The organism is Nocardia sp. NPDC003999, from assembly GCF_053604885.1.
This window is the reverse complement of sequence record NZ_JBSGIB010000009.1, coordinates 57206-114129: the sequence shown is the minus strand read 5'-3', so window position 1 is coordinate 114129 and position 56924 is coordinate 57206. Positions and strand designations below refer to the sequence as shown.

Here is a 56924-nt window from a genome sequence, read left to right as displayed (position 1 = left end):
TCGGCACCGCGATTCCCGCACCGGAGCGCGACCGCACTCCGCGACGGAAATCGCAGTTCGAGGGCGTTTGCGGAGGTTCGCCGCGAGAACACGCGGGAAGGAGCGCCGCCCTCGCTCAGAATTCCAGGACGGTGTTCATGATGGTGCCCGCACTGGTGGCCACCACCCCGCCGATCATCGCGCCGGCGATCATCTTCGGCGACTGCAATCCGCCGCCGCTCCACTTCTCCCAGGCGAATCTGCCGCCCGCGTAGATGATGCTGACGATGCCCGACGCGAGCGCGAACCAGGTCAGGTACCGGACGAACTGTAAGAGCTTGTCCGCCAAGGGCGGCGCCTCCGGGGTCGGATTGCCGATCTGCGCCAACGTCGTGAACGAATCGCCGACCGACGCAAGAATGATGCTCACCGTCTACTCCCTCTACGCTCGAATACAACCCTGCCGCCGACCAGCCGCTTTGCGAAAGCCGTTCGACCACCGATGAATTCGGCCACGAACCAGGATACGGGCCCAGACGCCGCCGCGGTGCGCGCACTGCGCGGAACCTTCGCGCCCAGCGGCGGAACGGGCAGCAGGCTCAGGAGTTCGGCTACCCGGGCGCGGGCGAGGGAAACACGAACTTCCCTGCGCTACATGGACCTGACTGCATCGCGGCGAGCGAACGGATACGATCTTCTCAGCGAATCACTTGCCCCTGTCCCGAATCCAGAATGAGCGAACGACGATGATCCTGGCCGCCGCTTACGACACCCTGGCGCAGATCGGCAATCCCAGCCCCGAGGCACCGCCGATCTCCGACAAGTTCCTCCAACTGGTCCGCTACCTGACGTGGTTCGTGCTCCTGTCGGGCATCTGCGGCATCATCTACGCCGGTGGCCGCTTCGCCTGGGAGAAGTGGACCGGCGGCGGACTCGAGTCACCGAAGATGGTGGCCGGAGCCATGATCGGCGGGGTGGTGGCCACCAGCGCGGGCACCATCATGAACGCCGTCATCGGCTGATCCGCCGCGGACCGAATCGCGAACCGCTATAGCCTTTCGCTATGACAAGCGGGCGATGCGCGGTGAGCAGGGCAGGTTCGCGCTGTCAGCGCAGAATGCCCGCGTTTCGCGCTGCGCGCAGCCAGTCCGGGAACTCCCCGAGCAAACGGGCGTAGAGCTGCGCGTCGTCGACCTGATCGATGTCGTCGAGGGCGAAGAAACCCGCGTTGTCGACCGCCCGGTCGGACAATTCGTCCAGAGCGCGCAGCAGACCGTAGTTGGCGCGACCGAGCCCGACGAACTGCCAGAAGGCGGGCAACCGCGCGGCTTCGCGCATGAGCGCCGTGATCTCGCGCTTCTTGGCGAAGCCGCCGTCGGTGAAGAACAACACGAGCGTGGGACGGCCACCAGGGCGCAACGAGTCGATGATGTCGCGCATGACCGGCAGTTCGTCGTTGCGGCCGCCGAGCCGGTCGTAATCGATGTCGCCGTGGGTTCCGCCGAGATGCAGATAGGTCCGGGCCCAGTCGTCACCGTGCTCGACGGTGATGTCGGGCAGCTTGGCGAACGAGAGGGCGTACAGGTACGCCTCCAAGGTGCCGTCGTCGTCGAGCTGGGTGGCCACCGGAATCATCCGCTGCACGACGCGGTGCACCACCTGATCGCGGTACTGCCGTTGCATGCTGCCGGTCTTGTCGATGACAAGCACGACGCGGGCACGGATGCCGAAAGCGTCCTTGTCGATGAGGACCTTCGCGACCTCACGCTTGCGCAGGTCCAGTTTCGCGCGCTTTTCGAAGGAGAGCTTCGCCTCGCCGGGAACGGTGAACACCTCCGCCGCCGGGGCGAGATTCGCCACCGGCCGATCCGGAGAAGGAACGTTCGCACCGGCGGGTTCCTCGTCCACACTCACCCCGTGATCGGTGACCAGCGCGGCGAACCCACCCGCATAGCCTTGCCCGACCGCACGCACCTTCCACGTCCCATGGCGGCGGTACAGCTCGAGCGCGATCACCACGGATTCGCTGCTCAACCCTTCTATGCGGTACTCGTACAGAACGTTTCCCGCGGCGTCGGCGACCGTGGCGACCGGCGGCGCGAACCGGCCGAAGGTCTGCGCCGGATCGTCGAGTGTGAGCACCGCACGCAACTGGGCGATGTCCGCGGGCAGATCACCCAGCGAAACCGACAGCACTCCGGGCGTTCCCGCCGCCAGCGCGACACCGGGCGCGCTGGGCTGGTTGAAGAACACGAAATCCGCGTCGGATCGCACGCGCCCCACTTCGGTCACCAGTAGCGCCGACACATCGACCGCCGCCTCGGTGCGCACCGACACCAGTACGTGAGCCAGGTCCAGCACACCGTTCTGACCCTTGACCAATGCCGCGCCCATCGAAGCTCCCAGCCGTCGTCACTCCGCAATCGTCACCGGGATCAGGGTAAGGCCGGCCCGGGCCGGATGCGGAGTGTTCGCCGCGGCGATACCGGTTCACCCGCCGCAGAATTCGCCATCGCCGTCAGCGGATACCGGTGCCGCTCAGCGTGGCCATCGGCGGCCGATCGGCCGCGGGCGCCGCGCCCGGCACCGCATGCCAGCTCGAGCCGTCCGGGAGATACTGCGTCAGCGGGACGCCCGAATCGGGGATTCCGAACCGGTCGAGCAGCGTCGCGATCACCTGCCTGCTCATCTCGGCCAATTCGTGCAGCGGCCGATTGCGATGCACGCGGGCGCCGAGATCGACCTGCCCGATGGCGCCGGCCCCGTGCCTGCGCCAGGTGTCGATCAGGATGCCGATCTCGACGCCGTAGGCAGGTGCGAACGGCAACGACCGCAGCAGTTCCCGGGTGGCCGCGTACTCGCCGCCCAGCGGCTGGCGCAACTCGGCCAGCTCCGGCGCGAGCGCGGTGAGCAGCGGCCGGGCCACGAGTTGGGTGACGCGTCCGCCGCCGTCGGGAGCGTCGCCGAACGGCCGGCGGTAGAACCCTTTCACCAACCGCAGTCGGTCGTCGGACAGCAGTGGCGCGAGCAGCGACGGCACGAACCGCGGGTCGGGAGCGACGAGATCCGCGTCGACGAACACGATGAGATCACCGGACGCCACCGCCAGCGACCGCCACAGCACCTCCCCTTTGCCCGGACACGGCGGCACGGCGGGCAGCGCTTGCTCGCGGGAATAGACGGTCGCGCCCGCCGCTCGGGCGCGGGCGGCGGTCCGGTCGGTGGAGCCGGAATCGAGCACGATCAGCTCGTCGACCAAGGTGCCGACCAGGTCACGGATCGAGCCCACCACATCCGCGACGGTGTCCTCCTCGTTCAGAGCGGGAACGACCACCGAGACGGTGCGGTGCCGCTTGCGTTCGAGTAGCTCGTCGTGCGACCACGCGCGGTCGTAGTGCACGACGCCGGTTGCCGTCACCGTGGCTCCCCGTTCCGCGACGGCAGCGCGAGACTGAGCACGACGAGCACCAGCGCGATCGCCGCGACCATCCACAGCACAGTGACGCAGGCGGCGAGGAAGGTGTGCGCGGCGGCGATCTGTCCGGCCACGTCGGCCCCCGCGCCGGGACAGGTGTGCGCGTCGAGGTGCGGGGTCGGCGAACGCAGCGCCGATTCGGCGCAGTCGGCGAACGACGTGACGACACCGTCGCGCTGGGCGGTCGTCGCCGGAGAGTTCGTCAGCGATGCCGCCAGAACGGCTTTCGCATGACCGACGCCGAGGTCGGTGTCGGCGTCGACCCGGCGGAAGAACAGCGCGCCGAGTACCGCCACGCCCAGCGAACTGCCGATCTGCTGCACGGTCGGCACCGTTCCGGACGCCGAACCGGTCGCCCGTTCCGCGACGCCCGCCATCATGGCCGCGGGCAGCGGCGCGGCGAACAGCCCCATCCCGGCTCCGGCGGCGAAGACCGGTACGGCGAGCCGCCCCAGATCGATCGCCGCGTCCTCGGGGTCGACGGTCAGCGCGATGACCACGATGGCGACCGCGAACACCAGCACCCCGAGGGTGAGCCCGCGACTGCCGAGCCGCGCCACCAGGGTCGGCGAGGTGAGCGCGCCACACGCGCCGCCGAGCGCGAAGGGCAGCACCAGGATTCCGGTTCGCAAGGCGGTGAATCCCAAGCCGGATTGCGCCATCACCGACACGGTGAACAAGAACGCGGCGAAGATCCCGAAGAACAGCAGCGTGAGCACGGAGCCGACCGCGAAACCCCGGTCCGCGAAGAGATCGATCCGCAGCAGCGGGCTTTCCCCGGCCCGCAGCCGCCTGCGCTGATGCCAGACGAATACGACGAGCAGCCCGAGCCCGGCGCCGAGCAGCCCGAACAGCTGTAGGGGCCAGCGTTGTTCCCGTCCGGCCGCGAGCGGATACAGCAGGGCGACCAGTCCGCTGCTCGCCAGCAGCGCGCCGGCGACATCCAGCCGTTCCCTGGTCGGGGGCCTGCCGACGTGCAGATGCCGGTGCGCCAGCAGCAACCCCAGGACGCACAGCGGCACGTTCAGCAGGAAGATCGCGCGCCAGCCCAGGCCGAACGGATCGGAAGCGATGACCGCGCCGCCGAGCAACGGCCCCACGATGGCCGCCAGACCGGCGGCCGCGCCGTAGAACCCGAAGGCCAACGGCTGCTTGCCCTTCGGGAACACCGCGCTGATGATGGCGATGACCTGCGCGGACATCGCCGCGGCGGACAGGCCCTGGACAGCGCGCGCCGCGATCAGCTCGCCGGGCAGGTGGGCCAGGCCGCACCACACCGAGGCCATGGTGAACGCCGCCATGGCGCCGAGGAAGACGCGCCGCCGCCCGATCGACTCCCCGATCCGCGCGGCGGTCATCAGTGTGCCCGCGAAGGCCAGGCTGTAGCCCGCCACGACGAACACCTGCGCCGAACCGGGCGCCGCCAGATCCTTGGCGATGCTCGGCAGCGCGGTGTTGACGATCGTCATGTCCAGCATCTGCATGAACACCGCGAGCAGGCACGCGCCCAGCGCGGCCCACTCCGGCGGGCCGACGACCACCGAAGGCGTGCCGGTGGCGATGCTCGCCCGCGTACTCATGGAAGGGCGCCGACCCGCACCGCGCGGTCGCCTTTCGCGGCGACGTCGGCCACGATCGCCTGCATGGCGGTGACGTAGCGCCCGATCGCCTCGTGCGCCTGCGGCGTGTCGGGGAACAGCAGGCTGAGGGTGGTGACGTCGGTGAACCTGTTGATCCAGATGTAGACCTCGCGCGAACTGCCGCGGTTGGCGAACATGCCGCCGTCGATCTTGTCGAACATCTCGACGCCCGCCATTTTGCGAATGTCCAGGTAGGACAGCATGCGCGCGTTCCAACCCGGCCGAGTGCGGATACCGAGTTCGGGCGGCGCCAGTTGCAGTGCCCGGTGCAAGGACGCGTCGGTCAGGTCTTTGCCCTGGTCATATGCCTGCTGCGCCGCCGCTACCACGTCCGCGAAAGACTGCTCGGCGCCCACCGAGAAGGCCACCGGGATCAGATTCGTGTACCACCCGACCGAGGCGGCCTCGCCGTCGGTGCGGCGCGTGTTCACCGGCGTGAGACCGAAATACCAGTCGCCACCCGCCAATTCGATCTCCGCGAGCGCGGCCGCGGCGAACAGTCCGCCGGTGAACCGGCCGTCGTGCGCCCGGCAGGCCTCCTCGAAGCGCAGCGCACCCGGTTCGTCGATGAGGACGGTGGTCACCTGCGCGCCCCGGACGTGCTGGTCTCCGTCGACCCACAGGTCCACCGGGAAACCGGGCACGTCACCGCCGTTGCGCCGCAGCAGATCCAGCCAGACGGAGATCTGCGGTGAGTCGGCGGTCAGCTCGGCGCTGTGGCGGCGCTCGCGCTCGCAGTACGCGATGTGGCCGGTCACCGGCGCGAGAGTCAGGCTGCCGCCGGACAATTCGCTGCCGTAGAGCGTCAGCAGGTCTACGCACGACAGTGCCTGTGCCACACCGTCGGTGTGCAGGTGATCCACTGCCGCGTACATCGTGAACGACTCCGCGTGCTCGATGACGCCGAAACTGAAGCAGTCCCAGTCCAGCGGGCCGGGCGTCTCGGCGAAGACGTGCGCTCGGATGGTGTCGCTTTCGCTGTGGACGCCGTGTTCGGTCGGCACCATCCGGATGTCCGCCGGGTCGAGTACCCGGCGCTCCACCCGGTCCTCCGGGGTGCGGACGAACCAGCTCCAGAACGTGTCGTGCCTGCGCAGGAAAGCGTCGACCGTGCGCGTGAGCGCGGCATGGTCCGGGACGCCGGGAATCGTGAACGCGAGCATGCACACCCGCGAAACGCGGAAGCCCGCATCGGCATTGCGGTATGTGGTGCGCAGGTATTCCTCCTGCTGATGTGACGGCGGCGCCGGATGCGCCGGGGCACGGCGCGCCGCGGCGAGCGATTCCGGTGCCGCGCGCCAACTGGTGAGCTTTCCCGCAGCGGGATGCCATTCGTCGATGAAACCGAAATTGACCACAGGTGTTCTCGATTCGTGCCGGCGAGGAGAAATCCTCGGCTGAACCCCCATGAAAGTTAACGACTTCGATCATCCGACGACCATGGGTAGCACGGAATCTTGTGACCACCACCAGCAGACGGCGCGGGCGGGTCGTCGAGTTTCCCAAGAATGCTCGCGAGCGCTTGCCGGGCATCGTGACCGCGCCCTACTTTCGCCACCACTACGGTGCACGAAGCAGGTTCGGAGGTCTTGCGTGCGGGCACGAACGACAGGCAGGACAGGCGCGATCATCACCTCGATCGCCGTCGCGCTCGCGCTCGCCGCTACACCGCTGTCACCGGCCTGGCCTGCGGCGACAGCGGAACCTACGGCCCGGACACCGGACACGGTGACCGCGGATGACGCCCGAGTGGTCGGCATCGAGCCTGGCACCGGTCGGCTGACCGACGTGCGGATCCATTCCGCCGCTATGGGTACGACGATCCCGGTGAAAGTCATCCGCGCACCGGATAATTCGGCACCCGCGCCGACGCTGTATCTGCTCAACGGAGCCAGCGGCGGCTCGGAAGGAAGCAACTGGACCGATCGGACCGATATCGAGGATTTCTTCCGGGACAAACAAGTGAATGTCGTCGTGCCCATGGGCGGCGAGGGAAGTTATTTCGCGGATTGGCGGACGGACGATCCGGTGCTGGGCAGGCAACGCTGGACGACATTTCTCACCAGAGAACTGCCGCCGCTGATCGACGCCACTTTCGCCGGCAACGGCGCCAACGCCGTCGCCGGAATCTCCATGGCGGCCACCTCGGTATTCCAGCTCGCCCTCAACGCACCCGGGCTCTATCGAGCCGTCGGCTCCTACAGCGGATGCGTCCGCACCAGCGATCCGCAAGGCCAAGCCATGGTCGCCGCCGTCGTCACCCGCTGGCGCGGCAACGCCCTCAACATGTGGGGCCCGCCCACCGATCCCCGATGGGCCGCCAACGACCCGTACCTGCACGCGGATCAACTGCGCGGCACTGCCATCTACGTCTCCACCGGCACCGGCATGCCGGGACCGTTCGACCGGCCCGACGGGCCCGGCATCGACGGCAATCGCGACAAACTGGTCAGCCAGCTCGTCACCGGCGGTTTCCTGGAGGCGATCATCAACCAGTGCGCTCGCGACCTGAGCGATCGATTGCGTGCATTGAACATCCCCGCGACGTTCGACTTCCGTCCCTCCGGCACGCACTCCTGGGGCTACTGGCAAGAGGACTTGCACAACTCGTGGCCGCTGATCGCCGCGGCGCTGGCGACCCCCGCCACCGGATAGCCGTGTGAGCGGGCCGCGTCACCGCGCGCGGGAAGATTCCGCGGCGCCGGTGATATTGCGCGCCATCCCGCCGAAGATGGCCGCGTGGAACGGCGCGATGGATTTCCAGTACAGATGCCCGGCCAGTCCGTGCGGTTCGAACACCGCGCACTGGCGGTAGGTGGCGCCCGGACCGTCCGGCTCGACCGCGAGCTCGAGCCACGCCCGTCCCGGTACCCGCATCTCGGCGCGCAGGCGCAGCATCCGAGGTCGTTCGATCCGCTCCACCCGCCACCAATCCAGCGCCTCCCCTTCGTGCAGCCGGTGTGGATCGCGGCGTCCACGGCCGAGACCGACGCCGCCGGCGAGCCGGTCGATCCAACCGCGCAGCGACCAGGCCAGCGGGAAGGAATACCAGCCGTGCTCGCCCCCGATAGCCTCGATCACCCGCCACAGCGTCGCGGGGTCGGCATCGGTATGGCGTTCGCGCACGTCCCGGTACAGCGACCCGCCCGACCACGCCGGGTCGGTGGGCAGCGGGTCCGACGGCGCGCCCGGCGGATGGGCGTCCGACCACCTGGTCGGTACGTCCAGATCGCGAATCTTCTCCAGCGCCAACGCCACTGCTCTGCGGTAACCGGTCGGTCCGTCCGGTGGGTCCGGGATGAGGCCCGCGATCGCGTGGTCGCGGCAGACCACGTCGTTGATCAGCGACTCCATGAGCGGAACGGCGATCGCGCGCGGCACCGGGGTCACCAGATTCACCCACTGCGCCGACAACCACGGCGTCAGCACCGGCACCGGCACGATCAGCCGTCGCGGCAGCTGGGCCACTTCGGCGTAGGCGCGCATCATCTGTACGTAGGTCAGCACGTCCGGGCCGCCGATGTCGAACGCGCCGCCCGCGCCTTCGGGCAGCGTCGCCGCCCGCGTCAGGTAATACAGCACGTCACGCACCGCGATCGGCTGGATCCGGTTGCGCACCCAGCGCGGGGTGACCATCAGCGGCAGACGCTCGGTCAGATAGCGCAGCATCTCGAAACTGGCCGAGCCGGAACCGATGATCACCGCGGCCCGCAGCACCAGGGCGGGTACCGCGCCCGCCTGCAGGATCTCGCCGACCTCGGTGCGGGAGGCCAGGTGCCGCGACAGCCGCTGCGCACCCGGGACGATGCCGCCCAAGTAGACGATCCTGGTCAGCCCCGCGTGCGCCGCCTCGGCCGCGACCAGCGTGGCGGCCTCCCGGTCCACCGTGTCGAAGTCGGCGCGGGTCAGCGAATGGACCAGGTAGTACAGCACCTCCTGCCCCGCCAGCGCGCCGCGCACGTCGGCGGCCGAGGTCACGTCGCCCGCCACCACTTCGACGCGATTGCGCCAGGGAGCCTCGGCGAGCTTGCCGGGTGTGCGTGCCAGCACGCGAACCGAGTGACCCGCGCGTAGCAACTCCGGCACCAGCCGTCCGCCGATGTAGCCGGTCGCACCGAACACCACACACCGCACGGCAACCACCCTTCCGATGACCTGCTCAGGTGATGACCGGGGATGCCGGGGCCAAACAGCGACTCCAGTGCGCACAGGACTAGGAATCGACCGCGTCGCCTGATCACGAGTCCCGCTCGATCTCGTGGCGCGTGCCAGACTGGGCCGGTGAGCGAACGCAGCAAAAGCGACAAACCGGACGAACTCACGCCGCGTGATCGCGGTGATGTCATCGGTGTGGGCCTGCTGTGGCTGGCCAAGTGGGCGGTGTGCATCGTCGCGATCGCGGCGGGCGCGTGGGTGCTCGGCTTCCTGGTCGCCCGGCTGTGGGTGGTGATCCTGCCGGTGGCGCTGGCGATCGTGATCGCCACCGTGCTGTGGCCGCCGGTGCGCTGGCTCACCGCCCGCGGCTTGCCGCCCGCCGCGGCGGCCTCGCTCGCGGTGCTCGGTTTCCTCGGTGTGCTCGCCGGTGTCATCGCGCTGATCGTGCCCTCGGTGGTCGACCAGGTCCCGGAACTGGCCGACAAGGCGAGCGCGGGCGTCAACCAGGTGCGCGACTGGTTGCAGGGGCCGCCGTTGCGAATCCGCGAAGAGCAGTTGAATTCGGCGGTCGACGCCATCGTGTCCCGGTTGCAGTCGAGTTCCGCGCAGATCGCCACCGGCGTATTCAGCGGCGTGACCACCGCGACGTCGGCGCTGATCACCCTGTTCCTCGTGCTGGTACTGAGCTTCTTCTTCGTCAAGGACGGGCCGCGTTTCCTGCCCTGGCTGCACAGCGTCTCCGGCAGCCGCGGCGGCAGGCACCTGGAAGAGGTGCTCAGCCGGATCTGGGTCGTGCTCGGCGGGTTCATCCGGACCCAGGCGCTGGTCAGCCTGGTCGACGCGGTGCTCATCGGCGCCGGTCTGGTCATCCTCGGGGTACCGCTGGCGCTGGTGCTCGCGGTGATCACGTTCCTCGGCGGATTCGTGCCGATGGTCGGCGCGTTCGTCGCGGGCGCCCTGGCGGTGCTGGTCGCGCTGGTGGGCAACGGCTTCGTCACCGCGCTGATCGTGCTCGGCATCGTCGTGGCCGTACAGCAACTGGAGGGCAACGTGCTGCAACCGGTGTTGCAGAGCCGCAGCATGCAGTTGCACGCGGTCATCGTGCTGCTCGCGGTCACCGCGGGCGGCTCGCTCTACGGGATCGTCGGCGCGTTCCTGGCCGTGCCGGTCGTCGCGATCGCCGCGGTGGTCCTGCGTTACCTCGGCGAGCAGATCGACGCGGCCACCGCGCCACCGCCGGAACCGGAGAGCGAACCCGCGGACTGACGCAGTACCGCGCGCCATCCTTGCACTCAGTCCGAATGTAACTATCGCCGTCGCCCCCTGCGGTTTCTAGCGTCAGTGGACATGACAACTGATGTGGGCACCCCGCTCAACGACATCGCCGACGCGACGGCGAAGGCGGTGGCCGACGACCCGGCGAACGCGCTGGTGGTGTTCCGTGCCTCCGGGACTCCCGAGGGGACAGTGGGCAGCGCGATCACGCTCGGTAGGCACACCGTGCGCGTGGACGAACCACCCGCGCTCGGCGGCGCGGACACCGCGCCCAATCCGGTCGAGGTGTACCTGGCGTCGCTCATCGCCTGTCAAGTGGTGACCTATCGGTTCTGGGCCCAGCGCCTCGGCATCACGATCGACGAACTGGCGGTGAGCGCCGAAGGCGATCTCGACGTGCGCGGGTTCTTCGGCTTGGATGAGAACGTTCGCCCCGGCTTCCAGGCGGTGCGGGTGACCGTCCGCCTCAGCGGGCCCGAGACCGAGCAGCGCTATGCCGAACTCCAGCAGGCCGTCGACGCACACTGCCCGGTACTGGATCTCACGACCGGGCGCACTCCGGTCGACACCAGGCTGATCACCGATTAGCCGCCGTCCCAACCAGCTCGATCACTCACCAGAAGGAGGACCTTCCCGATGACCGAACCCGACCTGTCGCAGGACTGGAGCTTCGAGACGAAGCAGATCCACGTCGGACAGATTCCGGACGGCACGACCAACGCCCGCGCCCTGCCGATCTACCAGACCACCTCCTACACCTTCCGCGACACCGCGCACGCGGCGGCGCTGTTCGGTCTGGCCGAGCCCGGCAACATCTACACCCGGATCATGAACCCGACCCAGGACGCGGTGGAGCAGCGCATCGCCGCCCTGGAAGGCGGCGTGGCCGCTCTGCTGCTGGCCTCCGGGCAGGCCGCGGAGACCTTCGCGATCCTCAACATCGCCGGAGCGGGCGACCACATCGTGTCCAGCCCCCGGCTCTACGGCGGCACCTACAACCTCTTCCACTACTCGCTGCCCAAGCTCGGCATCGAGGTCTCGTTCGTCGACGACCCCGACGACCTCGAGCAGTGGAAAGCCGCCATCCGCCCGAACACCAAGGCGCTGTACGGCGAAACGATCTCCAACCCGCAGAACCACATCCTCGACATCCCGGGGATCGCGGGCGTCGCCCACGACAACGGTGTGCCGTTGATCGTGGACAACACCGTCGCCACGCCGTACCTGATCCAGCCGCTGGCCCATGGCGCCGACATCGTCGTGCACTCGGCCACCAAGTACCTCGGCGGACACGGCGCGGCCATCGCGGGCGTGATCGTGGACGGCGGCAAGTTCGACTGGACCGGCGGCCGCTTCCCCGGCTTCACCGAACCCGACCCGAGCTACCACGGTGTCGTGTACGCCGAACTCGGCGCGCCCGCCTACGCGTTGAAGGCGCGCGTGCAACTGCTGCGCGACCTCGGCTCGGCGGTCTCGCCGTTCAACGCCTTCCTGATCAGCCAGGGCCTGGAGACGCTGAGTCTGCGGGTGGAGCGGCACGTGCAGAACGCGCAGGCGGTGGCCGAATTCCTCACCACCCGTTCGGAAGTCACCTCGGTGTCCTACGCGGGCCTGCCGTCGTCGCCGTGGTACGAGCGCGGCCGCGCCCTCGCCCCGAAGGGCACCGGCGCGGTGATCGGCTTCGAGCTGGCGGGCGGCGTGGACGCGGGCAAGCGGTTCGTCGAGGCGCTGCGCCTGCACAGCCACGTGGCCAACATCGGCGACGTCCGCTCGCTGGTGATCCACCCGGCCTCCACCACCCACTCGCAACTGACGCCGGAAGAGCAACTGGCCGCGGGCGTCACCCCCGGCCTGGTCCGACTCGCGGTCGGCATCGAGGGAATCGACGACATCCTCGCCGACCTGCGCGCCGGATTCGACGCGGCATCCTGACGCGTTGGCCCCGCCGGGTGTGCCCGGCGGGGATCGGGTGGTCAACTCCTCCCGCACGGGAGCCGCACACCCGCCTTGGGCGCGCTGCTAACCGCGAAAAACATTGCCCCGGCGCAAACTCGCTGGAGTCCGATGGTGCACGAGACAGTGCGGGCGCTGACTCGCGCGGAGGCACGTAGCGTCCACGGCTTCGCCGTATGGTGCGGGATCGCTGCGCGCCTGTGATCCGGTCAGTCTGCCGCAGGTAGTCCCTTCGCATCGGCAGGGGACAGGAATTCCACCCGGAACGACGCGATGTACTTCTCACGCTGGCTCAGGAAGTGCTTCATGTGCGGCTGCCGCTCATGCTCCTCGAACGCGTCGCGGTCGCGGTAGACCTCGTAGAACACCCGCGACAGCGGTTCGTTCTCAACGGCGTGGGTGGCGTAGACCAGAGTTCCGGGTTCCAGTTCCGTAATGGCCTGCACCGTCTCAGCAACCAACTCGTCGAACTCGGCCGCCTTCTCGGCGTCCTGAAGATCGAACCTCACAACGAGCGCGAACATAGCCCTTCCTCAGCACTGGTACACGGTCACCGTACCGGCCCAGGACAGGCCGACGGCCAAGTTCGACGCGCTCACCACTCGCGTGTCGACATGTCTGTGGGCCGGTGTTACAACGCGCTCGACTCCTTCCCGGCCCTGTGGACCAGGGACAAAGCCCTGTACATGACGTGGGGACTGTCCGGCGTTGCGGACCTTGTTGCCGAGGAGTCACATCCGCTCCGAGGTGAGGTAGCCGTCGCGGAGTGTCGTGCTGACCAGTTCGCCAACCACCTCGAATGCCCCCACACGACGGGGGATCGGATGGGCTCTTGATCAGGCCACGGCGTGGCTCGGAACCCGCGCAGCGGGGCAAAGCCCCGTTTCGAGGGTGGTTTCCCTGATTTCCGTTGAAGAAAACCAGCAGCAGCGCAGTCGCGATTGGTTGACCACGGCGACAGGGCTATTCGGCGCTGTCACGCGGATTCGATTGGCAGGGGCGCGTTTCACCGCAATCGAAAATAAATCGAACTGCCGCGCATCCGTACGGCTTTCTGGACCGAACTAGAAGGGTAGGTACATGTCCTCTTCAGAATGAGGTGGGTAAGTCCATGGGCATAGCAGTACCCGAAATCGAAACTGCAGCACACCCGTTCTTCCGCCGCGCCGCCACTCTGGTCGTCGCGGGCGCCATTCCGTTGTCCTTGGTCGGCGCCGCCGCGACCGCCACCGCGAACCCGCTGCCGGAGATCTCCGTCCAGGTCCCGTTCGCCCCGGGGCCCGGCCTCGGCGTCATGCCGGTGGCCGATCCCGCGGACCCCGAGGCTCTTCCGCCCGCGCCCCCGGTTTCCGCGGGCCGCAACGACCTGAGCGTCAACCGGCCGATGCCGGATCCGAACCTGCTCGCGCCGATCGATCCGCAGCGGCTGCACCTGCCCAACCCCGCAGCCCTGGCTCCCGCGGTCGCGCCGATCGAGGCGCCGCCCGGCACGCTGCGCGTGGGTTCGGTGGTGATCGGCCGCCCGGACTTCATGACTCCCGAGCAGGGCAAGATGTTCAACGACGCGATCGCGGGCCCGGAAGCAGGCATCGCGCAGACCCTGGATTCGGCGGGCTTCGATCCGTCGCGTTCCGACCGCATCGCCGCCGACCTGATCGGCTCCACCGCCATCGGCGCCTCGGCGGGCAGCATGGTGGCCGCGCCGGTCGCCTCGATCGGAGCGGTCATCGGCGCCATCTGCGGCGCCATCGCGGGCCTGCCGATGTTTCCGACCGGGACGGTGGCCGTCATGGCCTTCGGCGCCGCCATCGGTTATGGATTCGTCGCCTCCCCTGCCATCGCCGTCGGTGCGGCCCTCGGCGCGGGTGTCGGTGTGCTGCAAGGCCTTCTGACACCGCCCACGGTTCCGGCCGCGTAATTCCCGGCGCGCCGGAGACCGCACGCAGCATGCGGATTCGGCGGCGATTTCGAATACGCACGATTTCCGCGAAGACCCGGTTGCCCGCCGGGTCTTCCGCTTTTTACGAGGAATGGCCGATGTTTGGCCGCCCGATTACGGGCTACTGCCGAGAAGACCGGCTGAAGATGGCCGGCCGGTCGCTTCAAAGGGAGGTTGTGACATGAGCGCAGTCGACAAGGCGAAGAACAAGACCGATAAAGTCGCTGGTCAGGCCAAAGAAAAGCTCGGAGAGGCCAAGGGTGACCGGGGGAAGCGCGACGAAGGCCGCACCGACCAGATCAAGTCCGACCTGAAGGACGCCGGCGAGAAGGTCAAGGACGCCTTCCGGCACTGACCGCTGCACGTGCGCTATCGGACGTTGTCCGTGCCTGGCGCCGCGCACGGCCGTAGCGAACGCGTGGTAGCACCGCGCACGGCCGAGCGAAAGCGGAGGCAGATAGGTCGTAGGCGGATGGCCGCATGAAGCGGGCATCCGCCTTGCTTTCCAGGAACTGGTCCAACCAGTTGACCTGTTGACCGCCATACGCGAGACTCGGTGACATGGAATTCGCCGCGGTCGCCCGCACCGCCGTCTCCGATACGGTCTTCGGCCAGATCATCGACGCCATCCTGAGCGGCAAACTCGCCCCCGAGGCGACGCTCCCCTCCGAGCGCGAGCTGGCCGAGATGTTCCAGGTGAACCGCCACGCCGTCCGCGAAGCGCTCAAGCGCGTACAGCAGAGCGGGCTGGTCCGCGTCACGCCCGGTGGCAAGACCCGGGTTCTCGACTGGCGCTCGCACGCGGGCCTGGACATCCTGACCGCGCTCACTCGCTCCGGCGCGGTACCGGCCAGACGGATCCTGCACGACATCGCGGTGATGCGGCGTTCGGTCGCCGCCGACGCGGCCCGGTTGTGCGCCGAGCACGCCGACGCCGACCAACTGGCGACGGTGCAACGCGCCGCCGCGGCCTATCCGGACGCCACCGCCCCGTTCGGCGCCGTGGTCGATGCCGATCTGGCGTTCTGGGTGGCGATCCTGGACGGCTCCGGCAATCTCGCCTACCGGCTGGCGTTGAACACCCTGGTCTCCGGCTATTTCGGGATCGGGATGGAAGTCGTCGCCGAACTGGGCCTGAACAAGGAATACATCGATCCCGGCGCCCATCGCGCGCTCGCGGAACACATTGCCCGCCGCGATTCGGCCGCGGCCTACGACACCGCCTACGCCCTGCTCACCCGCCTGGTGGACGCCCAAGCAGCACCGAAAGATTGACCCATTGTTCGACCTGATCGCCCACGCCATACCGGTTTTCGTGCTCTGCCTTGCCCTCGAAGCGGCCTCCTTCCACCTGCTGCCCGACGACGACCAACTCGGCTACCAGTTCCGCGACGCGCGCACCAGCGTGCTCATGGGGCTGGGGAACGTGGTGGTGAACCTCGGCTGGAAACTCGCGGTCGTCGCGGTGTACGCCGCGGCGTACCTGGCCGCCCCGTTCCATCTCCCGACGGACCATCCGTTGACCTGGGTCGCGCTGTTCTTCGCCGACGAGATCGCCTACTACTGGTATCACCGCACGCACCACACGGTGCGCGTGTTCTGGGCCAGCCACGTGGTGCACCACTCCAGCGAGTTCTACAACCTCTCCACCGCGCTGCGCCAGCCGTGGACCCCGTTCAGCTCGCTGCCCTATTGGTTGCCGCTGGCGCTGGCCGGTTTCCCGCCCTGGATGATCCTGCTGCAACAGTCGGTCAGCCTCGTCTACCAGTTCTTCATCCACACCGAGCGGGTCGCGACGCTATGGCGTCCCGTGGAATTCGTGTTCAACACCCCGTCCCATCACCGGGTGCACCACGGCTCCAACGATCGCTACCTGGACAAGAACTACGGCGGCATCCTGATCATCTGGGATCGGCTGTTCGGCACCTTCGAGCCGGAGGACGAACGCGTCCGCTACGGGCTGACCAAGAACATCGAGACGTTCAATCCGGCGAAGGTCGCCACCCACGAGTTCGCCTCGATCTGGCGGGACCTGCGTAGCGCGCCCTCGTGGCGCGCCCGCGGCGGCTACTTGTTCCGCGGCCCGGGCTGGGCGCCCGCCGACTGATCCCCGCCGCCGCGCCCGTCGCCCTCCTCCTCGACGAGCCGCAGCTCGCTCGGCCACCAGATCTTCCGCCCGATCAGGCTGAACAGCGCGGGGATCACCACCGTGCGCACGACGAACGTGTCCAGCAGGATGCCGAGGCCCACCACGATGCCGACTTGAGTCAGGGTGATCAGCGGGAGCACGCCGAGCACGCAGAACACCGCCGCGAGCACGATGCCCGCACTGGTGATCACCGCGCCGGTCACCGACACCGCCCGCACCATGCCATGCGTGGTGCCGTGGCCCGGAGTCTCCTCGCGGGCCCTGGTCACCAAGAAGATCGTGTAGTCGACGCCGAGCGCGACCAGGAACAGGAACGCGAACAGCGGCACGCTGATGTCCAGCGCCGGGAACCCGAACACGTGCTCGCTCATCCAGCTGCCCAGCCCGAGCGCCGCCAGCGCGCTCAACACCGTGACCGCGACGAGCAGCAACGCGGCAGGCACCGCGCGCAGCAGCACCAGCAGCACCACCAGCACGACGACCAGGATCAGCGGAATGATCAGCTTGCGGTCGCGGCTCGCGGCCGTCTGGACGTCCAGCGCCTGGGCATCGGTGCCGCCGACAATCGCGTCGGCGCCCGGCACCTGGGCCACCGACGCGCGCAGCGCCTCGATCGTGTCGAAGGCACGTGCGGAAGACGGCGGCGCGTCGATCACCACGGCCCACCGGGTCAGCCCGGTCGGCGAGGTGCCGGTCTGCCAGGTCATCACCACGCCCTCCGTGCGGTGGAACGCCGCGTCGACCTCCACCACCGCGTCGCTGCGCGCGAGGACGATCGCGGGATCGGAAGCGCCGGAGGGGAAATGCCGAGCGAGGGCGTCGAATCCCTCCACCGACTCCGCGCGAACCCGGAACTGCTCGGTCTGCGACAGGCCCACCTGCGTCGACAGCAATCCGGTCGCGCAGATGGCCAGCACCACGAGCGCGGTTCCTGCGACCACCGCGGGCCTGCGCACCACCCACGCGGCGACCGCGTGCCAGACGCCCTCGTTCGCCGTATCGCGATCGTCGGCCTCCGGCACGAACGGCCAGAACACGTTGCGTCCGCACAACGCGAGCGCGGCGGGCAGCGCGAGCAGGACGAACACCACCGCGACCAGCAATCCCAGCGCGGCCATCACACCGAGACTGCGCGTGCTGGGCACGGAGGCGAGCACCAGCACGAGCAGGGCGGCGACCACCGTGACGTTGCTGGCCAGGATCGCGGGCCCGGCGCGCCGCACCGCGTGTCGCAATGCCGTGCGGTGGTCGGCTTCCCGATGCAGTTCGTCCCGATAACGCGACACCAGCAGCAGCGCGTAGTTGGTGCCCGCACCGAACACCAGCACACTCGTGACACCGGAGGTCGAGCCGTCGAAGGTCAGGGCGGTCACACGCGCCAGCGCGGTTCCGGCGCCGGTGGCCACCCGATCGGCCGCGCCGACCACCGCGAGCGGCACCAGCCACAGCACCGGGGAGCGGTACGTCGCGATCAGCAGCACGGCGACGACCATCGCGGTCACCGCCAGCAGGGTGACGTTGGCGCCGGAGAACGAGTCGGCGATGTCGGCGCCGAACGCCGGACCGCCGGTGACCTGCAGGACGAGTCCCTCGGGCAGGCCCTCCCGCGCGACGGCACGGATGTCCCCGATCCGGTCGGTCAGCGGGAATCCGCTCAGATCGGCGTCCACGGGCACTTGCCCGATCGCCGCTTTCCGGTCCGGCGAAGCGAGCAGGTCGCTCGGGCCGGGTGTCCGTCCCGACGCGCGCGTGACCGCCGTCACGGTGGCGTTGCGGTCGTCATCGGTCAGCTCGCCGTCATCGGCGCGCGTCACCACGATGATCGCGGCGGCCGACCCCGCGTCCGGGAACTCCTCGAGCGCCTGTTCGACTCGCGCCGATTCGGCTGAGGCCGGTAGCGCGGTAGGGGCCTGCCCGGCGGACTCGTTCTCGCCCACCGCGCCGATCAGGCCGATCGAAGCCGCGGCGAGCACCACGAGCAGCACCCACGAGGTCCGGGCGGTCACCACCGACGCATAGCGATCCCAAGCGCTCACCCCGCCAACTCTCTCAGAAACTGAGCCGCGATGGCCGAACCGCCCGACGCGGACCTGCGCGCCGCACATCGCGTGCTGGTCGCCGTCGTCCACGCGATGCGCGAGCGTCACCACGGGCTGACCGGCGAGTGAACGCCTCCGCCGGGGCGCGGGTCAGTCCCGCAGCGCCTGCTCGCGCAGCGATTTCAAGGTCTTCGACAGAATCCGTGAGACCTGCATCTGCGAACATCCGATGCGCTGGGCGATCTGCTCCTGGGACATCGAGTCGAAGAAGCGCATCACCAGCACCTGCTTCTCACGTTCCGGCAGAGCCGCCAGCAGCGGCTTGACCGCCAGGTAGTTCTCCACGGTGCTGAAGTCCGGGTCTTCGGCGCCGAGCGAGTCCAGCAGCGAGGGACCGCCGGATTCGGAGTCGTCGGTGTCCGAGGCGGCGTCGATCGAGGAGGTCTGGTAGGCGTTGCGGGCGATGAGCGCCTGGGTCACCTCGTTCAGGTCCGCGCCCAGTTCCTCGGCGATCTCCCGCGCCCGCGGCATCCGGCCCAGCCGCTGCGACAGGATCTCCACCGTCGGACCGATGGTGGACTGGATCTCCTTGAGCCGCCGTGGCACTCGCACCGACCAGGCGTAGTCGCGGAAATGCCTGCGCACTTCACCCATGATCGTCGGCACCGCGAACGACAGGAAGGTCGCGCCGTGCCCCGGATCGAAGCGGTCGACGGCGGCGAGCATGCCCACCCGAGCGATCTGCAACAGGTCCTCGAAGCTCTCGCCGCGGCCGCTGAACTTGCGGGCGATGTGTTCGGCCAGCGGCAGGCAACGTTCGATCAGCTCGGTGCGCACGGCGTCCCGGCGTGGATCGTCCGGGGCCAGCGCGGCCAGTTCGGCGAAGAGCGGCTCGATATTGTCGTAGGTGTCTCCCCGCGATTTGCGCTTGGAAGCGACCTGATTCGACTCGCTACTCATTATTCGAGCCGCCGCGCACCCAACGGAAGTCGACGACGGTCGGGTAGCCGCCCACAGCGGAGTCGTGCGCGCCTCGGGTGGCCGAGACCGAATCCGTGAGCGTCGCCACGATGTGCCAGCCGAAGCCGGACTCGTCCGGGCTGGCGTCCGACACCGTGACGGTGGAGACGCGCACCTCCACCGCGTCGTCCTCGAAGCCGAACGCGCACTCCAGCTCCGCCCCGTCCACCGCGTCCAGCACCAGGGCGCTGGCCACCTCGTCGAGGGCCAGCCGGATGTCGGTCACCTCGTCGATGCCGAAATCGGCCATGAGCACGACGGTCTCGGCCAAGGCACGCAACATCGCGAGCTGTTCGGACACCGCGGGCACCCGCACGCTGATCGTGCCGGTCCGCGTCGTAGCGGGAGGAGTCCCCTCACCCTTGCTCATGCACCGCTCCCAGAAGTCGCGCCGTCCGTCGGAGCGCCAAGCCTACGCCCTCCTCCGTAGTGAACTCGATCGGCCACGGCTCGGCGCGCGCGTCTTCGTCCGGGGACGGCTGATCGCGAGGCGCTGCGACGCGGACGCGCGCACTCCCCACAACGGATGCCGACAACGATGACCAGCGCGTTCGTCCGATGCGACCGGCTCGGCCACTCGATCGACCGCCGGTAGGCCACCCCGGCATCACTGGGCGCCCGAAGCGCCGGTTCGTCCGGACGGAAGACGCCGACGGCCGTCCCCGATCGCGCGCACCAGATCGGCGTAGGCGATCTCCAGTTCGGCCAGCCGGGTCCATGCCGCGTGCATGCGCTCGCCTCCCGGATCGTCGTGCATCAGCAGATGGAACGCGTCTTCCGCGACGGCGGCCATCCGGTCGATCATCTCCCCCAGGCTCTCGTGGTGCACCCGCACCGCGGGGTCGGCGCACGGCAGGTGCAGCGCCGCCCAGGTGTCGATCCGTTCGACCAACTCGGCGCGCCGCCGCCGCGTCCCGACCGATTCCCGTGCGTCCTCCCGGCGCCGCCGGTGCAGTTCGGTCAGCTCGCGCGCCCACCGGCTCACCGGGCCCTGCACGTGCTGGCCGCCCAGCGCGCACAGCAGTGCGCTCGGACTCGGCAGCGCCGAATCCTCGGACAGCTTCCGCGGTCGCGCACGCTGGACCAGCATCGGCCTACCTCCCCGGCACGACCGCACCGCTCGTACGGCCGGTCGGCCAAGCCTTCATCAGGACAGCGTTCATTCCGGATCGGGCATGCCCGCTGCGGGCGGACGCAAACTCACAGGGGCGCAGTGAGTTCGAGATGGATGCCGTCGGGATCGGAGAACGACAGGATCGCGATGCCGAAATCGGCCATCTCGGTGATCTTCCCGTGTTCGATGCCCGCATCGGCCAGGCGAGCTGCCGCGGCCACCAGATCGTCCCGCGCCGGGACGGTGAAGCTGAGATGGTCCAAACCCACACGTTCGGAATCGAATCGGTCCGCCGGATCGGCGACCGGACGCAGGCCGAGCAACATGCCGTTGGCCTGGAACACCACCCCGCCGAACAGTCGCATCGGGTCGGCGCGCACCTCCGGATCGTCGGGGCTGCCTGGCGATTCGGCGGCGATGGGGAAACCGAGCACATCTCGGTAGAAGGCACGCGACCGGGCGATGTCGGTCACGGTCAACCGGATGTGATGCGTCCCGGTCGTTTCGATCATGGTCACGCTCCCAAACGAGGTACGGCGGGTTCGATCGGCTCCCCGGTTCGCTCGGCGGCGAGCCGTCTCGCGATGACGGTAGGACAGAATCCCGGCGGAACCGAGTGTCGCAAACGACATCTTCGGTACCGTTTCCGACATGGACGTCGTCGTCTTCGTGGTAGACGGCGTAGCCGATTTCGGATACGCCGCCCTACTGGAAACCTTCAACACCGCCAACGCCGTGCGCACCGAGCTGCCCGACCCGCCGCAGCCGTGGCGGGTGCACAGCGCGTCGTTCGGCGCCACGGTGCGGTCGGGCAACGGCCACACCGTGCCGACGATCCCGCTCGACGAGCTCGGCGACGGGTTCGATCTGATGATCGTGCCCGCCGTGAACGTCCTGGAGGCCGCGGCGCTGATCGACCTGGTTTCCGCACCCGCCAGCCGTCCGGTGCTCGACCGGCTGGTCGCGGCCCGCGATCGGGGCGCTCACCTCGCCGGCGCCTGCACCGGAACGTTCTTCCTGGCCGAGGCAGGCGTGCTGGACGGCTCCCCCGCGACCACGAGCTGGTGGCTCGGCCCCAGCTTCCGGCGCCGCTACCCACACGTGGAACTCGACGAGGGGCGCACGCTGTGTCGCGGTCGACGCGTCACCACCGCGGGCGCCGCGCTCTCGCACATGGACCTGGCGCTGTCGCTGATCGCGAGCAAGAGCCCGGCCCTGGCCGAACGCGCCATGCGCTACCTGGCGGTGGGCGCGGGCCGACCGCAACGCGAGTTCATCGTCCCCGAGATCATCGCCCGCGGCGATTCCGTCACCGCCGCCTTCGAACGCTGGGTCCGCGCACACCTCGGCGAGAATTTCCGGATATCCCAGGCCGCTCGCGCCGTCGGCGTCACCGAACGCAGCCTGCAGCGGGCCACCCACGCCGAACTGGGCATGTCCCCCACGGAATTCGTGCACGACATCCGCCTGGAACGCGCCGTGCAACTGCTGCGCACCACTTCGCTCACGGTGGACGCGGTGGCCGCCAAGGTGGGTTATCTCAACGCCGGAACACTGCGTGGATTGTTCCGCCGCCGCCGGGGCATGTCGATCTCCGAGATCCGCATGACGCGCGTGTCGTATTGAGCCGCGGTAGGCACGACGCCGGATGTCATGCGGCGGCTACTGCCCGACGGCCCAACTCCGGGAACGGTATCGTCCGCACGGGCGGCCGGACAGCCCGCGCTAGGAGGACTCGGTGACCGATCGGCAGCACACGACCACATCCGACGAGGAGCGACCCCCCGCGCCCTCCGCGACGAGCGCACACGACACCGCGCGGCTCGGCGTGGTGGTCGCCGCACTCGGCGTGGTGTTCGGCGACATCGGCACCAGTCCGATCTACACCATCCAGACGGTGTTCAACCCTGCCGACCCACATCCGGTGCCGGTGAGCGTGGACAACGTGTACGGCGTGGTCTCGCTGATCTTCTGGTCGGTCACCATCATCGTCACCGTCACCTACATCCTGCTGGCCCTGCGCGCCGACAACGACGGCGAGGGCGGCATCATGGCGCTGATCACGCAGCTGCGGCGGTGGGGTTCGCAGCACGGCCGACGGCAGACCGCGGCGCTGGCGGCGCTGGGCATCTTCGGCGCTTCGCTGTTCTTCGGCGACAGCATGATCACTCCGGCGATCTCCGTGCTGTCCGCCGTCGAGGGAATCGATGTCGTGCAACCGTCGCTGGCGGATTTCGTCGTACCGATCACCGCGGTCATCATCGTGACGCTGTTCCTGGTGCAGCGCCGGGGCACCTCGGCCGTGGGCCGGGTGTTCGGGCCGGTGATGATCGCCTGGTTCGCCGTCATCGGCGCGTGCGGGGTGGCGGGCATCGCCGATCATCCGCAGATTCTTCGAGCCCTGTCACCGACCTACGCGCTCGGCTTCCTGTTCGGCCATTTCGGCACCGCCTTCTTCGCCTTGGCCGCGATCGTCCTCGCGGTGACCGGAGCCGAGGCGCTGTACGCCGACATGGGTCATTTCGGTCGCAGGGCGATCACCCGTGGCTGGCTGTTTCTGGTGTTCCCGGCGTGCATCCTCAGCTATTTCGGCCAAGGCGCGCTGATCCTCGACGATCCCGGCCACGTCAGCAGCCCGTTCTTCCTGCTCATGCCCGCATGGGGCCGCCTGCCGCTGGTGCTGTTGGCCACCGCCGCTACGGTGATCGCGTCGCAGGCGGTGATCACCGGCGCGTATTCGGTGGCATCCCAGGCCGCCCGGCTCGGCTACCTGCCCCGGCTGCGCATCGCGCACACCTCGGAGGCGACGGTCGGCCAGATCTACGTGCCGTGGATCAACTGGCTGCTGATGGTCTCGGTGCTCACCCTGGTGTTCGCCTTCCGCAGTTCGGCGGCGCTGGCCTACGCGTTCGGCATGGCGGTGACCGGCACGATCACCATCACCACGCTGTTGTTCTTCTACGTCGCCCGCGCCCGCTGGAATATCCCGCGCTGGCTGCTCGCCCTTGGCGCCGTCCCCCTGCTGTCGGTGGACCTGCTGTTCGTCGCGGCCAACCTGACCAAGCTCGTGCACGGCGCGTGGCTGCCGCTGCTGATCGGTCTCACCGCGTTCACAATCATGACCACCTGGCAACGCGGGCGCGACATCGTCACCGCCGAACGCGAACGGCGGGAGGGGTCGCTGCGCGAGTTCGTCGACCACTTGCACGCGGGCGACCCGTCGATACTCGAGGTCCCCGGCACGGCCGTCTTCCTCAACCGAGGCAAACGAACCGCGCCGCTGGCCTTGCGGGCCAACGCCGAACACAACCACGTGCGCCACGCGCACGTCGTGATCATGTCGATCGAGACCGAACCCGTGCCGCGGGTTCCGGCGGACGAACGGATCAGCGTCGATTCCCTCGGCTACACCGAAGACGGCATCATCCACGTGTGCGCCCGGTTCGGCTACATGGAGTCGCAAGACGTGCCCGGTGCGCTGGCATTGCTCGACCCCGCTGTCACCGAGGGACCGTTGCAGCTGGACCGTGCGTCCTACTTCCTGTCGAAGATCGAGCTGCGCCCCGGTACCGAGCCGACGATGGCCCAGTGGCGCAAGCGGCTGTTCATCGCCACCTCCTACATCACCGCCGACGCCGCCGAGCAGTTCGGCCTACCCCGCGAGCGCACGGTGATCATGGGCGCTCACATCGAGATCTAGGCGCGCACACCCTGGTTCCGTCTCGGACCGTCTCCGTCCCGGTACGTTCGCGGTTCAGAAGGCTCCCCCACCGGCGGGCACGCTCGCCCCGGTGATCCAGCGGGCCTCCTCCGACGCCAGAAAGCCGACCACGTCGGCGATGTCGTCGGGCTCGCCCATGCGGCCGAGCGGAATCGATTGAAGGATCTGCTGATTCGCCCCGATCGCCCCTGACGCGGCGAGTGCGTCGGTGTGCACCGCACCGGGCAGCACGCTGTTGGCCGTGATGCCGCGCGAGCCGAGTTCCCTGGCCAGCACCCGAACCAGCTGCTCTACGGCGGCCTTGCTGGCGCCGTAGACACCCGAGCCCGGCCGGTGGGTCAGTGTCGCGCCGGAGGACACGACGACGATGCGGCCGTTGTCGCGCAACCGCTTCGCGGCCTCCCGCAGGGCGACGAACGTCGCCTTGGTGTTGACCGCGAACATCAGCTCGAAGTCCTCGTCGGTGGCCTCGGCTATCGAGCCGAACGCGCGACGCCCGCGTTGTTCACGAAGACGTCCACGCCGCCGAAACGCTCCTCGGCGGCGTCGAACAACCTGCGCGGGCCCGCCGGGTCGGCGACGTCGGCCCGCACCGCCCACGCCTGCCCACCGGAGCCCTCGATGGCGGCCACCACCTGTTCGGCGGCCGGCCGGTTCGATCGGTAGTTGACGACGACGGCGGCTCCCCTCGCGCCCATGCGCTCGGCGATGGCGCGACCGATGCCGCGGGATCCTCCGGTGACGATCGCGACCGGCATCTCACCTCCCATTGATGACCATGGCGATAGTCGAGATCATCAACTAAATCAGTGAGGATGTCAACTGTTGATGACATAGACTTTCCCCATGCCGACCGATGATCAGGGGCTCGCGCCCGCTTTCGCACGGCTGTACCGCGAGATCAGCGCCCTCTACACCTCGATCGCGCGACGCCTCGAATTGACGAGTCAGCAAGCCGAATTGCTGTGCCTGCTCGGCGCCGACCGGCCGCCGTCCTTCGGCGAGCTGGCCGCGACGCTCGGTTGTGACAAGACCAATGTGACCGGCATGGTCGACCGGCTGGAGCGGCGAGGGCTACTCGTCCGGGAGACCGACCCGGGAGACCGCCGCGTGACTCGCGCCGTTCCCACCGAACAGGGCTCGGCGGCGCGACACAAGTTCCGCGCGGAGCTGGAGCACGAGCTGGCCCGCAGGCTTCCCGGCATCGACCGAACTCGATTGATCGGCCTCGTGACCGCGACGGCGACAGCCTTGGCCGAACATCGGTGAAAATCTAACGTCGCTGAAACCGACAGCACGCATAGGCTCTACCTACTGTTTTGGTTATGCGAACTAACTTTTGCGCAGCATTGCGGCACCCGTCGTTCGAGTAGTTCGCTACTCGTGTGCGGGCACGACTGTGACCAGAGAATGGCGATAGCTGGTGCGACAGCGCCGTCGACGCCACGCTCACCTCGATCACGGAGCCACCATGCCTGCCAAAAAGAATTCACCAGCCCGCCGGACGAACACCCGAAACGACGACCTTCTCGCCGCACTGCGCAAATTCATCCGCAGCAAGGGCGAGAACTTCCTCGAAGACCCCAATATCTCCTCGATCGGCATCGGCCACAAGCAAGTCGACGGAAAATCGACCGGCGAGATCGCGGTGCAGTTCACCGTGCACGAGAAGGTGTCCGAACCGGAGGCGCTGGAAGCGCTTGGCACGTCGGCGATTCCGGAGACCGTCACCGTCGACGGGATCGAGGTACCGACCGACGTGCTACAGCGCACGTTCGAGCCGGCCTTCCGGCTGGTCACCGAAGCGGCCGCGCCCGAGCGCAAGTCGCGCCTCGACCCGATCGTGCCGGGAATCAGCGTTGCCCACCCGAGCACTACGGCGGGGACGATCGGTTGCGTCGTCTACGACCGGGACGACGGAACACCGTATGTGCTGAGCAATTGGCACGTCCTGAACACCGCGGCGGGCAATCTCGGCGACGACGTCGTGCAGCCGGGCCCGCGTGACGACAACCGGGTCGACCGCAACCGGCTCGGCAAGCTGATCCGATCCCATCTCGGCACGGCGGGCGACTGCGCCGTCGCCGACATCGAGAACCGGCGGTTCAGCGCCGCGATCATGGGCCTGGACGTCGTCCCGGACCGCCTCGGCGAACCCGAGCTGGGCGACAAGGTGATCAAGAGCGGCCGGACCACCCAGGTCACCCACGGCATGGTGCGGCGCGTCGACGTGGTCGCCAAGATCGACTATCACGGCGTTGGCACGAGAAGCATCGGCGGCTTCGAGATCGGGCCCGACCCGGACCATCCCGCGGTCGACGGCGAGATCAGCAGCGGCGGCGACTCCGGATCGGCGTGGATTTTCGAGCTCCCCGACGGCAAGACCAGCACCGTGCTGGCCGGATTGCATTTCGCAGGCGAGACGGGCGCGGACACCGACGAGCACGCGCTGGCCTGCCTGCCGCAATCGGTGTTCGAGAAGCTCGGCATCACCTTGACCCCGCCGGCCACGGAGGAAGCCGCGGCCGTCGCCGGATACGACCCGAATTTCCTCGCGTCGCCGATTCCGGTCCCCGAGGTGGACGCCGAGGTCCGCCCCGACGTGGCGACCACCCTGGACGGCGCCGATGTCCTGCACTACACGCATTTCTCCCTCGCGATGCGCCGCTCGCGCCGCTTCGCCATCTGGGTGGCCTGGAATATCGACGGCGGCTCGATCAAGAAGCTGTCGCGGAAGAAGATCGACTTCGTCAAGGACGCGCGGCTCGACGCGGACGCCCAGGTCGGCAACGAGTTGTACCGCGACAACCGGCTCGATCGCGGCCACCTCGCCCGCCGCGCGGACCTGCTGTGGGGCAGCCTGCCCGAGGCCAAGAAGGCCAACGAGGATTCGTTCTTCTACACCAACATCACCCCGCAGATGGACGACTTCAACCAGAGCATGCGCGATGGGGTCTGGGGGCGGCTCGAGGACGCCGTCTTCGCCGACGTCACCGTCGACGACCTCAAGGTCAGCGCGTTCGGCGGCCCGGTCTTCACCGACGACGACCAGGAATTCCGGCAGGTCAGGATTCCGCGCGAGTTCTGGAAGGTCATCGCGTTCCGGGAGAACGGCGAACTGAAGGCCCGGGGCTTCCTGCTGAGCCAGAACCTGGACCAGCTGGAAGTGCTCGATCTCGACGAGTTCCGCGTCTTCCAGCTGCCGCTGACCGAGATCGAGCAGCGAGCCCGCTTCCACTTCCCGCAAGCGCTGCGGGACGCGGATCTGCAACTGGCGCCGGAGGAAGTGGCCGCCCCCTTGAACTCGGTCGCGGATATCCAATGGTGAAGCGGAGCGACCTATACGGCGCGTGATTTCGGGGGCGCGGTATATCCCTCGGCGAATTCGATGAAGTTCTGCACGACGGTCTCGGCCTCCCGCCGGACGCTGCGCTTGAGGAGTAGTCCGGGCAGCAAGAGCGAGGATTGCAGCTCGGTGTGATACCAGACCTGCGATCCCGCGCCGTCCTCGGCGACTTCGAACCAGCCACCGCCGCCGACGCCGACACAGCTGTCCACGACCTGCCACGACACTCGGTCCGCGGTCCAGTCGTATTCCAGCACCTGGAGATCGGACTTGCCGAGCGGAGTCTCCGCGGTGACGTAGACCCGCTGCGGACGACCGGATTCACCGCGGGTGGCCACGCGCGCATCCGAATGCGTCGACCATTCGGGAAGCAATTCGATCGCGGCGACCGCATCGAACACCCGGATGGGATCGACGCCGACGGTGAAATGGATATCGGTTTTTACGCGCATAACTCCTCCACCCCCGGGATCAACCCGGCCGATTCTGCCCGTGCCGCTTCCCATCCGTCAATACGCGTTCGACTCGCAACCAGCATTCCCCCGCAAAGAGCGATGTCAGAGCCAAAAATAAGTCACCAGCTACCCGTTGGCTATTATCGATTCCAATTGTTACCGGCGAGTATAAAAGTGGGATCGCAAGAGTTTCGCCGCGGAGCTCGTGTGCGATATGCCGATCCAACCGTGGCGAGGGTGTTCATTCTGTCCGTGAGCGGTATTCATGCCACCGGTCCGTCGCGGCCCACACGGCCTACTTCGTGTTCTTTCGCATGGGCTCGAACCACCCCGCCGCCGGTGACGAGGACGACGCCGGAAATACGCTGCGCGCCTTGGCCACAGCGCGCCTCGTCATGGGCATGCCCGCCCTGGCCGACAACCGATACGGCCAGGGCTGACGGACCGGCCGTGCAGGCGCGTTCCCACGCGCTCGGCCGACAGTTCTACCGTGCCGTCTCCGTCCAGGTGACCGGCAGTTCGTGGACGCCGTAGATATTCATGTCGGTCCGGAGTTTCACCGCACCGGCGGGGATGGCGAGCTCGAGTGTCGGGAAGCGGCGCAGCAGTCCGGCGAAACCGGCGCGCATCTCGATGCGGGCCAGTTGCTGGCCGAGGCATTGGTGGACGCCGTGGCCGAAGGACAGGTGGCCGCGGGCCTTGCGGTGCAGGTCCAGGGTGTCGGGATGATCGAAACGCTGGGGGTCGTGGTTGGCGGCCAGCAGCGAGACGACCACGGTGGAACCCTTGCCGATCGTTTCACCGCCGAGTTCGATGTCGTCGGTGGCGTAGCGATAGAAGATGTCGGCGACCGACAGGTAGCGCATGAGTTCCTCGACGGCGTCGGGAAGCAGATCCGGGTCGGCGCGCAGTTCGGCCAGTTGCTCGGGGTGCTCCAGCAGCGCGAAGGTGCCGAGCGCGAGCATGTTCGCGGTGGTCTCGTGGCCCGCGAGCAGCAACAGGAAGGCGATGCCGGTCAGCTCCTCGATGGTGAGGTCGTCGTGGCGGGCCAGGTCGGACAGTATGTCCTCGCCGGGTTCGGCGCGCTTGCGTGTGACCAGTTCGGCCAGGTACGTCGTCATCGCGCCGTACGCCGCCATCTTCTCCTCGAGCGATTGGTCCTTGACCAAGAACTTGGCGGAGTTGACCTGGAAGGTCTCGCGGTCCGCGTAGGGCACGCCGAGCAGCTCGCAGATCACCAGCGAAGGCACCGGCAGCGCGAACTCCTCGACCAGGTCGACCGGCGGGGTCAGCCGCGCCATCTGGTCCAATTGCCGCTCGGCGATGTCGATGATGTGCTCCTCGAGCTGCCTCATCCGTTTGACGGTGAACGCGCCGGTCAGCTTGCGCCGCAGCCGGGTGTGGTCCGGCGGGTCCATGGCGATGAACAAACCCGGCACCTGCGGTGACGGTTCGGTGGCGACGGGCATGCCGGGTGTCTCGTACGGCACGTGGACGATGCCGATGTCCTGGCGGGAGCTGAACCGGGTGTCGGCCATGAGCCGGCGAACCGCGTCGTAGCCGGTGACGAGCCAGCCCTCGTGACCGTCGGGGAAGATCAGGGGGCTGACCGGACGAAGCTCACGCAGCCGGGTGATCTCGCGGGGTGGGTCGAAGGGTCCCGCGTCGCGCTCCAGGGGGAGGCCGTGCGGGATGGGGGCCGTCTGACTCATCGAATTTCCTCTCGCGGCGATTGTCGAACGATGGTGATCGCGCCGGACGGGCACAACTGGGCCGCCTCGCGGACGGCCTGCTCCCACTCGGGCGCGGGTGTGAGGTCCAGCGGCGCCACCCGGCCGTCCTCCGGGTCCTGGTCGAATACTCCAGGGGCGGTCAGTGCGCACATTCCGGCGCCGACGCAGCGCTCACGGTCCACTCTGAGTTCCACCGGCTACCCCTTTTCCCAGGTGACCGGGAGAGCGCGCACACCGTGGGCAAGTGCACTGCTGCACAGCGGCGTCCGCAACACCTTCCTCAGCCCTGTCATTGCTGAACTGTTCACAGGAGAACTGTCGCCCGACTGGCTGACACCGACCTGATACCGGCCTGACACGCAGCCGATACGGCGTTCGCCCTGGTCGACGCGCATCGCCTCCGCGCAGAGCCGATCAGATCGCGTATGCGCCCGCTCTCCGGCAAGCCGACATCTCGGCACGCTGCGGCCGACCGGTGTCGGTCGCCGCCATCGGAGTGGTTATCACCGCGGGGACGGGCGGCCCGGCTCACCGCCGAGAGTCCACGGCAGAATGGGCCGGTGCAGATCGGGATGCTTGGACCGCTCGAGATCCGACTAGACGACGGCGGATTGATCGAGGTACCGGGCGCTCGGTTGCGGGCGCTGTTGATCGCGCTCGCGCTCGAACCAGGTCGGGTAGTCCCGAAAGCGACGCTGGTCGACTGGATTTGGGGTGAGCAACCGCCCGCCGACGCGGCGAACGCCTTGCAGGCACTGGTCTCCCGGCTGCGCAGGGTGCTGCCGGACGGGGCGCTCGACGGGCAGGCGGGCGGATACCGGCTGACGGTGGAACCCCACGCCGTCGACGCCCTGCGGTTCGAACGGCTTCTCGACCAGGCCCGCGGCGGTGACGACGCGCGACAGGCCCAGCTCCTGCACGAGGCCGTCGAGCTGTGGCGCGGCGCGCCGATGCAGGACGTCGGAATACCGGACAGCGAGGCTTTCGACGCGGTGGTCACCCGGCTGGAGGGGCTGCGCCTCGCCGCCATGGAGGATCGGTACGAAGCGGAGGTCCGCCTCGGCCGGGGTACGGAGCTGATCACCGAGCTGACCGAGCTGGTGGCCCGGCACCCGGTGCGGGAACGGCTCGTCGCCGCGCTGATGCGCGCGCTCGGCGCCGCGGGTCGCGGCGCCGAGGCGCTGATCGCGTACCAGCGCGCACGGGAGGCACTCGCCGACACGCTGGGCGTCGATCCGTCGCCGGAACTCTCCGCATTACACGTGGCGCTCCTGCGCGGCGAAGTGCGAACGGAGGAGAACCACCGCAACACGAACCTGCGGGCCGAGTTGACCGAATTCGTGGGCAGATACGCCGATATCGCCGCCGTGCGCGAACTCATCGCGAACCATCGGCTCACCACGTTGACCGGTCCTGGTGGCTCGGGCAAGACCAGGTTGGCCCTCGAAACCGCGCGAACCATGCTCGACGACCTGCCCGACGGGGCCTGGCTGGTGGAACTGGCGTCCGTCGGCGCGAGTGGCGACATGGCGCAATCCGCCCTCGCCGCGCTCGGACTCCGCGACGCGCTGCTCGGCGGCGCACCGAACGCGGAACCGATGGACCGGCTCGTCGCGGCGATCCGCGAGCGCGAAACGCTGTTGATCCTGGACAACTGTGAGCACGTGATCGAGTCCGCGGCGGCGTTCGCCCACCGGCTGCTCGGAGAGTGCGGGCGGCTGCGGATCCTCGCGACCAGCCGCGAACCGCTCGGCATCATGGGCGAGGCGTTATGGCAGGTCGAGCCGTTGGCGTTGCCCGCGCAGGACGCGGATCCCGGCGAGATCGAGTCATCCCCGGCGGTGCAGCTGTTGCGGGACAGGGCCGGTGCGGTGCGTCAGGATCTCGCGGCCGATGCTCCCACCTTGTCGACCATGGCGCGCGTCTGCCGGGCCCTCGACGGAATCCCCCTGGCGATCGAACTGGCCGCGGCCAGACTGCGCACCATGTCCCTCGACCAGCTCGCCCACCGCCTCGATGATCGATTCCGTCTGCTGACCGGCGGCAGCCGCACCGCGATTCCGCAGCACCGGACGTTGCGAGCGGTAGTCGACTGGAGCTGGGAGCTGCTCACCGACTCCGAACGGATGGTTCTGCGCAGGCTCGCGGTGTTCTCCGGCGGCGCGAGCCTGGAGGCGGCCGAGCAGGTCTGCGCGGGGCCCGAAGCCCAGGGCGAGGAGAGCATGGCGGTCGAGCGGTGGGAGGTGCTCGAGCTGCTGACCGCGCTGACCGAGAAATCGCTGCTGCGTACCGTGGAGGACAGCGGGCCGCGCTTCCGGATGCTGGACACGATCAAGCAGTACGCCCGGGACCGGCTCGAGGAGTCGGGCGAATCGGATTCGGCGCGCCGAGCGCATCTCGCGTACTTCACCGAACTCGCCGACATCGCGGAGCCGCACCTGCGCCGCGCCGAGCAATTGGAGTGGCTCGCCACGCTCGAGGTCGAACACGACAACATCGCCGTCGCGATGCGTGGCGCGCTCGCGGCCGCGGACGCGACCGGGGCGATGCGGCTCGCGGCGGCCGCGGGCTGGTACTGGTGGCTCGGCGGCCACAAGGCCGAGGGCATGGAGCTGATCACCGCGGCTGCCGACACGTCCGGCGAGGTGGACGACGAGATCAGGGCCAGGGTGTACGGGCTGGTCGTGCACTTCATGAGCTCCGGGCCGAGTGACGAGCACCAAGTGGAGGAATGGATCCACAAGGCATACCTGTTCAGCCGACGCAGTCGGGGGCGATACCCGCTGCTGGCGTTCGTCGCAGCGCTGGAACGCATGTTGCAGGGGCCGGACGCGTTGCTGCCCGCGTTCGAACCGCTGCTCACCGATGACGACCCTTGGGTGCGGGCGCTGGCCCGGCTCCAGCTCGGCAAGGCGCGGATCGCGCTGGGACAGCAGGGGCGGGAGGCGGACGAGTATCTGGAGACGGCGCTCGCCGAGTTCCGGACCATCGGCGAGCGCTGGGGGATCTCGTTCGCTCTGACCGAACTGGCGAATCGAATCGCCATGCGCGGTGAGTTCGCCGGTGCGTGCGAGCATCTCGACCAGGCGATCGCGGTGGTCACCGAGGTCGGCGCGATCGAGGACGTTTTCTTGATGCGGGCGCGGCAGGCTCAGCTGTACTGGCTGCTGGGCGATGCGGAGGCGAGTGCGGCCGCCATGGCCGAGGCGCAGCGGCACGCGGATCGCTCCGCTTGGCCGAACGCACTGGCCGAACTCGCCCTGACCAGGGCGGAGCTGGCTCGTTGGAGCGACGACACCGAGCAGGCGTACCGGCAGATCGATCTCGCGACAACCCTCCTCGGCAGCGATGCCGAGCAGCGCTACGTCAGGGCGCGGACCCACAACCTGCTCGGCTACCTCGCCGACGGGCTCGATGAAGCCCGCGAACACCACGACGCAGCCTTCCAGGCGGCATCCGATGCGGGATACGCGCCTTTGACCGCTCAGGTGCTCGTCGGGATCGCCGACCTGGCGCAACGCGCCGACCACGATGAGCAGGCCGTCCGGCTGCTCGCGGCGAGTGCCGCAGTGCGCGGCCTGTCCGACCGTTCCCAACCGGATGTGGAACGGATCGAGCAGACAGCACGACGTCGCCTCGGCGAAGTGCGGTTCACCGAGGCGACGAAGGAGGGTGCGCAGGCGAGCTGGCGTGAACTGGTCGCCACTGCGCTCGCTTGCTGAACATGGCGAAAACAGTTGTGCGACACCGACCTGGTGTCGCACACCTGTTGGACAATGTGCGCGGGACGGGGTGGCGGGAGCGCAGTATCAGGCGGCCGTGGCGTGCTGGATGACAATGTTGCCGTATGAGTTGCGCGCGTACACCCGCACGATGTCCTCCTCGCCCTGCGACCGGTCGACCGGTTGCATCCGGTTGCGCACGGTCCCGTGCTGGGCGTTGGTTTCCAGCTGCACCGCGCTGCTCGGGCTGATTCCGACCTGGAGCTCGCCCATGGACGTTTCCAGCCGGAGCACGCCGCGCGACGCCTCACCGATACGGATGTCGCCTTTGGCGGTTTTCGCGGTTACCGAATCACGCGGGCGCTCGACGGTGATGTCGCCCGCGGATATCTCCAGGTCGCATTCGCCGAGTTCGCCTGCGCCCAGCAATCGGCCCACCGCGGCGGTGCCCTTCAGCTGGGAGCCGGTGGGTACCTCGATGGTCAGCTCGATCGACGGGTTGCCGCCGAACGGGGTGTAGGTCCGCCAGTCTTTCGGCGTTCGCACGGTCAAAGTGCCTGCGGTGAATTCGATCTGGGTTTGCGCGGCGGCGCGCACGTCACCCTTTTTGGACGCGTCGGCCGGACGGACCTCCACGACGGTGTCGATACGGTCCGAGGCGATCACCGTGACCGCACCGGAGAGCACGTCGATCGTGACGGCGATCGGTTCCGGGGTCTCGAACGTCGGCATGGCTGTCTCCTGTGTGTGAATTGGTTGGTGTGTGAAATGGGCGGCTGGTCGCGACTACACGCGCTTGTTGAAAGTGGCGCGCGACCACAGGTATCCGACGACGGCGAACCCGGCGCACCAGGCGAGCGCGGCGGCCGTGTAGCCACCTGAGGGGTGTCCGGCGAGAAACCCGCGCAACGCTTCGATGATCGGCGTGAAAGGTTGGTATTGCGCGAACTGCCGGATACCCTGCCCCATCTGGTCGGCGGGCACGATCGCGCTGCTCACGAACGGCAGCATGATCAGCGGCACCACGGTCATGCCCGCGGACTCCGGAGTCTTCGCGGCCATTCCCAGTGCGACCGTGAGCCAGGCGGCCGCGAACGACGTCGCCGCCATGATGCCGATCGCGCCCAGCCAGTCGAGTGCGGTCGCGGGCGGCCGGAACCCCAGCGCGAAGGCCACACCTATGACGGCCGCGATGGCCACCACATTGGTCAGTACGGTGGCCGCGACGTGGCCGGTCAGTACGGCGCCACGAGAGACGCTCATGACCTTGAACCTGTTGATGACGCCTTTCGCCATATCGGAGCTCACCGAGACCGCGGTGCCCGACAACCCGTAGCTGATGGCCAGCAGGATCATGCCCGGTGTCGCGTAGTCGATGTACTGTTCGCCGACATCGAACGCGTTGCCGAACACGTACACGAAGATCAGCATCATCACGACCGGCATCATGGCCGCGTTGAAGATCGTGACCGGAGTCCGGGCGATGTGCTTGAAGTTGCGGCGCAGCATGATCGACGAATCGGCCAGCGGCGCGGAAATGGTGCTCATGGTGCGACAGCCTCCTTGGTGGCGTGACCGGTCAGGGCGAAGAAGACATCGTCGAGGTCAGGGGTGTGGACGGAGACCTCCTCGGCGTCGACCGAGTGTTCGGCGAGCCGATTCAGCAGGTCCCGCAGTGCTTTCGTCCCGCCGTCGCCGGGGACCCGCAGGGTCAGGGCCTCGTCGTCGCGGGTGGCCCCCGGCAGGATCCGCGCCGCCGCATCGAGCTGCGTGACGTCGGTGAATCGGAGCCGGATGTGGCTGCCGGGCACCCGGCGCTTGAGGTCGTCAGGTGTGCCTTCGCCGACTATGCGGCCCTGGTCGAGCACCGCGATCCGGTCGGCCAGCTGATCGGCTTCCTCGAGGTACTGAGTGGTCAGGAAGATCGTCACACCGTCGTTCGTCAATTCCCGGACGATCTCCCACATGGTGCGCCGGCTGCGCGGATCCAATCCCGTTGTCGGCTCGTCCAGGAAGACGATGTCCGGCTTGGTGACCAGCGTCATCGCCAGATCCAATTTCCGGCGCATACCCCCGGAATAGGTCGACGCCTGCCTTCGCGCCGACTCCGCCAAATCGAACCGTTCGAGCAATTCGGTGATCACCCGCTTGCTCTCGTGGGCCCGCAGATGGTGTAGATCCGCCATCAGCCGCAGGTTCTCCTCCCCCGTCAGCAGATCGTCCACCGCCGCGAACTGACCGGTGACCCCGATCGACGCGCGCACCGCCTCGGCATCGGTCGCGATGTCGTGCCCGGCGACCCGCGCCGTGCCGCCATCGGCTTTCGACAGCGTGGTCAGCACGTTCACCGTGGTCGTCTTACCCGCCCCGTTCGGGCCGAGCAGAGAGAAGATCGTGCCCGCACCGATATCCAAGTCGATACCATCGAGGATCGTCTTGTCCCCGTATGTCTTTCGCAGCCCGGAAGCCGCAATCGCTGAACTGTTCACAGGGATACTGTCGCGAGCCCCGCTGATACCGCCCTGACACCGGCCTGACACGTCCGCTGACACGGCATTCGGCCTGGTCAGCGCCGCATCCGACGAGCAGATGTCCGTGCACGTGCAGATCGTCTTCGCCGACGGAGGTTCGGAAGCGGCAACCCTCCATCGGTGGTGACGACCTGCCGTCGTCAATCGCTGGTCGGGATCGTCGTTTCCGCGGGTGTGCCGAACCATAACGACAGCGCTGCTCGCAGGCCGTGCTCGGCGGTGTCGGCGGGTTCGTCGATGGTCGCGGCCCAGGCGATGTGGCCGTCCGGGCGGATCAGGAGGGCATCGGCTTCGCGGTTCTCGGCTTTGGCGGAGCGGATGTCGATGCGGTGCCGCCAGTCTCGGGCGGTATCACGCAGGTCCGCGCGGTCGGCGAGGTCGAGCAGGACGGGCCGTGCGGCGCGCATGACTTCGGCGACGCTGGTCGTCCCGTCGTCGGTATGCAGGGTGAGGTCGGGCGCGAAGGTTCCGGTCGAGATGTGGTTGTTGGGATCGGGCAGTCGATAGCGGATATCGGCGCCGGCGATGAGGGCCGCCATGCGCCGCAGGGGCTGTTCGTCGGTGAGAAGTTCCTGGAAGACCGCCCGCAGTGCTTCGGAGGCCGGGTCGTGCCCGCGCCGCAGCGCGACCTGTGCCCGGGTGTGCAGCATGGTGCGCTCCCCGGCGAGATGGCGTTCCTCGTGATAAGTGTCCAGCAGGCCGGCCGGCGCCCACCCGTTGACCTCGGCAGCCAGCTTCCAGGCCAGGTTGACCGCATCCAGCATTCCGGCGTTGAGTGCCACGCCCGTGGCGGGAAACAGATGGGCCGCGTCACCGGCGAGCAGGACCCGGCCCGCGCGATAGCGTTCGGCGTGGCGGGCCTTGAAGGTGAATCGCGACAGCCGGAATGTCTCCGCCACAGGCAGATCCACTCCCAGCACGCGACGGATGCTGTCGCGCAACTCTGCCACGGTCATCGGCACGTCATCGTCGTATTCGACGGTCTCGTCCTCGATCGTGTAGACGGACAGCGCCTCCGAGGCGGGTGACACACCCATCCCGAACAGACCGCGATCCGTCCGCGTGAAACCCGCACGGATGGCGTCGAACCCGGGAACCTCGAGGTCGCCGTTGTCGAGCCGGGTCACCGAATCGGGCACGGTGATCTGGGCCAGCCGATTCACCTCCGGATATACGGTGCCGGGGAACGGAATGCCGGCCAGGTCACGAACCCGGCTGCGCGCACCGTCGCAGCCCACCAGATAGCGGGCGGTCACCCGGTACGGCCCGACCGGCCCGTTGACCTCCGCGGTGACCGCGTCGGCGTCCTGCCGCACATCGAGCACCTGGTGTCCGCGACGGATATCGACGCCGAGTTCGCCGACGTATTCGCCGAGTAATCGCTCCAGCTGCTGTTGCGGCAGCGGCAGAGCATGCATCGGGGACTCGTCCAGCTGGGTGAGGTCCACGTGCACACCGCCGAACGGAAACCGGGGAGCCGGAACCGGATCGGTGCAGGCCGCTTCGAACCGATCCAGCAAGCCCCGGTAGCGCAACAACTCCAGGATCTGCCCGCCGAGACCACCGGCCTTCGGGGTGTCCCGCGGCCGCGACTGCCGCTCCAGCACCAGCGGCCGCACTCCGGCCGAGCGCAGCTCGGCGGCCAGCATCAGGCCGGTCGGGCCCGCGCCCACGATGATCACGTCGGTATGCATTGCTACTCCCATCCCGGCCGATTCCGGCCGCGGCAAACGATTTCGGACAGCCCAGGTCGCCGATCGGGCGCTACCGCGCCCCGTACCTGCCGTGCCGGGGCCACCCGCCCTTGGAATTGGTGACCGTGCGCGGAGGCACGGGGCGAGTCACGAAGCGCTGCTGGTTGGTCTTGGTCGGGAAGGTGCTGCGTTGCTTTCGCATATCGGTACCGCCTTTTCGAATGGTCATGTGAAGCCACGGGATGCCGGAACTCCGGCGGGTTCGGCGCCGGATCAGGCGCGGTCGAACCAGGTGACCTGCGCGCCGGTGCTGAACTCTTGGCGCTGGGTGACCTCGAATCGCGTCGGCTCGAAATTGCCCGTGAATGCCCTGACGCCGTCGCCCGCGATCACGGGGTAGCTCTTGATGATCAGCTGGTCGACCTCGCCGAGGAGCTGTCCGGCCAGATTGCCGCCGCCGCAGAGCCAAATATCCAGGCCCGCTTCCTTCTTCAGTTGCCGGACCAGCTCGACCGGATCGGCGTCGACGACCTCCACCTGCGGGTTGTCCACCGGCGCGAGGGTGGTCGAGAAGACGTACTGCCTCAAGTGGTTGTACGGGCTGGTGCAGCCGATGGCGAGGCCGGGTTCGTAGGTGCCGCGACCCATGACCAGGGTGTCCAGGGTCTTGTTCGGCGTGTCGAGGGGCATGCCGACGGACTCGCGCAGAGGCGTCGGCACCGTCTCCGGATAGCGCTCGTTGATCCACGCCGTCATGTCCTCACACATCGGATAGAAGTCGAATTCCCCCTGCGGCCCCGCGATGTAGCCGTCGAGGGAGACCGCCACGTAGTAGACAAGCTTTCGCATCTTAACCGCCTCAACTGTAGTACTCTGTGCGAAGTGATTTGAACCGTAGTACTACAGATGGAGTGGTGTCAAGTGGTGCGCACGAATCCGGAACGCAGGCAGGCCCTGCTGGATGCGTCAATCGAGGTCCTGGCCCGCGAAGGGGCACGTGGCCTGACCTTCAGGGCGGTCGATCAGGAGGCGGGAGTGCCCGCCGGAACCGCCTCCAATTACTTCCCCACCCGGGACGCACTGCTCGTCCAGGTCGGACACCGCTATTACGAGCGGCTGATCCCCAGCGACGCCGCCATGGCGAAATCCCGCGGACCGCAGACCCGCGAGTCCATGACCGAACTCATGACCGAGGTGGTCGACCGGGTCTCCCATTTCCGCACCGGCTATCTCGCGATCCTCGAACTGCGACTGGAGGCCACCCGGCGGCCCGAACTGCAGGCGCTGCTCACCGAGCGGGTACGCGCGGATCTCGACTTCAATATCAGCAACTATCGGGAGTCGGAGCTGCCCGGCGACGAGGACGCCGTTGTGCTGCTCTACCTCGCCCTGAACTGGCTCATCCTCGAACGACTCACCCTGCCCGGCATTTTCGACGAGCAGCGGGCCGCCGAACTGGTGCGGACGATCGTGGACCGGGCAATACCCGCCCAGGTCAGGTAAACCGGAACGATCCATCAATTGTTCGAACCGACGCTCTCCGAGAGGAAGTCAGGCATGACGAGACCGTTTCGATTCGGGGTCGTCGCCCCGCTCAGGACCGACCTGCCGACGTGGCGAGATCGCGTGCGCCGCATCGCCGACAGCGGCTACTCGACGCTGCTGGTGCCCGACTTCCCGCAGACGCAACCGGCGCCCGGCCCCATGCTGGCCACCGCCGCGGCCCTGACCGACCTGCGCGTTGGCACCTGGGTGTACGCCTCGCCGCTACGCCCGCCTTGGCTGACGGCGTGGGAAGCGCACTCGCTGTCGCTACTCACCGACGGACGCTTCGAGATGGGCATCGGCACCGGCAGACCGGGAATCGAGGACGAACTCCGCGACAAGGGACTGTCCGTCGCGCCACCGAACGAGCGGCTTGCGCAGGTACGTGAGACCGTCGAAACGCTGCGCGAACTCGACGGCCCCGACCTGCACACGCCCGTGGCGATGGCCGTACTGGGTCCACAGGCCCGGTCGTTGGCGGCGGAGGTCGCGGACACGGTCACGTTCGCGCTGGGGGCTCAGCCGCGGGGTGAGGTCGAGCGGCTGGCACGCGACTTCCGCACCATCGGGAACGTCGAGCTCGCGCTCGCCGTGCCGGTCATCGGCGACACTGTCGCGCCGCACATGGCGCCACCCGACACCGACCCTGCCGCGCTTCGCGCGGCGGACGCACTGGCCGTACTTCCGGATGATCCGGCGGCCGCCGCCGAGGAAATCCGGCGGCGACGGGAGGAGATCGGCTTCTCCTACTTCGTCTTCGGCGCCGACTTCGCCGACCGGTTCGCTCCGATCGTCGCCGAGCTCGCCGGACGGTAGCCGAGCAAAAGGTCATGCCCACCCGCCGACTACGCGGCACCATGGCATGGCGTCGATGTCGGTGGACCGCGGGTTCACCATGTCGTTGCGGCCCGGTACGGACCCGTCGACCGGGCCTGATCGGCGAATCCTGAGGTGGCTGGCGCGGCGCTAACTCGGAGGGGACGGCGATGCGTGCCCGAGCCGCAGTTGGCAGCCGATCACCGAAGTCGGAACTGTGATGCGGATGTCGTACTCTATCCACTTCAAAGGACCCACGGCGGTGGCGTAGATGCTCGACGCTCGCGCCATTTCCCCCCGTTCCCGATGAGCTTTGATTATCGCGGCGATACTGGTGATCAGCGCGCCGACCAAATCGGACTCGGTGGATGGCTCGTGAACCTCCCTGCACAGCCGCGCCAGGACGAACGCTACCTTCTCCAGATCCGGCGCGGGCGGTCGGAAGATGTGCGGGCGCGCGCGGCTTCCGGCCGCGAGTGCGGACCTTCCGACTTCGTGCGCGGCAACGGCGAACGGGCCGCGCGCGTCCGGCTCGACCCGCCACGACCACATCGCCAGCACACCGGATACCTGGCTTGCCGCCCACCGCCATACCGCGCGCTCATTGCTCGGAACACGCGCCAATATCCCGTTGAAGCTCCGGACATCAGCCAGCGCGTATGCCCACAACTCGGTGTCATCCCACAGCACCGTTTCCCTGGCCGACCGCGTGACCGAACGCGGAAGTTTCCACTCGGTCTGCGCGTCCGCCACCGCATGCGCGTCAGGTTCCCACCCATCCCGCAAGTCGGGCAAGCTCAGGCCTGCACCGACCTCGAGGTCGGTGATCGCCGGACCGAGGCGTGCACTGTGGGCGTCCCGCCATTGGGCGATGTAGCCCGCGACATAGCCGTCGACGACACTGACTCGGGGCCGCAGGACGGTCCCGGTCGCCCGCATCCGGCGTATCCATTCGACCTCCGAGCGGCTGACCGCGGCCGCAGCGCGGAGCATGCGCCGCAGCATCCGATAGTCCGAGCCGTCGTCGTCTTCCAGCCGCTCGATTCCCGACAGCATCTGCTGCTCGAAACTCGCACCAGGCCCACGCAGCCCAGGCGTCACCGACCGATACAGGCAAAGGTCACAACCGCTCAATGCGACATCCGATCAGTCGACGAACCGACGACCACCCTCGGCCGATGGGAGTGAATCTCGGCCTCGTCAACCGCCGCGTCAGCTGGCGACGCACTCACCGTCCTTGGATGGCCCCACTGAGCACACCGAGTTCCTGCCATACAACCGACCCCTTCGACATCCGGGTGTTCGCACGAGTAGACGATCACCGAAAAGGAAGGTCAGACGTTAGATAGATGAAGCACAAACGGCTTGGATAAATGTTCTGGCGCCGATTACATCAAGAACACCAGCCAGACCGATGGGAACATATGTTCGACTCGAGGTAAGGTGCCGGAGTATGCCGGACCACGAGCCCATCCCCTTCGCTGGAACGCAGATCGACCAGGTGCGCAGGCAGCTGCTGGATGCGGCCGCGTTCGGCAAGCATCTGCGACCCGAGCAGCTGGAGAACATGGCGGGCAGGCTGGCCGAGGGTTTGCGCGCTTACACCGAGGCCATCACGGCCGCGACCACACCCGCGGCTCCGCCCACCGACGGGCGCGCCTGCCTCGACTACCGCGGCCGTCTCCGATGACGGTCGGTGTCCGCGAATTCCGTATTCATCCCGAGCGCGGGACCGGGCGGATCCGGCGGCGGGCGGGGATGTCGGCGGTCCCCGCTCGGTCGGTAGGCCGACTAGATCGGACGGAAGCCGGCTCCGGGACCACCGCGCGCGTCGACGTCGTCGATGATGGCGGTCATCTTCGTCCCGAGCTGAGGTCCGAGGCAGGGCACCGTCACGTATGCGTTCACCATGCTGACGAGTGTCGTTCCGACCACGACCGGCCCGCCGGAGTCACCAGGGACGACACATATCTGCGTCCAGGTCCACCCGGACTCCAGCACGTCTCCGTAGGTCAGTCCGCAGGTGTGGCCGGTGCTATAGCCTTCCTTGCACGCGATATCCGGGAACTGCGCCGGACCGCCCACCTGGGCGATCGTCGTGTTGCCGACGCGGCTCACCGGTACGACTTTGTCCGGTTCGAACACGATGACGGCGTAGTCCATGTCGTTGTTGGCCTGGACGATGGTGCCGACAACGCCGGCGTCGCGATCGGCCGCCGCGGCGACGGTGGTACCCGCACCACCGCAATGAGCCGCGGTGAATCCGACCAACCGGCCCGCGCCGTCGTGCCCGATCGTGGTGAGCGTACAGAGGCCCTGATCGTTGACGGCGATGCCGGAGCCGCCGCCCAGCACGACCGGAGCGGCGGCGCGCACCATGCCCGCGTGCGCCCCGATCAGCGTTGCGCATGCCGCGAACGCAGCAGCTGTTCCCGCAAGTTTCTCGAACATGCCGGATCCAATCGGTCGAAGGGGAAGATCGTCCCCCCCATGCCGCGCGAACAGTACTGCTGTTTACTTGAAGAACTCGTAGACCAGGCATCCAGACGTCGTCACCAATCTTGCGGGATCGAGCCTGGTCGAGTGCGCCTCCTAGGTGACGAAACGCCGACGGTCACGCCACGATCTGGCGAGGGTGCGTGACGCGCGGCGTTCGTCGTTTCCTCAGCGATGCCGTCCAGCAGATCATGCGATGCAGATCGGGAAGACGAAGAGCAGCGGCGGGATGAAGCAGACCGGCCAGAAGAACGGAGCAAAGAACAAAACGGCGTCATCGGTCTGAACTTGCCCATGCTGGGAGACATCTACGGCTGCCGGAGGGGCAGGCACAGGCGCTACGTCCGGGGACCCGGTAGCAACACCCGAACCGAAAGCGATCATTGGCACACAGGCTGCCGCAGCCGCGGCTGCGATAATCTTGTTTTTGGTCATTGCGCTTCCTTCAACTGACGGTTGGGATGCCTTCGCCCGTTGAAGGCTCCCTCTTATGACCCCTCTAACTCTTCTCTCAGGAAGCTCGCAAGATCATCGTCCTACGGGTCGGAAAGACTCACCCCTCGGGGTGAAACCCGAGGCGAGCACGGGTTCGCGCACCGCGCCCGCGTCAATGGCCGAAATCTCGTCGGCGAGTCGACTTCGCCGGCCCGATGCCCGCGAAAGACAGGTTCGAATTGCGCGGTCGGCAGCACCGAACCGGCCACGCCTGGAAACCTCAGCGTCGAAACAGAGGCGTTTCCCTTGTCCCGCCGGATCACCTGCGGTTCCCGGTCTTCCGCGGTCGGTAGCAGGCGACCGCGCCCAGGGCAGGCCGGATGCCGTTGAGGCGGCGAGAATCTCGCTGAACCGGGTTTACGGCACAACGATTTTCGGCGCGGACGGCCGCCCGGTCGCTACTATCCAACCTACTGTTACCTGATCAACGAGGGGATGTTCGGTGCAGTCAGGCACAAACGGCTCGATCGGCGAGCGCCGCACAATCGCGATCGTCGGCGGGATACGCCCTTGCGGGGTGGAGGACCGTCCGTCGTGGACCGAGGACAACGGCGCCCGAGCCGCGCGGGAGGTCGGCGCCGAACTGGCAAGGGCAGGCTACGACCTCTTCGTCTATTCCAGCGCGCCGCGATTCGTCGAACGCGATGTGGTAGCCGGATACCTTTCCGTCGAGCCGTGCAGAGCCGGTTCCATCCATGTCCGGCCACCGTACGGATCTTCCGAAACCAGTTTCCCGCATCCACCACATAAGTCCGGCGCCTTCGAAATTCGTCATGAAGCGGAAGACGACTGGGAAGTCTCTTATTACCGTTCGCTGCGTGAAGCCGACGGTGTCGTACTCATCGGTGGCGGCCGCACCACATTGATCACCGCGATGGTGGCGATGGCGTTCGATATTCCCCTCGCGCCCGTCGCCGCTTTCGGTGGTGCCGCGCGTAAGGCATGGGTATCGATGGGACGCACCGGCAATCTCGTCACGCCGGAAGAGCTTTCGATCCTGGGCGGCGAGTGGAACGCCGGCGCCGCTGAGAATGTCGTCGCGATCCTGCGCACTCAGCAGGAACGCAAACAATCAGCGGAGACGATGCGGTCGCGCGCCGAGCGGCATGCCAAGTACAAGTCCGGAATCGGGCTGCTCTTCGGCGCGCTCTTGCTGATCGGCGGATTCGCGATGATCCCGCTGGTTTACGCGGTGGACGGCAACGCATCGCTCACCCTGGTCGGACTGATCGCGGGCTCCCTGCTCGCGGCGACGTCAGGGGCGATAATCCGCACTGCCGTCGACCGCAGGGAGGACTGGGCGCGAAGTTCGGTATTGGGGATGTCGGCGGGTGCGATCGCGGTCCTTTTGTTCATCTCGGCACAATTGGCGACCTCGCCCGATCTGTTGACGGGCCCCGGCGCGCGACGGCTCCTGTTCTTCGTACTGTCCGTCGGTTTCATCGCGGGCTACACCTTCGACGCGGTGTACGCCAAAATCCGCCAACAGCAGGTCGTCGACACATCCGGCCTGCGTTCGGTCCTTCCCGAGCCGCAGGCGGATCAGAATGGCAACTGAGAAAGACTCTTCCAGCAGGCCGAACGTCTTTCTCAGTCACCGGTACCGATCACCCGATGTCAACCTGTTCTTCTGGCGAATCATCCGGAAGGTGCAACCGGTCGCCTTCCGCGTGGACGAAGGGCTGACCTTCACCAGCCCGACACGGCTGGAACGGATGATGCGAGACGCGGACGGGTTCGTGGGCATATACCCGCTACCAGGAGACGCGCAGACGGCGTGGGATCTGCGCACGCTCCAGCACGAAGCGCGGTACTTCCTGCTCGAGTTGAGCATCGCCGCACGCCTGCGGTATCCCAGCATCGTTTTCTGCGACCACCGGTATGGCGCCCTGTTCCGGTGCCCTCCAGAGATACGAGTCGTTGAGTACGACCCGCAGGAGATCACCGACGAACGCTATTCGCCGCTGATCGCGCGCGTCACCAAAGCATTCGAGACTTTCGCCAACGGTTTGCGGGCGCATATCTCCGCACGCGCCGGAACACGCTCGTACCGCCGAAGAGAAGTAGGCCTGCTGCTGAACCGGAGCACCAGGGCGGAGATCGGCGATGTGTTGGAAAGCAGCCTCGAGGAAGCGGTGTGGCAGCCGGTGAACCTGGCCTGGCCGCCTCGACTCGATTTGACGTTCGTCAGCCGGCTGCGCGAACTGGACTGGCTGGTAGTCGCACTCGACGACCCGGCGGCATATATCGCGGCGAGCTTTGCCGCAGGGCACGGCGTGCCTACGCTGCCCCTGTTGCACACGCCTGCCGATAGAGTGCCCGACCAACTCTCCGGAGCGTTGTTCGAGGATGTCCAGCCGCGCCACAGTAGGCGGGTGTTGTCCTGGCAGGATCGCGACGACCTCGGAAGCTCTTTCGAGGAAACCCTCACAGTGATCGGACATCAGCCCCGGCTTTTCCACGACGCCGATCAGGCCAGCCGATATTTCACCACGGCCGCGCTTCGCAAAGAAGTCGTATTTCTCAGCTACGCCAACGAGGACAGAGAAACGGCGGACCTGTTCAGCCGGGCCCTGCATGCCAGGTTCCAGGAAGTCTTCGACTATCGGAAGACCGGATCCATACGCACCGGACAGAACTGGCTGGACGAACTCATGGACAGCTTGGCGAAGACAGCGGTCGGCGTCCTGCTGCTCTCGCCCAGCTACGTCGCCAGCCCGTATTGCGTGACCGAGGCCCAACGCCTGTACCAGGCCAGCATCGAAGGCCGCGCGACACTGCTACCCGTCCGACTTCAGCATGTGGAGCTACCCGAGTTCCTCAAAGGGGTCCAGTACCGCAGGCTGCCCGGCAACACCGAGTCCGATGTCGAAGCGGCGGTGCGGGAACTGATCGAATTACTCGGCGATGCGGAGCTCGGCGAGCAATAGCAACTGCCCCACCCCCGTCTGCGACACACTAGCTTCGTCGAATCGGTGTCCACCCGCGTCCTGACACCTACCGAGCCACCAGAAATAGGGGCTCTCCCGCCTGGTTACGATCAGCCCAACGTTCTGAGAGGAAAATCATGACCAAGCCCTTCGCCGCTGTACTCGCTACGGCCGCCGCCACTCTGCTCTTCCTGCCCGCCGCACCCGCGCAAGCCCAGTCCCCCTTATGCGCCAGGGCCATCGAGCTGATCAACCTCGCGATCGACACGAGCGGCGGCACCATGGACACGGCGACGGCGACCGAGCTGTCCGACCGACTGGGCGGCCTGGCCCTTTTCGCCCAGGGCGCGGAGAAGGACGTCATCACCGCCTACGCCGACGCACTGGTAGATGCCAACGTCACCGACCTCGACCCCTACACCGACGATCTCAACCGCGTCTGCGCCGCCTGACCGCAAGTCACCTGAACCCCTCAGCATCGAATCTGAGGGGTTTTGCGCTGTCTCTACCTGGTCACATGCCCATGCGTTCCAGCGCCCAATCCGTCGCGGCTTCTACGTCGTCAGCCGGGACGGACCACGTAACGTGAATCGGCGGAGTCACCCACCGATGCCGACGCCAGCCACGATCGGGGCGGATCGCCCAACCTCCGAACTCGCGGCGCATGGGATACGCCGTCCCGGATTCGGCTCTCCCGCGCAGCGTGAGCCTCATAACGCGTCCTTCTCTCATTCGTCGTAGTCGGACGGCCACACGATCATTGCGACGACCGCCGGGAGGGGTAGGCCGATCACGAACGAGAGTCCGATCCGAGCCGCGCTCACCGGAGCACCTCGCCGAAAGCGGGCCAGGGCCGAATGAGGCCTGTGGCGAGGCACATTCGACGTCGACGATAGCCATTGCCCGATCCATCGTCACCGCGTCCACGTGCGCGGACGATGGTAGTAACACCACGTCTACCCCCGGATGACTCGACCTGTTCGACCAGGCCGAGCACCGTATCCATATTCGCCCAGTGCAGCTCGTATCCGAGCCGCCGCGCCAAGCGGCGGACCTGAGCAGAGTCCCATTCCGCCGTCGGTGACGACGGGTCGATCCAACCGAGCGCGTCCATTCCCCTTTGCCCTTCGTCCCTCGGCGTTGGTGAGTTACCGCCGCCGAGCAACACCGTCGACCCAGTGGCGGGGTTGAATCGAAGTTAAGTGAGCTGCGTTCTCGGGCCGACGATTTCGCCGTCATCAGGCCTCCACACCCGGGCTAGGCTGGAGTTGTGGAACCTGGGGTGCTGTTGCGCGCCGCCAGGGAGGCGGCGGGAATCTCGCTGCGCGGGATGTACACCGTGGTCGAAAACCTTCGCCCGTGAAGCGCGCACGGCACGAGCCGATGCGGCTGCGCTCGCGTCCGAGGTAACGCAATATCGAGGTTGGCTGGAGCACGCGGTCGGAGCCGACACCGCCGCCCGGCGCAGCCTGGCCACGGCGGTAGGTCTGGCGGCAGACTCCCGTGACCCGGACCGCCTTGTGCACAGCCTGGGATTCTCCGGTTGAGTCACCTGGATCGCGACCGGGGATTACGGCGAGGTCGTCGCCCTATCGGACGCCGCACTCGGCGTGTGAGATGCACATCCCGTGCTCGTCGCCTACGCACATATGCGGCGGGCCGAATTACTGGCCGCGCGCGCAGAAACACGCGAGGCACAACGCGCCATGGCCGCCGCCGACGTCGCGACGGAAACGGCGGACGGCGTCGAACCACCCGAGGCGATGTACTGGTGGACTCCCCGGTTCGGCGCCGTGCAGCGCGGCGGGGTTCTTGCAATGCTCGGACGCCATTCCGAAGCGGTGCGTGAGGCGACACAGGGACTGGCGACCATGCCCCATGAGCACCGGCGGACGGAGTGGCTGGCGTCGGCGCTGCGCCGAGTCGATCCGGATCTGACCGGCGACGCCTGACCTGACAGGGCAGGCCGGCAGGCATAATCTCGCACCGTCGACAAGCCGCCCGGCAGGGACAGCGGGCGGCCCATCTGCAGAGCGATTCGCATCCATGAGCCCTTCGGCCGCAAGGTGCTCGATGAGACGAAATCCATTGCTGTCGCAGCGCCGTTCTGGATCAACTCGGCTGTCGAGTTCGACGTTTCCGCAGATCAGAGGGGGTTTGTGGGGCGGGCGGGGCTCGAACCCGCGACCAATGGATTATGAGTCCACGGCTCTAACCGACTGAGCTACCGCCCCGTGCCGCGGGGAACCGCGAGCGTTGGGGATGCTACCGGGTCGGGTGGGTTCCGGACCAGTCGGCTGGAGTGACCTAGGGTGGGTGGGTCGGAAACTTACTGGAGGGTCAGGTATGGCCGGTCTGTTCACGAAGGTGCTGAAGGCGCATCAGTGGGTGTACGAGAACAGCGGTGGGCTGGTGGGGCATCGGCTGCTGCTGGGGAATCCCACGCTGCTGCTGCGGACGGTGGGACGCAAGTCCGGCAAGAAACGGACCTCGGCGCTGACGTACGCGCGCGACGGTGCGGACTATCTGGTGACGGCGTCCAACGGCGGATCGCCGCGGCCGCCAGGATGGCTGGCGAACGTGAAGGCCCGACCTGAATGCGAAATCCAGGTCGGACGGCGGAAACTGACGGTGCGGGCCCGGGCGACGCTGCCGGATGATCCCGAGTACGCGCGGCGGTGGGCGCTCGTCGACGAGGTGAACAAGGGTCGCTACAGCGCCTATCAGAAGCTGACGAAGCGGCCTATCGCGGTCGTGGTGCTGACCCCGGTGTAGCGGAGCGGGGTCAGCCCTCGCGGTAGTCCTCGTCCCAGTCGTCCTCGTAGTCCTCGGCGTCGTCATGGTCGTCCCATGGCTCGGCTTCCTTCGGCGGCCTGCTGGCGAACTGGACGACAGCTACCACGAAGCCGAGGACCACGATGACGATTGCGACGACGAGCACAGTTTCCACCCCGGCACCCTAGCGCCGTCGCCGGGGCAGCGCACTACGTCGATTGTCCAGTTCGCCGGTTTGTTCACACTGTTAACAAAGTGCGCCCGAGCGCCGCCCTCGACTCGATGGCGGCATGCGCCCGGTCGGCCTGGTCGAGCGGGAAGGTCTGACCGATGACGACCTCGAGGCGGCCCGCGACGACCTCCTCCTGAGCGCGCCGGGCGATCGCCTGCCAATCGATGTCCGCGCCGGTGATGTCGAACAGCCCGTAGACGCTGATGCCGCGCGCCGCGGCGGTTTCCCGGTTCAGTACGGCGAATTGGCCTGCGGCGGCTCCGTATCCGAAAAAACGCCCGCCATCAGCGGCAACCGTGAGCGCCGCCTCGCCGAGCGCGCCGCCCGCGCCGTCGAACACCACGTGCGCGCCCGCTCCCCCGGTCGCGGCGCGCGCCTTCGCCGCCCAGTCGGGCGCGGAGTAGTCGACCACCGCGGTCGCGCCGAGCCGCTCGGCGAGTTCCAGCTTGGCGGCGCCACGTGCGGCGGCGAGGACGTGCGCGCCCGCCGCGCGGGCGAGCTGGATCAGCAGCACACCCAGCCCACCGGCGGCGGCGGTGATCAGGACCCATTCCCCCGGCTGGACGGCGGCATGGTCGAACACCGCGAGCGCGGTTCGACCGTCGTGGGCCAGCGCGACGGCCTGCGTCGCGGTCAGCCCCTCCGGCAAGGCAGTCAGCGTATCCGCCTTGGCCAGCGCTTTCTCGGCATATCCGCCGATCGGCAGGCCGCCGCCGATGCCGCTGGCCGCGGTGGGCGTCGACACCCGCTTGCCGATCCAGGACGAATCGACGCCGGAACCGACCGACGCCACCACCCCGGCGACCGCGCCGCCGGGCACATAGGGCAACTCGATCGCGAAGAAGTCGGTTCCCCAACCGCTCCGCAGCCTGGTGTCCAGGAACATCACATCCGCGGCGGCCACGTCGACGACCACCTCCCCTGGTCCCGCCACCGGATCCGGCAGCTCCCGAACCACGAGCACTTCCGGTCCACCGAACTCACCGGCTTGCACAGCCCGCATGTCACACACCCTTCGTCGTTCCTTGCCGTCTTCGGACGAAGATCAGCATGGAACCTGAAGTCGTGTTGAGGTCAAATGATGCGTCAGGAACCGCCGCCGCAGCTGGAGCTGCTGCCACCACCACAGCTGGAACTGCTTCCCCCGCCGCAACTGGAACTACTGCCGCCGCCGCAACTGGAACTGCTCCCGCCGCCGCAACCGCTTCCCCCGCCGCAACTGCTGCCGTGGTGATGATGGCCGTGGTGGTGCTGATGCCCGCCGCCACAGCCGCTCGGCTGGTCGGACCCGCCGATCAGACCGGCTCCGCCGGCCGCCCAGAACGGATCTGTGGAACCCCCCTCGTAATATCCGCCGCTTCGGGGCCCACCGCGCCACGCACCGTACGGCGGCGGCTGATAGCGGTTGCGCTGCGAACGGATGATGGCGACTACGGCGATGATCGGAGCCGCCACGAGGAGCAGCACCATCAACAGGATGATCAGAAAGATGAGTGCGCTCATGTCAGAACGGTAGCGGCACATCGGCGCGCACGTACAGTGAACTGTGGTGAACTTCAAGTTCCGTCGAAACCCGGTGCGCGAGGTCGACCTGGCGACCGTACGCGCCGCCGTCGACGCGCTGGAACTGCCCGAGGCAGTCTACAAGACCTGCCCTTGGCAGCCACGGGAATTGGTGGACAAGGGATTGCGCCAGTGGCTGCTGTGCTGCGGCGCGGCCATGCGTGACAACCAGGTGATCGGCATGCCGTCACACGCGGTCGACGAGGCATGGCACGGATTCATCCTGTGCACCACGCGCTACGCCGATTTCTGCGCGAGGGCCTACGGCCGCTTCCTGCACCACTTCCCGGAAGGCGCCGGGCCGGCGAACCCCGCGCACGGATCCATGGACGAACAGCTCGGCCGCACCGTGGTCGCGTGGTCGTTCGTGGCGGCTCCCGGCGAGGAATGCGTGCTGTGGGATCTGGACCGGCGGGTCGGTGTCGAGCACCCGTGGGGCATCGACGCCGATCGGGTCGTGGCCGTCGAGGCGGAGCTGGCCCGCACTCTCGCCTCCTGATCTCAGGTCAGCTTCACCCGCGCCGCCAGGAATCGGACGACGCCGGGCGCGAACCGGCCGAAGTGGTACTGCAAGTGGGCTTCCGGCGTCACCGGCACGATGCCGCGATCCCGCTGCACCGCGCGCACGATCCGCTCGGCCACCTTCTCCGGCCCGTAGCGCCGCATCCGGTACAGGTTGTCGTAACGCTCCTGCTTGCGCTTCTCCTCCTCCGCGCTGACGCCGGAGAACCGAGTGCGCCGCACGATGTCGGTGTGCACGATGCCGGGGCAGATGGTGTGCACCGAGATGCCGCGACCGGCGACTTCCGCTCGCAAGCAGTCGGAGAACATGAACACCGCCGACTTGCTGGTGGCGTAGGCGCTGAATCCCTGCTGCGGACTGTAGGCCGCCATGCTCGACAGGTTCACGATGTGTCCACCGAGACCGCGCTCGGCCATGGCCGGACCGAACGCGCGGCAGCCGTTCACCACCCCGCCTAGGTTGATCCGCAGCACCCGGTCGAATTCCTCCGCCGACGTCTCGAAGAATCCACCGGCCTGACCGATCCCCGCGTTGTTGATCAGGATGTCCGGGACGCCGTGGGTCGCCAGCACCGCCTCGGCGTGCGCGCGCATCGCGCCTTCATCGGCGACGTCGAGCGGATAGGCGTGCGCCGCACCGTGTTCGGCGGCGATCAGCTCGGCGGTCTCCTTCGCCGCCGCCGGATCGATGTCGGAGACGACGATCTCCGCGCCGCGACGGGCCAAGGCGAGCGCGGTCGCGCGCCCGATGCCGCTGCCACCGCCGGTGATGACCACAAGTCGATCATCGAACGGCCGCGCGGACCGCCCCACCTCGGCGCGGCGCAGAGTCCGGGGCGCCGCCGAGCCGCCGAGGGTGTCGATCAGTTCGGTGGTCGCGGTGGCCAGCAACTCCGGATGAGAGAACGGCATCCAGTGCCCGGCGGGGACGTCCCGCCGCCACAGCCGCTCGGTCCACTTGTGTTCGTCGTCGAATCCGGCGGGTCGCACGGCGACGTCGCGTCCGGCGACGATCAGCTGCACCGGCACCTCGGTGCGCCGCTCGCGTGGGGCGAGCATGCGCTGCACGATGTTCGCGCGGTAGATCAGCAGGCCGTCGACGATGTCGGCGCGAAAGGTGGGGCCGAGACGCACGTTCGACGGCTCGGTCTCGTTCATCAGCGCGACGACCCGCCGCCAGAGGCGTTCGGTCCCTACCAGTCCGAAGGTGGCGCGCGGCAGCCCGGGGGTCATGAAGAAGAAGGTGTAAGCCGAGGACAGCAGTTGGGTGAACGGCTGCCACACGTTGCGCGGTGTCGGACGCGTCAGCCGGTCGCGGATCCATTTGCCGACGTGGTCCAGGTTCGGTCCCGAGACCGAGGTGAACGACGCGATCCGGGCCGCCGCGCCGGGCTCGCACACCGCTTCCCATACCTGCACCGAACCCCAGTCGTGGGCGAGCACATGTACGGGCCGATCGGGGCTGACCGCGTCGGCGACCGCGTAGAAGTCCGCGGCCAGGCGGTCGAGCCGGAAGTCGGCGGTGCGCCGGGTGCGGGTGGAGCGTCCGTGCCCGCGGGTGTCGTAGGCGACGACGTGGAACCGTCGAGCCAGGCGCGGCACAACGGCGTCCCACAGGTGATGGGTGTCCGGCCAACCGTGCACCAGCACAATGGTTTCCGCGGCCGGGTCGCCGTATTCGTAGACGGCGAGGTCGAATTCGCCGCTGCGCACGCTGCGTCCCACCGCGGGGAGTTCGGCGATTTCGGTGGTGGTCATCGAGTTTCTCCTCAGCCGAATGGCGGGTCGGATCACAGATCGAGCACGAGGCGGCCACCGTCGGCGCGCGAGACGCAGACGAGCATCGCGCCCGCCTCGTGCTCGGCTTCGGTGAGCACGCTGTCGCGATGGTCGGGTTCGCCGGCCAGTACCCGGACCTTGCAGGTGCGGCAGAATCCTTGTCTGCACGAGTACGGGCGGTCGGGCCGGGAAGCGAGGATGGCGTCGAGCGCGGTGCGGTCCGCGGCGACCTCGACGACGTCCCCCGTGGAAGCGAATTCGATCTCGAACGGCTTACCGTTCACGATCGGCGGTGGCGAGAACCGCTCGAAATGCAGTTCCACCTGGGGGAATCCCCGCACCGCATCGGCAACGACGGTGATCATCGGCACCGGACCGCAGCAATAGACGGCGGTGTCGGGTCCGACGCCGGGCAGCAGGGCGCCCGCATCGGGGAGACCGTGTTCGTCGTCGGTGCGGACCACGACGCGGTCGCCGAATCCCGCCAACTCGTCGAGGAAGGGCAAGGTATCCCGGCTGCGCCCCGTATACACCATCGACCACTCGATACCCAGCCGGTGCGCCAACCTGACCATGGGCAGGATCGGCGTGACACCGATGCCGCCCGCCACGAAATGCAAACGCGCAGATGGGGATCCGTGACCGGGCACGGCGAACGGGAAGGCGTTGCGCGGACCGCGCACCACGATCGCCGAACCCACCGGAAGACAGTCGTGCACCTCGACAGATCCACCGCCGCCTTCGGGGATCCGGCGCACCGCCACCCGGTAGGCGCGGACGTCCGCGGGGTCGCCGCACAGCGAGTACTGCCGCAAACGGCCGGAAGGCAACTCGAGGTCGAGATGCGCGCCGGGACGCCAGGGCGGCAACGCGCGCCCGTCGGGGGCGGCGAGCCGCAGGCTCACCACGTCTTGGTCGTGCGCCTCGATCCGCCGCTCGGTGACCACCAGCGCGAGCCGCCGATCGTCCGTCTTCGGCCGCGGATCGCGCCGATTGATCAGAGCGGTCCAGCGCAGTCGAGCCGAGGCCACCGCGTCGAGCACCCGCACGGTGCGGTCGCGCTCGCGTCTGCCGAACAGGTCTGCGGGCAATTGATCGGGAACCGGCGACCTCACGAGGCGATCGCCCGCGCCGCCGGGGACTTTGCCAGATAGGCCACCGCCTGAGCGGTGGAGCCGACCGTCTCCGGGTTGTAGCCGGGCCTGAACGTGCTCAACGCACTCCACAGCAGCGAGGGGACGCCGGGCAACGCGCCGCGCCACATCGCACCGAAGGCCCGCATCAGCAGCCCCGGATAGCCGTAATCGGGCAGGTCGCGGTCCTGGTGGACGAGGAACTTGGTGCCGCGCACCACCAACGTCAGGAAGATGGGGAACACCAGCAGCATGAGGGCCGCGCGCCGCACGTATCCGGCCCCGAAGTACACGGCCACGTCGTGCGCGACGTGCCGGTGCTCGACCTCCTCCGCCCCGTGCCAGCGGAACAGGTCGGCCATGCGCGGGTCGGCGCCGAACCGCTCCAGATCCGCGTTGAGCACCCAGTCGCCGAGGTAGGCGAAGAAGTGCTCCAGGCACGCGATGAAGGCCAGCCGCTCCACCATCACCTGCCGTTCGGCGACGCCTTCGACATCTCTCGGCCCGAGCGTGCGGCGGAACAGATACTCGGCGTGCCGCAGATAGGGCTCGGGATCGATGCCGTGCGCGGCGAGCACCTCGTGCAACACCTTGTCGTGCGTCTCGGCGTGCATCGATTCCTGACCGATGAACCCGAGCATCGCCTCCCGCAGCCGCTCGTCCCGCACGTACGGCAGCGCCTCGGCGTAGGCGGCGCAGAACATGCGCTCCCCTTCGGGCAGCAGGAGATTCAGCGAGTTGATCAGATGCGAGGCGATGGGCTCGGCGGGCATCCAGCGCAGCGGCGTGTCCGACCAGTCGAAGCGCACGTTGCGGGCGTGCAGCGCCACGGCGCCCGGGTCGGTGTCGGGCCGCCGCCCGGCCCTGCGAAGTAGCTTCATCGATACTCCTCGATCCTCACGCGCCCGCGTCGCCGCGCGATTCCTACATATCCGTAGCAAGGATCATACACATACGTGGAACTTTCGGTAACACACAAAAGCGTCACGCACCGCTGTACGGTGACACCACCCGCGACAGTCGTCACACCTGCCGCTTCCGGCCCAAAATTAGAACGTGTTCTAGTAGTCTTTTGCTATGGAACGATTGACCGGATTGGATGCCAGCTTTCTCTACTTGGAAACCGGGACCCAGCATCTGCACGTCTGCGCGCTGCTGATCCTCGACCCGTCGTCGGGCGGCTACTCGTTCGACGGCTTCAAAGCCGAACTGGCTCGGCGACTTCCCCTGATTCCGCAGATGCGCCGCCGCGTGTACGAGGTGCCGTTGAACCTCGACCATCCCGTGTGGGTGGAGGACGAGAATTTCGACCTCGACTACCACGTCCGCCGCATCGCGATCGCGGCGCCGGCCGGACGCCGCGAACTGGCCGAACTCGTCGGGGACATCGCCAGCCGCCCCATGGATCGCGACCGCCCGTTGTGGGAGATGTCCGTGGTGGAGGGTCTCGACGACGGGAAGGTCGCGGTGGTCTGCAAATACCACCACGCCGCCGTGGACGGCATCACCGGCGCCGACCTGATGATGCACCTGTGCGATCTGGAGCCGGGTGCCGCCAAGGAGGTACCCGACCAGGAGTGGCGCCCCGAGCCGAAACCGAATGACTGGCAATTGCTGGCCGAGGCGGTGGTGAAGTTCCCGACCCGAGCGGGCATCGTCGGGATGCTGCCGAAAACGGTCGGCGTAGTCGCCGGTTTCGCGCAGCGCCGTCGCCAGAACAAGACGGGCATGGCCATCCCGTTCTCCGCTCCCCGCACGCCGTTCAATCTCGCCATCACCCCGCACCGCGCCGTCGCGTTCACCGAGGCCGAACTCGACGCCGTCAAGGAGATCCGCTCCGCGTTCGGCGTCAAGGTGAACGACGTGGTGCTGACCGTCGTCGCCGGTGCGCTGCGCGCCTATCTGGCCGGGCGCGACGAGCTGCCGGACCGCTCGCTCATCGCGTCCGTACCCGTGTCCGTGCACGAGTCGACCCGGCACAAGGCCGGGATCAACAAGGTGTCCACGCTGTTCGCGCGGCTGGGCACCGACCTCGCCGACCCGGTGGAACGCCTGCGCGAGGTGGCCGAGGCCAACCGGGGGGCCAAGGAAGAGCACGAGGTGATGGGTGCCGACTTCCTGCAGGACTGGTCGAAATACGCCCCGCCGAACACATTCCGGCTCGCCGCACGGATGTACTCCTCGCTCAAGCTGGCGGAGAAGCACCCGGTGGTGCACAACTTGGTGGTGTCCAACGTGCCCGGTCCGCCGATGCCGCTGTACTTCCTCGGCATCCGGGTGGACGGGATGTACCCGTTCGGACCGGTGTTCCACGGCGCGGGCCTGACGGTGACCGTGCTGTCGAACAACGACAAGCTGAATTTCGGATTCATCGCCTGCAAGGAATTGGTGCCCGACATCGCCGCGCTGGCCGACGCCGTTCCCGGCGTGGTCGCCGAATTGCTCGCCGCGGCACGCACGTCGGGCTGAGCGCCGGGTCCCGGTCCGCCACCGCTGCCGGACGGGACCTGCCGAGTCACATCTTCGCGGCGACGGCCGCACAGGCTTCGAGCAGCACCGGTACGAAACGATCGGCTTCCAGCACACAGGACGCGTGCCCGGCCGCGACCAGATGCTTGCTCGCCCCTGGAATCATCGTCGCCAACTCCATCTGCCGATAGACGGGAATCGCGCGATCTCGGGTCGTGATCACCACCGC

At 67.8% G+C, this 56924-nt stretch carries 56 protein-coding genes, 1 tRNA gene and 1 pseudogene (1 of these 58 cut by a window edge); 26 read left to right on the top strand and 32 right to left on the bottom strand.

What is annotated here, in order from left to right:
* Positions 1-115 precede the first annotated feature (115 nt).
* Positions 116-409 carry a hypothetical protein gene (locus ACWESM_RS19515; RefSeq protein WP_195077704.1) on the bottom strand — a complete coding sequence of 98 codons (294 nt, stop codon included), beginning with the start codon at positions 407-409 and terminating at the stop codon, positions 116-118.
* A gap of 316 nt (positions 410-725) precedes the next feature.
* Between ACWESM_RS19515 and ACWESM_RS19510 the strand changes: the two genes are divergently transcribed.
* The gene (locus ACWESM_RS19510; RefSeq protein WP_355072692.1) at positions 726-1001 is read left to right on the top strand and encodes a hypothetical protein; all 276 of its coding nucleotides are present in this window, start codon (positions 726-728) and stop codon (positions 999-1001) included.
* An 85-nt stretch (positions 1002-1086) separates the two neighbouring features.
* Here the strand turns inward: ACWESM_RS19510 and ACWESM_RS19505 are convergent, their stop codons facing one another.
* The 4 genes from ACWESM_RS19505 to ACWESM_RS19490 form a co-directional block, all read right to left on the bottom strand.
* Complete coding sequence (locus ACWESM_RS19505) at positions 1087-2373, bottom strand: vWA domain-containing protein (RefSeq protein ID WP_452492970.1); 1287 nt, start codon at positions 2371-2373, stop codon at positions 1087-1089.
* Positions 2374-2497: 124 nt separating this feature from the next.
* Positions 2498-3397 (bottom strand): glucosyl-3-phosphoglycerate synthase, encoded by a 900-nt coding sequence (locus ACWESM_RS19500; RefSeq protein WP_364427595.1) that lies wholly within the window; start codon positions 3395-3397, stop codon positions 2498-2500.
* Positions 3394-5034, bottom strand: coding sequence for an MFS transporter (locus ACWESM_RS19495; protein ID WP_452492968.1), 1641 nt, complete (start codon positions 5032-5034; stop codon positions 3394-3396). Before ACWESM_RS19495 ends, ACWESM_RS19500 begins: the two co-directional genes overlap by 4 nt.
* Positions 5031-6452, bottom strand: coding sequence for a condensation domain-containing protein (locus tag ACWESM_RS19490; RefSeq protein WP_452492966.1), 1422 nt, complete (start codon positions 6450-6452; stop codon positions 5031-5033). Before ACWESM_RS19490 ends, ACWESM_RS19495 begins: the two co-directional genes overlap by 4 nt.
* Before the next feature lie 235 nt (positions 6453-6687).
* On the opposite strand from ACWESM_RS19490, the gene ACWESM_RS19485 reads away from it, so the two are divergent.
* A complete protein-coding gene (locus ACWESM_RS19485; protein WP_452492964.1) occupies positions 6688-7749 on the top strand; it encodes an alpha/beta hydrolase in 1062 nt (353 codons plus the stop codon).
* A gap of 18 nt (positions 7750-7767) precedes the next feature.
* On the opposite strand, the gene ACWESM_RS19480 is transcribed toward ACWESM_RS19485, so the two are convergent.
* Complete coding sequence (locus ACWESM_RS19480) at positions 7768-9228, bottom strand: SDR family oxidoreductase (protein ID WP_452492962.1); 1461 nt, start codon at positions 9226-9228, stop codon at positions 7768-7770.
* 147 nt (positions 9229-9375) lie between these two features.
* On the opposite strand from ACWESM_RS19480, the gene ACWESM_RS19475 reads away from it, so the two are divergent.
* The 3 genes from ACWESM_RS19475 to ACWESM_RS19465 all read left to right on the top strand — a co-directional run bounded on the left by ACWESM_RS19475 (position 9376) and on the right by ACWESM_RS19465 (position 12456).
* Positions 9376-10515 carry an AI-2E family transporter gene (locus ACWESM_RS19475; RefSeq protein WP_355072682.1) on the top strand — a complete coding sequence of 380 codons (1140 nt, stop codon included), beginning with the start codon at positions 9376-9378 and terminating at the stop codon, positions 10513-10515.
* An 81-nt stretch (positions 10516-10596) separates the two neighbouring features.
* Positions 10597-11112, top strand: coding sequence for an OsmC family protein (locus ACWESM_RS19470; protein WP_355072680.1), 516 nt, complete (start codon positions 10597-10599; stop codon positions 11110-11112).
* A 48-nt stretch (positions 11113-11160) separates the two neighbouring features.
* Positions 11161-12456, top strand: coding sequence for a bifunctional o-acetylhomoserine/o-acetylserine sulfhydrylase (locus tag ACWESM_RS19465; RefSeq protein ID WP_355072679.1), 1296 nt, complete (start codon positions 11161-11163; stop codon positions 12454-12456).
* A 230-nt stretch (positions 12457-12686) separates the two neighbouring features.
* Here the strand turns inward: ACWESM_RS19465 and ACWESM_RS19460 are convergent, their stop codons facing one another.
* Positions 12687-13001: a putative quinol monooxygenase gene (locus tag ACWESM_RS19460; protein WP_452492959.1), complete on the bottom strand. Its 315-nt coding sequence runs from the start codon at positions 12999-13001 to the stop codon at positions 12687-12689.
* 587 nt (positions 13002-13588) lie between these two features.
* Between ACWESM_RS19460 and ACWESM_RS19455 the strand changes: the two genes are divergently transcribed.
* The 4 genes from ACWESM_RS19455 (at position 13589) to ACWESM_RS19440 (ending at position 16523) form a co-directional block, all read left to right on the top strand.
* Positions 13589-14395 (top strand): hypothetical protein, encoded by an 807-nt coding sequence (locus ACWESM_RS19455; protein ID WP_452492957.1) that lies wholly within the window; start codon positions 13589-13591, stop codon positions 14393-14395.
* A 202-nt stretch (positions 14396-14597) separates the two neighbouring features.
* Complete coding sequence (locus ACWESM_RS19450) at positions 14598-14771, top strand: CsbD family protein (protein ID WP_355072675.1); 174 nt, start codon at positions 14598-14600, stop codon at positions 14769-14771.
* 206 nt (positions 14772-14977) lie between these two features.
* The gene (locus tag ACWESM_RS19445) at positions 14978-15691 is read left to right on the top strand and encodes a FadR/GntR family transcriptional regulator (RefSeq protein WP_355072674.1); all 714 of its coding nucleotides are present in this window, start codon (positions 14978-14980) and stop codon (positions 15689-15691) included.
* A gap of 4 nt (positions 15692-15695) precedes the next feature.
* Entirely contained in the window at positions 15696-16523 is an 828-nt protein-coding gene (locus tag ACWESM_RS19440; RefSeq protein WP_355072672.1) for a sterol desaturase family protein, read from the top strand.
* Here ACWESM_RS19440 and ACWESM_RS19435 read toward each other — a convergent pair.
* From ACWESM_RS19435 to ACWESM_RS19415, 5 genes are all read right to left on the bottom strand, one after another.
* Complete coding sequence (locus ACWESM_RS19435; protein ID WP_452492955.1) at positions 16484-18601, bottom strand: MMPL family transporter; 2118 nt, start codon at positions 18599-18601, stop codon at positions 16484-16486. The two genes, ACWESM_RS19440 and ACWESM_RS19435, sit on opposite strands and share 40 nt — an antisense overlap.
* Before the next feature lie 153 nt (positions 18602-18754).
* Complete coding sequence (locus ACWESM_RS19430; RefSeq protein WP_355072668.1) at positions 18755-19564, bottom strand: RNA polymerase sigma factor SigF; 810 nt, start codon at positions 19562-19564, stop codon at positions 18755-18757.
* The gene (locus ACWESM_RS19425; protein ID WP_355072666.1) at positions 19557-19994 is read right to left on the bottom strand and encodes an ATP-binding protein; all 438 of its coding nucleotides are present in this window, start codon (positions 19992-19994) and stop codon (positions 19557-19559) included. Before ACWESM_RS19425 ends, ACWESM_RS19430 begins: the two co-directional genes overlap by 8 nt.
* A gap of 237 nt (positions 19995-20231) precedes the next feature.
* The gene (locus tag ACWESM_RS19420; RefSeq protein ID WP_364427568.1) at positions 20232-20714 is read right to left on the bottom strand and encodes a DUF4254 domain-containing protein; all 483 of its coding nucleotides are present in this window, start codon (positions 20712-20714) and stop codon (positions 20232-20234) included.
* 110 nt (positions 20715-20824) lie between these two features.
* Complete coding sequence (locus ACWESM_RS19415; protein ID WP_355072663.1) at positions 20825-21250, bottom strand: VOC family protein; 426 nt, start codon at positions 21248-21250, stop codon at positions 20825-20827.
* Between the two features lie 139 nt (positions 21251-21389).
* Between ACWESM_RS19415 and ACWESM_RS19410 the strand changes: the two genes are divergently transcribed.
* Positions 21390-22364, top strand: coding sequence for a GlxA family transcriptional regulator (locus tag ACWESM_RS19410; RefSeq protein WP_355072661.1), 975 nt, complete (start codon positions 21390-21392; stop codon positions 22362-22364).
* A gap of 202 nt (positions 22365-22566) precedes the next feature.
* Positions 22567-24438: a potassium transporter Kup gene (locus tag ACWESM_RS19405; protein ID WP_452493075.1), complete on the top strand. Its 1872-nt coding sequence runs from the start codon at positions 22567-22569 to the stop codon at positions 24436-24438.
* Between the two features lie 54 nt (positions 24439-24492).
* Here the strand turns inward: ACWESM_RS19405 and ACWESM_RS19400 are convergent.
* A pseudogene (locus ACWESM_RS19400) lies at positions 24493-25157 on the bottom strand (SDR family oxidoreductase).
* Between the two features lie 148 nt (positions 25158-25305).
* Between ACWESM_RS19400 and ACWESM_RS19395 the strand changes: the two are divergent.
* Both ACWESM_RS19395 and ACWESM_RS19390 read left to right on the top strand, forming a co-directional pair.
* Positions 25306-25728, top strand: a complete 423-nt coding sequence (locus tag ACWESM_RS19395) for a MarR family winged helix-turn-helix transcriptional regulator (RefSeq protein ID WP_452492951.1) — start codon at positions 25306-25308, stop codon at positions 25726-25728.
* A 202-nt stretch (positions 25729-25930) separates the two neighbouring features.
* Complete coding sequence (locus ACWESM_RS19390) at positions 25931-27787, top strand: DNA/RNA non-specific endonuclease (protein WP_452492949.1); 1857 nt, start codon at positions 25931-25933, stop codon at positions 27785-27787.
* Positions 27788-27798: 11 nt separating this feature from the next.
* Here ACWESM_RS19390 and ACWESM_RS19385 read toward each other — a convergent pair whose 3' ends face one another.
* Positions 27799-28257 (bottom strand): SRPBCC family protein, encoded by a 459-nt coding sequence (locus tag ACWESM_RS19385; protein WP_364427554.1) that lies wholly within the window; start codon positions 28255-28257, stop codon positions 27799-27801.
* Positions 28258-28574: 317 nt separating this feature from the next.
* Between ACWESM_RS19385 and ACWESM_RS19380 the strand changes: the two genes are divergently transcribed.
* Positions 28575-28700, top strand: a complete 126-nt coding sequence (locus ACWESM_RS19380) for a hypothetical protein (RefSeq protein WP_355072651.1) — start codon at positions 28575-28577, stop codon at positions 28698-28700.
* Positions 28701-28745: 45 nt separating this feature from the next.
* On the opposite strand, the gene ACWESM_RS19375 is transcribed toward ACWESM_RS19380, so the two are convergent.
* Together ACWESM_RS19375 and ACWESM_RS19370 are read right to left on the bottom strand one after the other, a co-directional pair.
* The gene (locus ACWESM_RS19375; RefSeq protein WP_364427549.1) at positions 28746-29972 is read right to left on the bottom strand and encodes a cytochrome P450; all 1227 of its coding nucleotides are present in this window, start codon (positions 29970-29972) and stop codon (positions 28746-28748) included.
* Positions 29969-30187, bottom strand: a complete 219-nt coding sequence (locus ACWESM_RS19370; protein WP_364427546.1) for a ferredoxin — start codon at positions 30185-30187, stop codon at positions 29969-29971. Before ACWESM_RS19370 ends, ACWESM_RS19375 begins: the two co-directional genes overlap by 4 nt.
* 366 nt (positions 30188-30553) lie before the next feature.
* On the opposite strand from ACWESM_RS19370, the gene ACWESM_RS19365 reads away from it, so the two are divergent.
* Entirely contained in the window at positions 30554-33715 is a 3162-nt protein-coding gene (locus ACWESM_RS19365; protein WP_355072646.1) for a BTAD domain-containing putative transcriptional regulator, read from the top strand.
* 87 nt (positions 33716-33802) lie between these two features.
* On the opposite strand, the gene ACWESM_RS19360 is transcribed toward ACWESM_RS19365, so the two are convergent.
* The 6 genes from ACWESM_RS19360 to ACWESM_RS19335 all read right to left on the bottom strand — a co-directional run bounded on the left by ACWESM_RS19360 (position 33803) and on the right by ACWESM_RS19335 (position 38789).
* Entirely contained in the window at positions 33803-34447 is a 645-nt protein-coding gene (locus ACWESM_RS19360; protein ID WP_355072644.1) for a DUF4097 family beta strand repeat-containing protein, read from the bottom strand.
* 54 nt (positions 34448-34501) lie between these two features.
* The gene (locus tag ACWESM_RS19355) at positions 34502-35263 is read right to left on the bottom strand and encodes an ABC transporter permease (protein WP_355072642.1); all 762 of its coding nucleotides are present in this window, start codon (positions 35261-35263) and stop codon (positions 34502-34504) included.
* On the bottom strand, positions 35260-36204 hold the full coding sequence (locus ACWESM_RS19350) for an ATP-binding cassette domain-containing protein (protein ID WP_452492945.1): 945 nt from the start codon (positions 36202-36204) through the stop codon (positions 35260-35262). Before ACWESM_RS19350 ends, ACWESM_RS19355 begins: the two co-directional genes overlap by 4 nt.
* Positions 36205-36386: 182 nt before the next feature.
* Positions 36387-37940: an FAD-dependent monooxygenase gene (locus tag ACWESM_RS19345; RefSeq protein WP_452492943.1), complete on the bottom strand. Its 1554-nt coding sequence runs from the start codon at positions 37938-37940 to the stop codon at positions 36387-36389.
* A gap of 70 nt (positions 37941-38010) precedes the next feature.
* Positions 38011-38142, bottom strand: a complete 132-nt coding sequence (locus ACWESM_RS19340; RefSeq protein WP_364427535.1) for a hypothetical protein — start codon at positions 38140-38142, stop codon at positions 38011-38013.
* 71 nt (positions 38143-38213) lie between these two features.
* Positions 38214-38789 (bottom strand): dihydrofolate reductase family protein, encoded by a 576-nt coding sequence (locus tag ACWESM_RS19335; RefSeq protein ID WP_452492941.1) that lies wholly within the window; start codon positions 38787-38789, stop codon positions 38214-38216.
* A gap of 72 nt (positions 38790-38861) precedes the next feature.
* Here ACWESM_RS19335 and ACWESM_RS19330 point away from each other — a divergent pair, with 72 nt between their 5' ends.
* Both ACWESM_RS19330 and ACWESM_RS19325 read left to right on the top strand, forming a co-directional pair.
* Positions 38862-39443 (top strand): TetR/AcrR family transcriptional regulator, encoded by a 582-nt coding sequence (locus tag ACWESM_RS19330; protein WP_452492939.1) that lies wholly within the window; start codon positions 38862-38864, stop codon positions 39441-39443.
* A gap of 54 nt (positions 39444-39497) precedes the next feature.
* Positions 39498-40301 carry an LLM class flavin-dependent oxidoreductase gene (locus ACWESM_RS19325; protein ID WP_364427526.1) on the top strand — a complete coding sequence of 268 codons (804 nt, stop codon included), beginning with the start codon at positions 39498-39500 and terminating at the stop codon, positions 40299-40301.
* Between the two features lie 150 nt (positions 40302-40451).
* Here the strand turns inward: ACWESM_RS19325 and ACWESM_RS19320 are convergent, their stop codons facing one another.
* Positions 40452-41357: a hypothetical protein gene (locus tag ACWESM_RS19320; RefSeq protein WP_452492937.1), complete on the bottom strand. Its 906-nt coding sequence runs from the start codon at positions 41355-41357 to the stop codon at positions 40452-40454.
* A 397-nt stretch (positions 41358-41754) separates the two neighbouring features.
* Between ACWESM_RS19320 and ACWESM_RS19315 the strand changes: the two genes are divergently transcribed.
* Positions 41755-41991, top strand: a complete 237-nt coding sequence (locus ACWESM_RS19315) for a DUF6374 family protein (RefSeq protein WP_355072629.1) — start codon at positions 41755-41757, stop codon at positions 41989-41991.
* Between the two features lie 101 nt (positions 41992-42092).
* Here the strand turns inward: ACWESM_RS19315 and ACWESM_RS19310 are convergent, their stop codons facing one another.
* A complete protein-coding gene (locus ACWESM_RS19310; protein ID WP_397280659.1) occupies positions 42093-42752 on the bottom strand; it encodes a chymotrypsin family serine protease in 660 nt (219 codons plus the stop codon).
* Between the two features lie 234 nt (positions 42753-42986).
* Positions 42987-43232 (bottom strand): hypothetical protein, encoded by a 246-nt coding sequence (locus ACWESM_RS19305; RefSeq protein WP_355072627.1) that lies wholly within the window; start codon positions 43230-43232, stop codon positions 42987-42989.
* Between the two features lie 706 nt (positions 43233-43938).
* Here ACWESM_RS19305 and ACWESM_RS19300 point away from each other — a divergent pair.
* From ACWESM_RS19300 to ACWESM_RS19285, 4 genes are all read left to right on the top strand, one after another.
* On the top strand, positions 43939-44850 hold the full coding sequence (locus tag ACWESM_RS19300; RefSeq protein ID WP_452492936.1) for a hypothetical protein: 912 nt from the start codon (positions 43939-43941) through the stop codon (positions 44848-44850).
* A gap of 268 nt (positions 44851-45118) precedes the next feature.
* On the top strand, positions 45119-46222 hold the full coding sequence (locus ACWESM_RS19295; protein WP_452492934.1) for a toll/interleukin-1 receptor domain-containing protein: 1104 nt from the start codon (positions 45119-45121) through the stop codon (positions 46220-46222).
* Positions 46223-46359: 137 nt separating this feature from the next.
* On the top strand, positions 46360-46674 hold the full coding sequence (locus ACWESM_RS19290; RefSeq protein WP_452492932.1) for a hypothetical protein: 315 nt from the start codon (positions 46360-46362) through the stop codon (positions 46672-46674).
* Positions 46675-47850: 1176 nt separating this feature from the next.
* Complete coding sequence (locus ACWESM_RS19285; RefSeq protein WP_452492930.1) at positions 47851-48174, top strand: hypothetical protein; 324 nt, start codon at positions 47851-47853, stop codon at positions 48172-48174.
* A gap of 208 nt (positions 48175-48382) precedes the next feature.
* On the opposite strand, the gene ACWESM_RS19280 is transcribed toward ACWESM_RS19285, so the two are convergent.
* Positions 48383-48456: transfer RNA gene (locus ACWESM_RS19280), tRNA-Ile, on the bottom strand.
* Between the two features lie 112 nt (positions 48457-48568).
* Here ACWESM_RS19280 and ACWESM_RS19275 point away from each other — a divergent pair.
* A complete protein-coding gene (locus tag ACWESM_RS19275) occupies positions 48569-48997 on the top strand; it encodes a nitroreductase/quinone reductase family protein (protein WP_355072574.1) in 429 nt (142 codons plus the stop codon).
* A 10-nt stretch (positions 48998-49007) separates the two neighbouring features.
* Here ACWESM_RS19275 and ACWESM_RS19270 read toward each other — a convergent pair whose 3' ends face one another.
* On the bottom strand, positions 49008-49172 hold the full coding sequence (locus tag ACWESM_RS19270; RefSeq protein WP_355072572.1) for a hypothetical protein: 165 nt from the start codon (positions 49170-49172) through the stop codon (positions 49008-49010).
* Positions 49173-49236: 64 nt separating this feature from the next.
* Positions 49237-50232, bottom strand: a complete 996-nt coding sequence (locus tag ACWESM_RS19265) for a zinc-binding dehydrogenase (protein ID WP_452492928.1) — start codon at positions 50230-50232, stop codon at positions 49237-49239.
* 75 nt (positions 50233-50307) lie between these two features.
* On the opposite strand from ACWESM_RS19265, the gene ACWESM_RS19260 reads away from it, so the two are divergent.
* Positions 50308-50463, top strand: coding sequence for a hypothetical protein (locus tag ACWESM_RS19260; RefSeq protein WP_452492926.1), 156 nt, complete (start codon positions 50308-50310; stop codon positions 50461-50463).
* A gap of 315 nt (positions 50464-50778) precedes the next feature.
* Positions 50779-51291: a hypothetical protein gene (locus tag ACWESM_RS19255; RefSeq protein ID WP_452492924.1), complete on the top strand. Its 513-nt coding sequence runs from the start codon at positions 50779-50781 to the stop codon at positions 51289-51291.
* A 2-nt stretch (positions 51292-51293) separates the two neighbouring features.
* Here ACWESM_RS19255 and ACWESM_RS19250 read toward each other — a convergent pair whose 3' ends face one another.
* From ACWESM_RS19250 to ACWESM_RS19240, 3 genes are all read right to left on the bottom strand, one after another.
* Positions 51294-53072 carry an SDR family oxidoreductase gene (locus tag ACWESM_RS19250; protein WP_452492922.1) on the bottom strand — a complete coding sequence of 593 codons (1779 nt, stop codon included), beginning with the start codon at positions 53070-53072 and terminating at the stop codon, positions 51294-51296.
* A 32-nt stretch (positions 53073-53104) separates the two neighbouring features.
* Positions 53105-54142, bottom strand: coding sequence for a PDR/VanB family oxidoreductase (locus ACWESM_RS19245; protein ID WP_452493073.1), 1038 nt, complete (start codon positions 54140-54142; stop codon positions 53105-53107).
* A gap of 62 nt (positions 54143-54204) precedes the next feature.
* Positions 54205-55107 carry a metal-dependent hydrolase gene (locus ACWESM_RS19240; protein WP_355072566.1) on the bottom strand — a complete coding sequence of 301 codons (903 nt, stop codon included), beginning with the start codon at positions 55105-55107 and terminating at the stop codon, positions 54205-54207.
* A 196-nt stretch (positions 55108-55303) separates the two neighbouring features.
* Here ACWESM_RS19240 and ACWESM_RS19235 point away from each other — a divergent pair, with 196 nt between their 5' ends.
* The gene (locus ACWESM_RS19235) at positions 55304-56695 is read left to right on the top strand and encodes a WS/DGAT/MGAT family O-acyltransferase (protein ID WP_364427494.1); all 1392 of its coding nucleotides are present in this window, start codon (positions 55304-55306) and stop codon (positions 56693-56695) included.
* A gap of 46 nt (positions 56696-56741) precedes the next feature.
* On the opposite strand, the gene ACWESM_RS19230 is transcribed toward ACWESM_RS19235, so the two are convergent.
* On the bottom strand, positions 56742-56924 hold the 3' portion of the coding sequence (locus ACWESM_RS19230; RefSeq protein WP_452492920.1) for an alpha/beta fold hydrolase. The gene runs 714 nt beyond the window's last position; only the last 183 of its 897 coding nucleotides appear in the window; the start codon falls outside the window, past its right edge; its stop codon occupies positions 56742-56744.

Excerpts from the sequence above, each read along its gene's own strand:
- ACWESM_RS19430 (WP_355072668.1), bottom strand. The coding sequence starts at position 19,564 with ATGAGTAGCGAGTCGAATCAGGTCGCTTCCAAGCGCAAATCGCGGGGA.
- ACWESM_RS19385 (WP_364427554.1), bottom strand. The coding sequence starts at position 28,257 with ATGCGCGTAAAAACCGATATCCATTTCACCGTCGGCGTCGATCCCATC.
- ACWESM_RS19250 (WP_452492922.1), bottom strand. The coding sequence starts at position 53,072 with ATGACCACCACCGAAATCGCCGAACTCCCCGCGGTGGGACGCAGCGTG.
- ACWESM_RS19360 (WP_355072644.1), bottom strand. The coding sequence starts at position 34,447 with ATGCCGACGTTCGAGACCCCGGAACCGATCGCCGTCACGATCGACGTG.
- ACWESM_RS19235 (WP_364427494.1), top strand. The coding sequence starts at position 55,304 with ATGGAACGATTGACCGGATTGGATGCCAGCTTTCTCTACTTGGAAACC.
- ACWESM_RS19260 (WP_452492926.1), top strand. The coding sequence starts at position 50,308 with ATGATGCGTCAGGAACCGCCGCCGCAGCTGGAGCTGCTGCCACCACCA.
- ACWESM_RS19445 (WP_355072674.1), top strand. The coding sequence starts at position 14,978 with ATGGAATTCGCCGCGGTCGCCCGCACCGCCGTCTCCGATACGGTCTTC.
- ACWESM_RS19420 (WP_364427568.1), bottom strand. The coding sequence starts at position 20,714 with ATGCTGGTCCAGCGTGCGCGACCGCGGAAGCTGTCCGAGGATTCGGCG.
- ACWESM_RS19345 (WP_452492943.1), bottom strand. The coding sequence starts at position 37,940 with ATGCATACCGACGTGATCATCGTGGGCGCGGGCCCGACCGGCCTGATG.
- ACWESM_RS19275 (WP_355072574.1), top strand. The coding sequence starts at position 48,569 with ATGGCCGGTCTGTTCACGAAGGTGCTGAAGGCGCATCAGTGGGTGTAC.
- ACWESM_RS19265 (WP_452492928.1), bottom strand. The coding sequence starts at position 50,232 with ATGCGGGCTGTGCAAGCCGGTGAGTTCGGTGGACCGGAAGTGCTCGTG.
- ACWESM_RS19460 (WP_452492959.1), bottom strand. The coding sequence starts at position 13,001 with ATGTTCGCGCTCGTTGTGAGGTTCGATCTTCAGGACGCCGAGAAGGCG.
- ACWESM_RS19240 (WP_355072566.1), bottom strand. The coding sequence starts at position 55,107 with ATGAAGCTACTTCGCAGGGCCGGGCGGCGGCCCGACACCGACCCGGGC.
- ACWESM_RS19465 (WP_355072679.1), top strand. The coding sequence starts at position 11,161 with ATGACCGAACCCGACCTGTCGCAGGACTGGAGCTTCGAGACGAAGCAG.
- ACWESM_RS19470 (WP_355072680.1), top strand. The coding sequence starts at position 10,597 with ATGACAACTGATGTGGGCACCCCGCTCAACGACATCGCCGACGCGACG.
- ACWESM_RS19390 (WP_452492949.1), top strand. The coding sequence starts at position 25,931 with ATGCCTGCCAAAAAGAATTCACCAGCCCGCCGGACGAACACCCGAAAC.
- ACWESM_RS19325 (WP_364427526.1), top strand. The coding sequence starts at position 39,498 with ATGACGAGACCGTTTCGATTCGGGGTCGTCGCCCCGCTCAGGACCGAC.
- ACWESM_RS19415 (WP_355072663.1), bottom strand. The coding sequence starts at position 21,250 with ATGATCGAAACGACCGGGACGCATCACATCCGGTTGACCGTGACCGAC.
- ACWESM_RS19380 (WP_355072651.1), top strand. The coding sequence starts at position 28,575 with ATGGGCTCGAACCACCCCGCCGCCGGTGACGAGGACGACGCCGGAAAT.
- ACWESM_RS19310 (WP_397280659.1), bottom strand. The coding sequence starts at position 42,752 with ATGTTCGAGAAACTTGCGGGAACAGCTGCTGCGTTCGCGGCATGCGCA.
- ACWESM_RS19395 (WP_452492951.1), top strand. The coding sequence starts at position 25,306 with ATGCCGACCGATGATCAGGGGCTCGCGCCCGCTTTCGCACGGCTGTAC.
- ACWESM_RS19505 (WP_452492970.1), bottom strand. The coding sequence starts at position 2,373 with ATGGGCGCGGCATTGGTCAAGGGTCAGAACGGTGTGCTGGACCTGGCT.
- ACWESM_RS19305 (WP_355072627.1), bottom strand. The coding sequence starts at position 43,232 with ATGACCAAAAACAAGATTATCGCAGCCGCGGCTGCGGCAGCCTGTGTG.
- ACWESM_RS19320 (WP_452492937.1), bottom strand. The coding sequence starts at position 41,357 with ATGCTGTCGGGAATCGAGCGGCTGGAAGACGACGACGGCTCGGACTAT.
- ACWESM_RS19450 (WP_355072675.1), top strand. The coding sequence starts at position 14,598 with ATGAGCGCAGTCGACAAGGCGAAGAACAAGACCGATAAAGTCGCTGGT.
- ACWESM_RS19355 (WP_355072642.1), bottom strand. The coding sequence starts at position 35,263 with ATGAGCACCATTTCCGCGCCGCTGGCCGATTCGTCGATCATGCTGCGC.
- ACWESM_RS19510 (WP_355072692.1), top strand. The coding sequence starts at position 726 with ATGATCCTGGCCGCCGCTTACGACACCCTGGCGCAGATCGGCAATCCC.
- ACWESM_RS19290 (WP_452492932.1), top strand. The coding sequence starts at position 46,360 with ATGACCAAGCCCTTCGCCGCTGTACTCGCTACGGCCGCCGCCACTCTG.
- ACWESM_RS19410 (WP_355072661.1), top strand. The coding sequence starts at position 21,390 with ATGGACGTCGTCGTCTTCGTGGTAGACGGCGTAGCCGATTTCGGATAC.
- ACWESM_RS19340 (WP_364427535.1), bottom strand. The coding sequence starts at position 38,142 with ATGCGAAAGCAACGCAGCACCTTCCCGACCAAGACCAACCAGCAGCGC.
- ACWESM_RS19495 (WP_452492968.1), bottom strand. The coding sequence starts at position 5,034 with ATGAGTACGCGGGCGAGCATCGCCACCGGCACGCCTTCGGTGGTCGTC.
- ACWESM_RS19315 (WP_355072629.1), top strand. The coding sequence starts at position 41,755 with ATGCCGGACCACGAGCCCATCCCCTTCGCTGGAACGCAGATCGACCAG.
- ACWESM_RS19455 (WP_452492957.1), top strand. The coding sequence starts at position 13,589 with ATGGGCATAGCAGTACCCGAAATCGAAACTGCAGCACACCCGTTCTTC.
- ACWESM_RS19335 (WP_452492941.1), bottom strand. The coding sequence starts at position 38,789 with ATGCGAAAGCTTGTCTACTACGTGGCGGTCTCCCTCGACGGCTACATC.
- ACWESM_RS19425 (WP_355072666.1), bottom strand. The coding sequence starts at position 19,994 with ATGAGCAAGGGTGAGGGGACTCCTCCCGCTACGACGCGGACCGGCACG.
- ACWESM_RS19375 (WP_364427549.1), bottom strand. The coding sequence starts at position 29,972 with ATGAGTCAGACGGCCCCCATCCCGCACGGCCTCCCCCTGGAGCGCGAC.